The organism is Methylocystis sp., from assembly GCF_021731785.1.
Taxonomy (GTDB): Bacteria; Pseudomonadota; Alphaproteobacteria; order Rhizobiales; family Beijerinckiaceae; genus Methylocystis.
The window spans coordinates 1-57671 of record NZ_JAKFWS010000012.1 but is presented as its reverse complement, the minus strand read 5'-3'; the positions used below and the strand labels follow the sequence as shown (position 1 = coordinate 57671).

At 63.1% G+C, this 57671-nt stretch carries 50 protein-coding genes, 1 tRNA gene, 2 pseudogenes and 1 riboswitch (1 of these 54 running past the window's edge); of the genes and pseudogenes, 34 read left to right on the top strand and 19 right to left on the bottom strand.

The window, feature by feature from the left end:
- Positions 1-382, bottom strand: the 5' portion of a protein-coding gene (locus tag QZ964_RS02365; RefSeq protein ID WP_367119203.1) for a CbtA family protein. 263 nt of this gene lie to the left of the window's left edge; only the first 382 of its 645 coding nucleotides appear in the window; the start codon lies at positions 380-382; its stop codon lies off the left edge, out of view.
- A 30-nt stretch (positions 383-412) separates the two neighbouring features.
- Entirely contained in the window at positions 413-598 is a 186-nt protein-coding gene (locus QZ964_RS02360; RefSeq protein WP_292528448.1) for a CbtB domain-containing protein, read from the bottom strand.
- A gap of 52 nt (positions 599-650) precedes the next feature.
- Positions 651-848, bottom strand: a riboswitch (cobalamin riboswitch).
- A 272-nt stretch (positions 849-1120) separates the two neighbouring features.
- Here QZ964_RS02360 and cobO point away from each other — a divergent pair.
- From cobO to QZ964_RS02340, 4 genes are all read left to right on the top strand, one after another.
- On the top strand, positions 1121-1741 hold the full coding sequence (gene cobO, locus QZ964_RS02355) for a cob(I)yrinic acid a,c-diamide adenosyltransferase (protein ID WP_292528581.1): 621 nt from the start codon (positions 1121-1123) through the stop codon (positions 1739-1741).
- A 196-nt stretch (positions 1742-1937) separates the two neighbouring features.
- A complete protein-coding gene (locus QZ964_RS02350; protein WP_292528447.1) occupies positions 1938-2981 on the top strand; it encodes a sterol desaturase family protein in 1044 nt (347 codons plus the stop codon).
- An 86-nt stretch (positions 2982-3067) separates the two neighbouring features.
- Positions 3068-3937: a DMT family transporter gene (locus tag QZ964_RS02345; RefSeq protein ID WP_292528445.1), complete on the top strand. Its 870-nt coding sequence runs from the start codon at positions 3068-3070 to the stop codon at positions 3935-3937.
- 141 nt (positions 3938-4078) lie between these two features.
- Entirely contained in the window at positions 4079-4417 is a 339-nt protein-coding gene (locus tag QZ964_RS02340) for a NirD/YgiW/YdeI family stress tolerance protein (protein WP_292528444.1), read from the top strand.
- A gap of 8 nt (positions 4418-4425) precedes the next feature.
- Here QZ964_RS02340 and QZ964_RS02335 read toward each other — a convergent pair.
- Positions 4426-4832 (bottom strand): annotated as a pseudogene (locus tag QZ964_RS02335) (transposase); the annotation flags it as partial.
- A gap of 263 nt (positions 4833-5095) precedes the next feature.
- Positions 5096-5287 (bottom strand): hypothetical protein, encoded by a 192-nt coding sequence (locus QZ964_RS02330; protein ID WP_292528442.1) that lies wholly within the window; start codon positions 5285-5287, stop codon positions 5096-5098.
- Positions 5288-5639: 352 nt separating this feature from the next.
- On the opposite strand from QZ964_RS02330, the gene QZ964_RS02325 reads away from it, so the two are divergent.
- The 14 genes from QZ964_RS02325 (at position 5640) to lpxB (ending at position 21147) form a co-directional block, all read left to right on the top strand.
- Positions 5640-6707 carry a 30S ribosomal protein S2 gene (locus QZ964_RS02325; RefSeq protein WP_292528441.1) on the top strand — a complete coding sequence of 356 codons (1068 nt, stop codon included), beginning with the start codon at positions 5640-5642 and terminating at the stop codon, positions 6705-6707.
- A gap of 89 nt (positions 6708-6796) precedes the next feature.
- Positions 6797-7723, top strand: a complete 927-nt coding sequence (tsf, locus tag QZ964_RS02320) for a translation elongation factor Ts (protein ID WP_292528439.1) — start codon at positions 6797-6799, stop codon at positions 7721-7723.
- Between the two features lie 376 nt (positions 7724-8099).
- Positions 8100-9089, top strand: a complete 990-nt coding sequence (locus tag QZ964_RS02315) for an SDR family oxidoreductase (RefSeq protein WP_292528437.1) — start codon at positions 8100-8102, stop codon at positions 9087-9089.
- A 166-nt stretch (positions 9090-9255) separates the two neighbouring features.
- Positions 9256-9984 carry a UMP kinase gene (gene pyrH, locus QZ964_RS02310; RefSeq protein ID WP_292528435.1) on the top strand — a complete coding sequence of 243 codons (729 nt, stop codon included), beginning with the start codon at positions 9256-9258 and terminating at the stop codon, positions 9982-9984.
- Positions 9985-10146: 162 nt separating this feature from the next.
- On the top strand, positions 10147-10707 hold the full coding sequence (gene frr, locus QZ964_RS02305; RefSeq protein WP_292528433.1) for a ribosome recycling factor: 561 nt from the start codon (positions 10147-10149) through the stop codon (positions 10705-10707).
- Between the two features lie 45 nt (positions 10708-10752).
- A complete protein-coding gene (locus QZ964_RS02300; protein ID WP_292528431.1) occupies positions 10753-11532 on the top strand; it encodes an isoprenyl transferase in 780 nt (259 codons plus the stop codon).
- Positions 11529-12413 carry a phosphatidate cytidylyltransferase gene (locus QZ964_RS02295; RefSeq protein WP_292528430.1) on the top strand — a complete coding sequence of 295 codons (885 nt, stop codon included), beginning with the start codon at positions 11529-11531 and terminating at the stop codon, positions 12411-12413. The genes QZ964_RS02300 and QZ964_RS02295 overlap by 4 nt, the downstream gene beginning before the upstream one ends.
- 10 nt (positions 12414-12423) lie before the next feature.
- The gene (gene dxr / locus QZ964_RS02290; RefSeq protein WP_292528428.1) at positions 12424-13674 is read left to right on the top strand and encodes a 1-deoxy-D-xylulose-5-phosphate reductoisomerase; all 1251 of its coding nucleotides are present in this window, start codon (positions 12424-12426) and stop codon (positions 13672-13674) included.
- Between the two features lie 55 nt (positions 13675-13729).
- Positions 13730-14884, top strand: coding sequence for an RIP metalloprotease (locus QZ964_RS02285; protein WP_292528427.1), 1155 nt, complete (start codon positions 13730-13732; stop codon positions 14882-14884).
- 299 nt (positions 14885-15183) lie between these two features.
- The gene (gene bamA / locus QZ964_RS02280) at positions 15184-17514 is read left to right on the top strand and encodes an outer membrane protein assembly factor BamA (RefSeq protein ID WP_292528426.1); all 2331 of its coding nucleotides are present in this window, start codon (positions 15184-15186) and stop codon (positions 17512-17514) included.
- An 82-nt stretch (positions 17515-17596) separates the two neighbouring features.
- Positions 17597-18664, top strand: coding sequence for a UDP-3-O-(3-hydroxymyristoyl)glucosamine N-acyltransferase (lpxD, locus tag QZ964_RS02275; protein WP_292528424.1), 1068 nt, complete (start codon positions 17597-17599; stop codon positions 18662-18664).
- Between the two features lie 55 nt (positions 18665-18719).
- Positions 18720-19184: a 3-hydroxyacyl-ACP dehydratase FabZ gene (gene fabZ / locus QZ964_RS02270; RefSeq protein WP_292528422.1), complete on the top strand. Its 465-nt coding sequence runs from the start codon at positions 18720-18722 to the stop codon at positions 19182-19184.
- Positions 19185-19206: 22 nt separating this feature from the next.
- Positions 19207-19998 (top strand): acyl-ACP--UDP-N-acetylglucosamine O-acyltransferase, encoded by a 792-nt coding sequence (gene lpxA, locus QZ964_RS02265; RefSeq protein ID WP_292528420.1) that lies wholly within the window; start codon positions 19207-19209, stop codon positions 19996-19998.
- 6 nt (positions 19999-20004) lie between these two features.
- Entirely contained in the window at positions 20005-21147 is a 1143-nt protein-coding gene (gene lpxB / locus QZ964_RS02260) for a lipid-A-disaccharide synthase (RefSeq protein ID WP_292528580.1), read from the top strand.
- A 5-nt stretch (positions 21148-21152) separates the two neighbouring features.
- Here lpxB and ssb read toward each other — a convergent pair whose 3' ends face one another.
- Together ssb and dctA are read right to left on the bottom strand one after the other, a co-directional pair.
- Positions 21153-21662 carry a single-stranded DNA-binding protein gene (ssb, locus tag QZ964_RS02255; protein ID WP_292528418.1) on the bottom strand — a complete coding sequence of 170 codons (510 nt, stop codon included), beginning with the start codon at positions 21660-21662 and terminating at the stop codon, positions 21153-21155.
- Between the two features lie 150 nt (positions 21663-21812).
- Positions 21813-23108, bottom strand: a complete 1296-nt coding sequence (gene dctA, locus QZ964_RS02250; RefSeq protein WP_292528416.1) for a C4-dicarboxylate transporter DctA — start codon at positions 23106-23108, stop codon at positions 21813-21815.
- A 143-nt stretch (positions 23109-23251) separates the two neighbouring features.
- Here dctA and uvrA point away from each other — a divergent pair, with 143 nt between their 5' ends.
- Positions 23252-26281, top strand: coding sequence for an excinuclease ABC subunit UvrA (gene uvrA, locus QZ964_RS02245; protein ID WP_292528414.1), 3030 nt, complete (start codon positions 23252-23254; stop codon positions 26279-26281).
- A 28-nt stretch (positions 26282-26309) separates the two neighbouring features.
- Here the strand turns inward: uvrA and clpA are convergent, their stop codons facing one another.
- Together clpA and clpS are read right to left on the bottom strand one after the other, a co-directional pair.
- Positions 26310-28748, bottom strand: a complete 2439-nt coding sequence (gene clpA, locus QZ964_RS02240) for an ATP-dependent Clp protease ATP-binding subunit ClpA (RefSeq protein WP_292528413.1) — start codon at positions 28746-28748, stop codon at positions 26310-26312.
- Between the two features lie 9 nt (positions 28749-28757).
- Positions 28758-29120: an ATP-dependent Clp protease adapter ClpS gene (gene clpS, locus QZ964_RS02235; RefSeq protein ID WP_292528412.1), complete on the bottom strand. Its 363-nt coding sequence runs from the start codon at positions 29118-29120 to the stop codon at positions 28758-28760.
- A 967-nt stretch (positions 29121-30087) separates the two neighbouring features.
- On the opposite strand from clpS, the gene QZ964_RS02230 reads away from it, so the two are divergent.
- Positions 30088-31614 carry a DEAD/DEAH box helicase gene (locus QZ964_RS02230; RefSeq protein ID WP_292528410.1) on the top strand — a complete coding sequence of 509 codons (1527 nt, stop codon included), beginning with the start codon at positions 30088-30090 and terminating at the stop codon, positions 31612-31614.
- A 26-nt stretch (positions 31615-31640) separates the two neighbouring features.
- Here the strand turns inward: QZ964_RS02230 and QZ964_RS02225 are convergent, their stop codons facing one another.
- From QZ964_RS02225 to rpmG, 5 genes are all read right to left on the bottom strand, one after another.
- Positions 31641-32075 carry an HIT family protein gene (locus QZ964_RS02225; protein ID WP_292528408.1) on the bottom strand — a complete coding sequence of 145 codons (435 nt, stop codon included), beginning with the start codon at positions 32073-32075 and terminating at the stop codon, positions 31641-31643.
- Between the two features lie 169 nt (positions 32076-32244).
- Positions 32245-33108, bottom strand: a complete 864-nt coding sequence (locus QZ964_RS02220; protein ID WP_292528406.1) for a prephenate dehydratase — start codon at positions 33106-33108, stop codon at positions 32245-32247.
- A complete protein-coding gene (locus tag QZ964_RS02215) occupies positions 33105-33851 on the bottom strand; it encodes a 3-deoxy-manno-octulosonate cytidylyltransferase (RefSeq protein WP_292528404.1) in 747 nt (248 codons plus the stop codon). Before QZ964_RS02215 ends, QZ964_RS02220 begins: the two co-directional genes overlap by 4 nt.
- Before the next feature lie 7 nt (positions 33852-33858).
- Positions 33859-34272 (bottom strand): hypothetical protein, encoded by a 414-nt coding sequence (locus QZ964_RS02210; RefSeq protein ID WP_292528402.1) that lies wholly within the window; start codon positions 34270-34272, stop codon positions 33859-33861.
- 457 nt (positions 34273-34729) lie between these two features.
- Positions 34730-34897 carry a 50S ribosomal protein L33 gene (rpmG, locus tag QZ964_RS02205; protein ID WP_036286758.1) on the bottom strand — a complete coding sequence of 56 codons (168 nt, stop codon included), beginning with the start codon at positions 34895-34897 and terminating at the stop codon, positions 34730-34732.
- Positions 34898-35243: 346 nt separating this feature from the next.
- Between rpmG and QZ964_RS02200 the strand changes: the two genes are divergently transcribed.
- Positions 35244-36233: a hypothetical protein gene (locus QZ964_RS02200; protein WP_292528396.1), complete on the top strand. Its 990-nt coding sequence runs from the start codon at positions 35244-35246 to the stop codon at positions 36231-36233.
- Positions 36234-36242: 9 nt separating this feature from the next.
- On the opposite strand, the gene rnr is transcribed toward QZ964_RS02200, so the two are convergent.
- Positions 36243-38522 (bottom strand): ribonuclease R, encoded by a 2280-nt coding sequence (gene rnr / locus QZ964_RS02195; protein ID WP_292528394.1) that lies wholly within the window; start codon positions 38520-38522, stop codon positions 36243-36245.
- Positions 38523-38793: 271 nt separating this feature from the next.
- Positions 38794-41697 carry a type I DNA topoisomerase gene (topA, locus tag QZ964_RS02190; protein WP_292528393.1) on the bottom strand — a complete coding sequence of 968 codons (2904 nt, stop codon included), beginning with the start codon at positions 41695-41697 and terminating at the stop codon, positions 38794-38796.
- Between the two features lie 109 nt (positions 41698-41806).
- Here topA and QZ964_RS02185 point away from each other — a divergent pair, with 109 nt between their 5' ends.
- The 4 genes from QZ964_RS02185 (at position 41807) to QZ964_RS02170 (ending at position 43193) form a co-directional block, all read left to right on the top strand.
- Positions 41807-42292, top strand: coding sequence for a cupin domain-containing protein (locus QZ964_RS02185; protein ID WP_292528392.1), 486 nt, complete (start codon positions 41807-41809; stop codon positions 42290-42292).
- An 82-nt stretch (positions 42293-42374) separates the two neighbouring features.
- Positions 42375-42445, top strand: a tRNA-Cys gene (locus QZ964_RS02180).
- A gap of 152 nt (positions 42446-42597) precedes the next feature.
- Positions 42598-42801 (top strand): hypothetical protein, encoded by a 204-nt coding sequence (locus tag QZ964_RS02175; RefSeq protein ID WP_292528390.1) that lies wholly within the window; start codon positions 42598-42600, stop codon positions 42799-42801.
- Positions 42802-42899: 98 nt separating this feature from the next.
- Positions 42900-43193 carry a hypothetical protein gene (locus QZ964_RS02170; RefSeq protein WP_292528389.1) on the top strand — a complete coding sequence of 98 codons (294 nt, stop codon included), beginning with the start codon at positions 42900-42902 and terminating at the stop codon, positions 43191-43193.
- A 9-nt stretch (positions 43194-43202) separates the two neighbouring features.
- On the opposite strand, the gene QZ964_RS02165 is transcribed toward QZ964_RS02170, so the two are convergent.
- From QZ964_RS02165 to QZ964_RS02155, 3 genes are all read right to left on the bottom strand, one after another.
- Complete coding sequence (locus QZ964_RS02165) at positions 43203-45116, bottom strand: AsmA family protein (protein ID WP_292528387.1); 1914 nt, start codon at positions 45114-45116, stop codon at positions 43203-43205.
- Positions 45117-45194: 78 nt separating this feature from the next.
- Positions 45195-45560: a response regulator gene (locus QZ964_RS02160; RefSeq protein ID WP_292528385.1), complete on the bottom strand. Its 366-nt coding sequence runs from the start codon at positions 45558-45560 to the stop codon at positions 45195-45197.
- A 104-nt stretch (positions 45561-45664) separates the two neighbouring features.
- The gene (locus QZ964_RS02155; protein WP_292528384.1) at positions 45665-46066 is read right to left on the bottom strand and encodes a DUF423 domain-containing protein; all 402 of its coding nucleotides are present in this window, start codon (positions 46064-46066) and stop codon (positions 45665-45667) included.
- A 187-nt stretch (positions 46067-46253) separates the two neighbouring features.
- Here QZ964_RS02155 and QZ964_RS02150 point away from each other — a divergent pair, with 187 nt between their 5' ends.
- From QZ964_RS02150 to QZ964_RS02110, 9 genes are all read left to right on the top strand, one after another.
- Entirely contained in the window at positions 46254-47489 is a 1236-nt protein-coding gene (locus tag QZ964_RS02150; protein ID WP_292528382.1) for a M48 family metallopeptidase, read from the top strand.
- A 199-nt stretch (positions 47490-47688) separates the two neighbouring features.
- On the top strand, positions 47689-48579 hold the full coding sequence (gene bcsS, locus QZ964_RS02145; protein WP_292528380.1) for a cellulose biosynthesis protein BcsS: 891 nt from the start codon (positions 47689-47691) through the stop codon (positions 48577-48579).
- A gap of 372 nt (positions 48580-48951) precedes the next feature.
- Complete coding sequence (gene modA, locus QZ964_RS02140; protein ID WP_292528378.1) at positions 48952-49758, top strand: molybdate ABC transporter substrate-binding protein; 807 nt, start codon at positions 48952-48954, stop codon at positions 49756-49758.
- 198 nt (positions 49759-49956) lie between these two features.
- On the top strand, positions 49957-51000 hold the full coding sequence (locus QZ964_RS02135; protein WP_292528376.1) for a sulfate ABC transporter substrate-binding protein: 1044 nt from the start codon (positions 49957-49959) through the stop codon (positions 50998-51000).
- Entirely contained in the window at positions 50997-51860 is an 864-nt protein-coding gene (cysT, locus tag QZ964_RS02130; RefSeq protein ID WP_292528374.1) for a sulfate ABC transporter permease subunit CysT, read from the top strand. Before QZ964_RS02135 ends, cysT begins: the two co-directional genes overlap by 4 nt.
- Positions 51853-52740, top strand: coding sequence for a sulfate ABC transporter permease subunit CysW (gene cysW, locus QZ964_RS02125; RefSeq protein ID WP_292528373.1), 888 nt, complete (start codon positions 51853-51855; stop codon positions 52738-52740). The genes cysT and cysW overlap by 8 nt, the downstream gene beginning before the upstream one ends.
- The gene (locus QZ964_RS02120) at positions 52649-53833 is read left to right on the top strand and encodes a sulfate/molybdate ABC transporter ATP-binding protein (protein ID WP_292528578.1); all 1185 of its coding nucleotides are present in this window, start codon (positions 52649-52651) and stop codon (positions 53831-53833) included. The genes cysW and QZ964_RS02120 overlap by 92 nt, the downstream gene beginning before the upstream one ends.
- Complete coding sequence (gene tam / locus QZ964_RS02115; protein WP_292528372.1) at positions 53830-54642, top strand: trans-aconitate 2-methyltransferase; 813 nt, start codon at positions 53830-53832, stop codon at positions 54640-54642. The genes QZ964_RS02120 and tam overlap by 4 nt, the downstream gene beginning before the upstream one ends.
- A 249-nt stretch (positions 54643-54891) precedes the next feature.
- Positions 54892-57342, top strand: a complete 2451-nt coding sequence (locus QZ964_RS02110; protein ID WP_292528577.1) for an alginate export family protein — start codon at positions 54892-54894, stop codon at positions 57340-57342.
- 152 nt (positions 57343-57494) lie between these two features.
- Here the strand turns inward: QZ964_RS02110 and QZ964_RS02105 are convergent.
- A pseudogene (locus QZ964_RS02105) lies at positions 57495-57671 on the bottom strand (IS630 family transposase); the annotation flags it as partial.

The window sequence follows — 57671 nt, the reverse complement described above, 5'->3', positions numbered from 1 at the left end:
CGAGCCACCAGATTTGACGCGCGGCGAGATCGGTTTCCGCCATGCCGGGAAGCTGCGGCGCGAGGCCGAGACTCGTCGCAAGTCCGGTCGCGGCGAAGGCGCAGGCGCCCCAAAGCGCGGCGCGGCGCGGCGCGATGGCGTCGCCCGACAGAAGCATCGCGGCGAGCAGGATGAGCGCATAGCCGATCGAGAAGGCGACAGTCGCGACGCTCGTCGCCGCCGTGCGGCTCAAGCCGGACAAAGCGGCGCTCGCCTCGGCGCCGTCGTGCGCATGCTGCGCCGTTTCATAGACCTCGGCGGCGAGGATGAGCGGGGTCGTGGTGACGTGCTGCAAGGCCGCGACTGCAAGCCCGGCGACAAGTCCGGCGATGACGCCGGTCATCAATACGCGCGCGATCAAGCGCGTTGTGGCCTAGTGGCAGGGAAAAGAGAGCGCGTGGCGCGTATCATGCGACGCGTCGTGGACGCTTTCGGGATAAGCAAAGCCCGCAAGCCAGACGAGGCCAAAGCCGAGAACGAGCGCAATGGCGGCGGCGCGCAGCGCCTCGAGTCTCGAAGAGGCGAGGGCGGTGGAATTAACGGATGAGTTGGCGGTCATATCGGTCTCCCTGCCGCCCCACCGGCGGCGATGCGATTAACGCGACGATCGGCGACGATCGCCCTATGACGGCAGGTCTCCTGGCTCCCGGGTCGTCGGACCGCGCCGCCTTCCCAAGCGTCATGCTCAGTGGCCGATGGCGCGGACCTTGCCGGCTACAGTTGCGGGGGCAGCCGCGGATATCGGACCTAAGGCCCGCGCCGCGTTCCCTTTTCACTTCTTGCGAAGGACCGTCCCGACTAGTCATATGCGCGGCTCATGCTTCCGTCAAACCCAGGTGGAGGCGAGCAACGCGCCTCCCCTCATGCTGAGGAGCCTGCGTAGCAGGCGTCTCGAAGCGCGAGGGGAGGAATGGTTTCGGCGAGGATTTCCTCGTCCTTCGAACGCCGCCTTCGATCTCGGGCCTGTCCGAGATCGATGTCTTATGCGTAAGTCGGGTAAACCCGACTTACGGGGGGGCTCCTCAGGATGAGGAAATCCATTGCTTGATGGTGGAGAGCGCGTGGAGCGGCAATGACCGAGATGAACGAAGACGACGAGGCGCGCCGCCATCGTCTCAAAATGGAGAAGCGCAAGGCCGTCCAGGACGCCGAGGTCGCCGGCAAGACCATCTCGCGCAAAGGCCTGCTGATGGTCCACACCGGCGCTGGCAAAGGCAAGTCGACCGCGGCCTTCGGCCTCGCGCTGCGCGCTCTCGGCCATGGCTGGAAAATCGGCGTCGTTCAATTCGGCAAGGGCCAGTGGCGCAGCGGCGAGCGCAATATGCTCGAAAAGCTCCGCCAAGAGTTCGGTCGAGTTTCCTGGCATACGCTCGGCGAGGGTTTCACCTGGGAGACCCAGGACCGCGCCCGCGACGAAGCTGCGGCGCGCCGCGCCTGGGACAAGGCGCGCGAACTGATGGATGACCCTGAGATTCGTTTGCTCGTGCTCGACGAATTGAATATTTCGCTTCGCTACGAGCATTTGCCGCTCGAGGAGGTGCTTGGCGCGCTCGCCGCGCGGCGCGCGGACCTCAACGTTGTCGTGACCGGACGCAACGCCAAGCCGGAACTGATCGCCGCGGCCGATCTCGTCACCGAGATGACCCTGGTCAAGCACCATTTCGGCGCTGGCGTCAAAGCGCAGGAGGGGATCGAATTCTAACCTCGAACGCAAGCCATGAAGGCTGATGGCCTATCGCTCTTGGCGCCGGCTCGCGTAGCGAATACGCTTCGCGTCTCAGGCGGTAGGATGAGCAGCTGGAACCTGCGCCCGCGACGCAAGCGCTCGAAGGAAACGGGTCTTTCGGCGCGCGTCAGTCCCGGCCGGACTGTCAAAATCATCTGGACCAGAAGGCTCGATGGACGTTTACGACGCGCTCCGCTTTTCCGTTGCGAGAATATCCAACGAATTGTTTTCGGCGGGATCGATCTTTTCGGTCTATTCCCTGGCGACGACGTTTGTCATCGCCGTTTGCGCGTTGGCCTATCAGCGCAAGATCCGCCGAGGACGCGTCAATCTACGCGCCATCGCCCGCGCGATCTTCAGCAGGAAAATCCTGCTCACCGCGTCGTTTGCCGCTGACGTCAAACTCTTCGTGCTGAGCGTCGTTTTCATGCCGGTCGTGGTGGGCGCTCTTGTCATATCCTCGAACGCCGTCGCGACGGTGGTGAGCGCTGCGCTGCACAGTTCATTCGGCGCGACCGCGCCGGTCGCCTGCTGCGATCTGTCGATAAAAGTCTTTTCTACCGTCGTGCTGTTTCTGGCCTATGAGATCGGCTATTGGGTCGATCACTGGCTCAAGCATCGCATCCCGTTCTTGTGGGAGTTTCACAAGGTGCACCACACGGCGGAGGCGCTGACGCCGGTGACGAACTTTCGCAATCATCCGATCGACAACATATTTTTTGGCTACATGCTCGCGATATTCATCGGCTCGGCGGCGGGCGCATTGGCCTGGCTTTTTGGGCGAACCACGGAATCGTTCACGGTGGACGGGAAGAACATTCTCTTCCTTTTCTTCCTTTGGACGATCGGACATCTTCAGCATTCGCAGTTCTGGATTCCCTTTCGGGGACTGCTGGGACACATCGTCCTCAGTCCCGCGCATCACCAGATCCATCACTCGACGCATCCCGAGCATTTTAATCGAAACTTCGGCAGCGTCCTCGCCGTTTGGGATTGGATGTACGGCTCTCTCGAGATGCCTTCAAAAACCAATCCGCGCCTGAAATACGGCGTCGAGGAAGAGGGCGCGGACCCGCATTCGGCGTTCGGATTGTTGGCAACCCCGATTGTGAGAGCGGCCCTCGCGCTCTGGCGCGCGCTCGCCGATGCATGGCGAGCAGGGATCGAGCGAATGGAGCAGCGCCGTCAGAGGCCGAAGAGCACAGGCATATTTTGAGCCGCATTCGCGCTGATTTGCTGCTTGTGCTGGCCGCTCTGATTTGGGGGACGGCCTTCATCGCTTAAAAGAACGCCGGCGCGCTTATGGGGCCGGTCACATTCGTCGGCGTCCGATTTCTCTTGTCGTGCGTCGCGCTCGCGCCGTTGGCGCTCTATGAGCGCCGTCACAGCGGGTTTCGGCTGAACAGAAGCGAATTGCTGCTCGCCGGGCTGATCGGCTTGTGCGTTTTCGTCGCCGCCGCTTTGCAGCAAGTGGGGCTCGCCACGACGACCGCCACCAACGGCGGATTTCTCACCGCGCTCTATGTGATCCTCGTTCCGCTGTTCGTTTTTGTGCAAACTGGCGTCAGACCGCGGCGCGTCGTTCTCGCGGCCGGCTTTGTATCCGTCGCCGGCGCCTGGCTCCTGACGGACGGCGCCCAGTTTGGGAGCTGGACGTCGGGCGACGGCCTGGTGTTGATCGCGGATGTCGCCTGGGCGGCCGGGATCAGTCTTCTGCCAACCTTTCTCGGTCGCGCCGATCGGCCGTATTTTCTGGCCTTCGCGCAATTCGGCGTCGTCGGCGTTCTCGGAATGGTCGCTGGGCTTGGTCTCGAGCCTTTTTCGCAAGCGGGCCTGATCTCGGCGCTGCCGTCGATCCTCTATGCGGGGCTTTGCTCCGGGGGGATCGCGTTCACCCTTCAGCTCGTCGCGCTCAAATATACGCCTGCGGCTGAAGCCGCGCTGATCATGTCATTGGAGAGCGTTTTCGCAGCCCTATCGGCCGTCGTCCTTTTGTCCGAGCGTCTGACGGAGGCCGCGATCCTCGGCGGCGGGCTGATCCTGCTCGGCGTTGTCTTGGTCGAAGCCGGACCGGCGATGCAAAATATTCGGCTGCCGCAATTTTGGGTTTGGTTGACCCAAGCGCCGCAATATCGAAATTGGTTGACGCAAGTCTGGGGCAAGGCGCGCTAGGGTCCAGACTCATTCACAGCCAGAGGGCGATGGCGGCGAGGCGCGCCACCTTCTACATGCTTGCGGCAGCCTGCGTGTTGCTTCAATCGTCGTCGTGAAGCAAGCCGCAGCAGCATGGGAGATTTCAACATGAAACATGTGATGGTCGCGTTGATTCTGTCTTCGGTTCCCGTGACGGCGGCCATGGCCCAGTTTACCGGTCCCTCTGCCGCAACCAGCAGCCGGCCAAGCGCCGTCGCTGCGGTTTCGCGAGCCCGCCCCGGCAGCTATGTCACACTGAAGGGGAACATCGTCTCACATCAACGATCGGACTATTTCCTCTTCCGCGACGCAACGGGAGACATCCGCGTCGAGATCAGCTCGCCTGTCTTCGCCGGTCGAGCGGTCACGCCGGAAACGCGCGTCCGTCTGGTGGGCGAAGTCGATGTCGGCCTCGCGGGCCGCTATGTCTGGATCCAGTCGCTGGAAATCCTGCCCTAGGGCGCACCTCATAACCAATAGCTGACGGTTGCAGCGATGCAAACGGCGGCGAGGAAGTTCGTGGCGTTGCGGTCATAGCGCGTCGCCACGCGTCTGAAGCCCTTCAGGCGGCAGAACATGCGTTCGATCGCGTTGCAATTCCGGTAGAGGAAAGGCGAGAGACAGTTCTTCCATTTGCGATTGGTCTTGGGCGGGATGTTGGGCATGACGCCGCCCTAAGCTCTGCGCCTACTGTGCTGTGGGCGACTTGGCCGCCAGTAAGCATGCAGGCGAGCGGGCGACATTGGGTATCGGTCAGCGCATGGATTTTGGTCGTGCGCCCGCCGCGCGACCGGCCGACGGCCTGATTTTTCTTCTCCCCCCCTTTGCCGCCGCTGGCCGAGCGGTGCGCCTTCACCGGAGTCGATGAGAGCAATTTATGGCTCCGGATCCCAGAGCGCATTCATGAATCATCGATGCAGGAATGCGCCATATTTTTGAATCGACGCATTTTCCATGACGAACCGGCGTCTGGCTTCGGCGGAAAGCTCGAGCAGCGCAAAAAAAGCGGAAGCCGACGCTCGATCAGGTCGAGAACGTCGGCTCCAAAATGATCTGCGCGGTAACCGGCCGATCGCCCGCCAAAAGACAAGGGCCGGGAGCTCGCGCGCCCGGCAAGTCATTCGGCAGGGGTATTTGTTACTGGATCATGCGGGCGGTAGAGCCAACGCCCTCGCCTTGTATGCCGCCGCGGTTGCCCGTGCCGTTGGTTCCTTCGGGAGAAATCCAGTCCGGAACCCAGGTCAGAGCGACGATAACGAACGCGACGAAGGCGGCGATCCAAAGCAGCATCTTGCCGACATCGCCAGAGCTGTGAACGTTAACGGCCATGCGTTTTCCCCCTGTTCTTGATTTTACGTGAATGCTTGCCGCATCGAGGGGGAGCCTAGCGTGTTTCCAGGCGGATGGCAATGCGACTCAAGCGCCGACCGAAAAATCGACATGTTCATTATGATTCAGTGTATTAACATGCGACAACTGGTCGCGGACTTTGCAAAAAATTAAGCCCCCTCGCCTCTCTTCGCGCCGCTTCGGCTAGAGCCCTTGCCCGACGTAGGCGCATACCCTATAAGCGCGCCATTCCACAGGCGAGAGTTACGCGGCGTCTGCCTCAAGACGTCGCTCCGGTGGCCGGCTTCCGGCCTCATCCATCTTTCGCCGAGGCTCAACCGGAGAAACGATAATGGCTCTTCCCGATTTCACCATGCGCAGCCTGCTGGAGGCTGGCGCCCATTTCGGCCATCAGTCGCACCGCTGGAACCCGAAGATGGCGCCATTTATTTTCGGCGCCCGCAATAACATCCACATCATCGATCTCGCGCAGACGGTGCCGCTGCTGCATCAGGCGCTGAAGACGGTTTCTGACACCGTCGCCAAGGGCGGCCGGGTGCTGTTCGTCGGCACCAAGCGCCAGGCGCAGGAGCAGATCGCCGAGGCCGCCAAGCGTAGCGCGCAATATTACATCAACTCCCGCTGGCTGGGCGGCACACTGACCAATTGGAAGACGATTTCCGGTTCGATCAACCGCCTGCGCAAACTCGACGAGCAGCTTTCGGCTGGCGCTTCGGGCATCACCAAGAAGGAACGGCTGCTGCTGACCCGCGAGCGCGACAAGCTCGAAAAGGCGCTCGGCGGCATCAAGGATATGGGCGGCACCCCGGACCTGATCTTCGTGGTCGACACGAATAAGGAGCAGCTCGCGATCAAGGAGGCGAACCGCCTCAAGATTCCCGTGGTCGCGGTGCTCGACACCAATTGCGATCCGGACGGCGTCACCCATCCGATCCCGGGCAATGACGACGCCGGCCGCGCCATCGCGCTCTATTGCGATCTCGTCGCGCGCGCCGCGATCGACGGCATTTCGCGCAGCCACGGCGCGATGGGAGTCGACCTTGGCGCCGAGGAGGCTCCTGCGCTCGAGCCGGCTCTCGAGGCCGGCCCGGTAATCCGCGAAGACTTGCGTACGGCCGAGGAAATCGCCGCTGAGGCCGCCGGCGCCGATGCGGAGACGCCTGTCGAAGCCTTCGAACTGCTTTCCGCGCCGCGCGGCGCGCCGGACGATCTCGCCAAGCTGCACGGCGTCGGTCCGCAGCTTGTCAAGAAACTGAACGACGCCGGCGTCTATCACTATTGGCAGCTCGCCGCGATGACGCCGGCGAATGTGGAAAAGCTCGACGCCGAATTGAAGCTGAACGGCCGCATCGCGCGCGACGGCTGGGTCGATCAGGCGAAGGCGCTGCTCGCCGCATAATTTGGTTCGTCAAGTCCAATGCTTAAGAGGCGCGCGCCGGTCCAATGGGCCGGCGTCGTCGCATGACTCCTCGAGAAGGAATTTCGACCATGGCTACGATCACCGCCGCCCTTGTCAAGGAACTGCGCGAGAGCACCGGCGCGGGCATGATGGATTGCAAGTCGGCGCTCACCCAGACCGAGGGCGATTTCGAAGCGGCGGTCGACTGGCTGCGCAAGAAGGGCCTCTCCAAGGCCGCGAAGAAGGCCGATCGTGTCGCCGCCGAGGGGCTTGTCGCGGCGCTGACGGGAGATAAGCAGGGCGTTGTCGTCGAGGTGAATTCAGAGACGGACTTCGTCGCCCGCAACGCCGACTTCCAGACGCTGGTGAAGAACATCGCCGAAGTCGCGCTGAAAAGCGGCAAGACCGACGTCGAGGCGCTCGGCGCGCAAGCCTATCCCGGCGGCGGCACGGTGAGCGAAGCGGTCACCAACGCGATTGCGAGCATCGGCGAGAACCTGACGTTGCGCCGCGCTGCGGCGGTCAGCGTCGCTGAAGGCGTCGTCGGCCGCTATGTCCATGCGCAGGTGGTCGACGGCGAGGGCAAGATCGCGGTGATCGTCGCGCTCGAATCGACAGGCGACAAGGAGGTGCTGGCGACGCTCGCGCGCCAGCTCGCGATGCATGTCGCCTCGGCCAATCCGCTGGCGCTCGACGCCTCCGGCCTCGATCCGGCGACGGTCGAGCGCGAGAAGAGGCTGCTTGCCGAGAAGAACGCCGGCAAGCCGGAGAACGTGCTGCAGAAGATCATCGACTCGGGGTTGAAGACCTACGCCAAGGAGGTCTGCATGCTCGATCAGGTCTCGAACCATCCGGACCACAACAACAAAACCGTCGCGCAGGCGGTCAAGGAGATCGAAGGCAAGGCCGGCGCCCCGATCGCCATCAAGGGCTTCGAGCGCTACGCGCTCGGCGAAGGCATCGAGAAGCAGACGAGCGACTTCGCCGCCGAAGTGGCGGCGGCTGCGAAGGGGTGAGTCATTCCCTCCGCTTGTGGTGAAAAGGTTAGTGAGGGCCGGGGCGTTTACCCCGGCCTTTTTTTGTTTCCGCGAAACCTCTCCGCGTCATGCCCGGCCTTGTGCCGGGCATCCACGCCGGGTCTACGCAACGGCGCCGCGTGGATGGCCGGGACAAGCCCGGCCATGACGGCTGAAACTTCCGGCCGTTATTCCCTCTGCAACGCCGCGACCTTCGCCTCATCCTCCTTCGGGCCACGTGCGTGAAGAGGATGCAACAGCTGTTGGCGATGCTTTTGGTTGTCGCGCGCCCGCGAAACAATCGCGGGCGCGCGGCGTTTAGCTCCTGACATTGATCTTCGCCTGCATGGCGAAGATCGAGCAGAGGGAGCATCAGATGCGCGCCAAGAAAACCGCCGCAGACCAAACGATTCGCGGACCGCGCGCACAAAGCGCGATCGAAACCGCCACCTCCGTGTTCGGCTTTGACGATGCGCCGTCCGCGCGGGAACTGCGCGACCCTCGCGATCTCTATCCAAAACCTCCCTTTGAGAAACAGACGCAGCCGTGGCCGGGGCTGGCTGGGAGCATGACGCCGCGCCCGGATCATGGCGAGCAAAGCTATCGCGGCTCCGGCCGTTTGCTTGGCCGCAAGGCGCTGATCACCGGCGGCGACAGCGGCATCGGCCGCGCTGCGGCGATCGCCTTCGCGCGCGAGGGCGCCGACGTTGCGATCAATTATCTGCCAGAAGAGGAAGTGGACGCGCAGGAGGTCATGGACCTGATGGGCGAAGCCGACGTCAATGCGGTTGCGCTTCCCGGCGGTATTCGCGACGAAGGATTTTGCCGCAAGCTTGTCGACGACGCGGCGCAAGATCTCGGCGGTTTGGACATTCTCGTCAACAACGCCGCGCGTCAGCATGCGCGCAAATCGATCCTCGACATCACGACCGAAGATCTCGACTGGACGTTCCGCACCAATCTCTACGCGCTGTTCTGGATCACGAAAGCTGCGCTGCCGCATCTGCAGCCGGGCTCCGCGATCATCAACACAAGTTCGATCGTCGCTTTCGATCCCTCTCAGCATCTTTTGGACTATTCGGCGACCAAGGCAGCCATTCTCAATTTCAGCCGATGTCTGGCGAAGCAGCTTGCCGAGAAAGGCATAAGGGTCAACGCCGTCGCGCCCGGCCCGTTCTGGACGGCGTTGCAGCCAAGCGGCGGACAGTTTCCCGATCACCTCGCCGAATTTGGCGCCGACACGCCGCTCGGCCGCCCGGGACAGCCGGCGGAAATCGCGCCGCTTTACGTTCTGCTCGCCTCAAGCGAAGCCAGCTTCACGACGGGCCAGGTGTTCGGCGCGACGGGCGGAGAGGTGGGCCCGTGACAAACCAGCTCTTGATGGCTCAGTAGCAGGTCGACGCATTTCTGCATTGGCGGCTCGCGCCGGCTCGGCGGCGGCCGCCTTCAAAGCGGGGGTCGCCCCTCACTTGCCGGCGTCGCGCGGCCTCCGTATGAAGATGCGCCCCGCCTCAGCCAGCGAGATACGCCTCATGTCCGACCCAACGTCGACGCGAAGATGGAAGCGCGTGATCGTCAAGCTGTCGGGCGAGGCGCTGCAGGGCGGCGCCCCGCATGGGCTCGACGCCGTCACGCTCGCCCGCATCGCCGCCGATCTCGCGACCGCCGCGGCGGCGGGGCATGAGATCGCCGTCGTCGTCGGCGGCGGCAATTTCTTTCGCGGCATCAAGGGCGCCGACACCGGCATCGAGCGCGCCCGGGCCGATTCGATCGGCATGCTGGCCACCGTGATGAACGGGTTGGCGCTCGAGCAGGCGGTCGAAGGGCAGGGCCGTCAAGCCCGCTGCCTCTCCGCCGTGACGATGCCGTCGGTCTGCGAATCCTTCTCGCGCCGCGCCGCGCTGCATCATCTCGCCAAGGGCCGCGTCGTCATCGCGGCGGGCGGCACCGGCAATCCGTTCTTCACCACCGACACCGGGGCGGTGCTTCGCGCCGCCGAACTCTCCGCCGACGCCGTGCTCAAGGCCACTCAGGTCGACGGGGTCTACACCGCCGACCCCAAGCGCGATCCGAGCGCACAGCGGTATGACCGCTTGAGCCATGACGAGGCGATCGGCAAAAATCTGGCAGTGATGGATACGGCGGCCTTCGCGCTCGCGCGCGAGAACAGAATTCCGATTCTCGTCTTTTCGATCGCCGAGGCCGGAGCGATCGACGCAGCGCTGTCCGGCAGGGGTCGCGCCACGCTCGTCGCGCCGTGAGACACTTTCGCACGTGAGCGGAAATCGTGCCATAAATCGTCGCGCCGCAGAGCCCGACTGGCGAAGCCGGCGGCGTGCGCGGCTTTCGCCACGCCAAATTCGAAAGCATCAGAGCCGCGCCGCGGTGACGGCGGCGGCTATTATCAAGACAGGTTATGCAAAATGGCGGAAACTTTTGACCTCGCGGAATTGAAGCGCCGCATGCAGGGCGCGCTCGCGACGCTCAAGCACGAATTCGGCGGACTGCGCACCGGACGCGCGTCGGCGAGCCTGCTCGATCCGGTTCATGTCGACGCTTACGGGCAGGTTTCGCCGCTCAATCAGGTGGCCACCGTCAGCGTGCCCGAGCCGCGCCTCCTTTCAGTGCAGGTTTGGGATAAGGCCTTGGTCATCGCCGTCGACAAGGCGATTCGCGAGGCGAACCTGGGTCTTCAGCCCACGGTGGAAGGGCAGATTCTGCGCATACGCATGCCGGAGCTGAACGAGCAGCGTCGCAAGGAACTCGTCAAAGTGGCGCATAAATACGCCGAGGAGGCGCGGGTCGCCGTGCGCCACGTGCGCCGCGACGGCCTCGACATTCTCAAGAAGTTGCTCAAGGATCACGCGATTCCCGAGGACGATGAGAAGCGCCACGAACAAGACGTACAGAAGGCCACGGATGAGACGGTGAAGGAGATCGACGCCGCGCTCGCCGCCAAGGAAAAGGAAATCATGCAGGTCTAGGACGCTGCAGGCCGTCGCGCGCAGGCGGCCGTTTGGAACCCGAGTATGACTGAAAGCGACATTCTGGAGGCGGAAACGAACGCGCAGCGCGGGTGCGCGGCGCCGCGTCATGTCGCGCTGATCATGGACGGCAATGGCCGCTGGGCGGCGCAACGGGGGTTGCCGCGATTCGAAGGGCATCGACGCGGCGTCGAGGCTTTGCGCCGCGCGGTGCGGGCGGCGATCAAGCTCAAAATCGGTTATCTGACGGTCTATTCGTTTTCGGCGGAAAACTGGTCGCGCCCGCGCGAGGAAGTGGAAAGCCTGCTGACGCTGCTGCATCGCTTCATCCGCAACGATCTTGCCGAATTGCACGCCAGCAATGTCCGCGTGCGCGTCATCGGCGCGCGCGCCGATCTCGCGCCAGACATTTCCGATCTGCTGCGCGAGGCCGAGCAGGTGACACAGGCGAACACCGGGCTCACTCTGGTGGTCGCTTTCAATTACGGCTCGCGGCAGGAAATCGCGGCGGCCGCGCGCGCGCTGGCCGAAATGGTGGCGCAAGGACGGCTCGCGCCCGAGGAGATCGACGCCGAAGCAATCGCGCGGCGGCTCGACACCGCCGACATTCCCGATCCGGACTTGATCATCCGCACCTCGGGCGAACAGCGGCTATCAAACTTCCTGCTATGGCAGGCCGCCTACAGCGAATTCGTCTTCCTGCCGATTCTCTGGCCGGATTTCGACGAAGCGGCGCTCTCGGCGGCGATCGCCGAATACGCCCATCGGGATCGCCGGTTTGGCGGGCTTGAGGCGGCGGCGCGCAGCGCCAAGACCGCTTCATGACCGCGGATCGCAGGGAGCGCGCCGGCAGCCATGCCAAGGCGTCGCTGCTTCGCGCGCCGGCGGGCGGCTTTGCCGATCTCGGACCGCGCGTGGCGTCAGCCGTGGCGATGGTCGTCGCGGCGCTTGGAACGCTCTATGTCGGCGGCGACGCCTTCGCCCTGTTCTGGCTTGCCGCCTCTTTCGCCGTCAGCTGGGAATGGCAAAACCTCATCGGCGGCGAGGGCCGCGCCGCTCGAATGGCGGTCGGCGGCGTGGCGGTCGCGGCCGCCGCGGCCTTTGGGCGCGTCGCCATGCCGGGCGCCGCGGCTCTGGCGATCGCGCTCCTCGCCCTTGCGAGTGCAGCCCTCGCAGGCGCCGACAGGCGGCTTTGGGCGGCGACGGGCGTCGTCTACGCCAGCGCGCCCGCCTTCGCCGTTTGCCTGTTGCGCGAATCGCCCGAGGTCGGCGCGCTCGCCATCGCCTTCCTGTTCGCCACCGTCTGGGGCACCGATATTTTTGCCTATTTCGGCGGCAGGCTGATCGGTGGACCAAAGCTCTGGCCCCGCGTATCGGCGGGAAAGACCTGGTCCGGCACGATCACGGGCGTGGTTTCCGGCGCTTTGCTTGGCCTTGGCGCCGCCTATTTCGGCGGTGGTCCGCAATTTGCGAACTGGCAAGTCTTCTTGCTGGGCCTCGCCGCCTCCGCCTTTTCGCAAGTCGGCGATCTGTTCGAATCCTCGGTCAAGCGCCGCTTCGGCGTCAAGGACTCGAGCCGGCTCATCCCGGGCCATGGCGGGGTTATGGATCGGCTCGACGGCTTCATCTTCGCCAGCGCTTTCGCAGCGGCGGTGGGCTTGCTGCGGGGCGGGCCGTCGGTGGCCGCGGGTCTCTTCTTCTGGTAAGGCGGAGCGGATGGCTTCAGGAAATGGACAGATTCAGGCTCGCGACGCGGCCAAGCCGCGGATGCGCGCGCCGCGTCGCATCGTTCTGTTGGGCGCGACAGGTTCGATCGGCCGTTCGACGGTTGATCTGCTTGAGCGCGATCCGGAAGGGTTTTCGGTTTCGGCTGTGGCGGGCGGACGCGACGTCGAGGCGCTCGCGCGCGTCGCCCGCGCGGTCAAGGCCGAATTCGCCGCGATCCGCGACGAGAGCGCCTATGGCGCGCTCAAGGCGGCGCTCGCCGGGACCAACATCCAAGTCGCCGCCGGACGCGAGGCGGTCATCGAGGCGGCGCTGCGCGACGCCGATCTCGTCGTCTCCGCCATCGTCGGCGCGGCCGGCGTAGAGCCGACCTACGCCGCGCTCGCCGCGGGCCGCGACGTGGCGCTCGCCAACAAGGAATGCCTGGTCTGCGCCGGCGTGCCCTTCATGCGCGCCGTCGCCGCGGCGGGGGTTCGGCTGCTCCCCATGGACAGCGAGCACAACGCCATTTTCCAGGCGCTCGGCGGCGAGGATCGCTCCCGCATCGAGCGCATGATCGTCACCGCCTCCGGCGGCCCGTTCCGCACCTGGAGCAAGGAGCGCATCTCGCAGGCGAGCGTCGAAGAGGCTCTCAATCACCCGAATTGGGCGATGGGCCCGAAAATCACCGTCGATTCCGCCGGCATGATGAACAAGGGGCTCGAATTGATCGAAGCCCATCATCTGTTTGGCGTGCCGGCCGAAAAGCTCGACGTCGTCGTTCATCCGCAGTCGATCGTGCATGGCCTCGTCGCCTTTTCCGACGGCTCGGTGACGGCGGGGATGGCCGTGCCCGACATGCGCACGCCGATCGCCCATTGTCTCGGCTACCCCGACCGGCTGACGACCCCGACGCCGCGCCTGGATCTGGCGAAAATCGCCACTCTGACCTTTGAAGCGCCTGATTTCGATCGCTTTCCGGCGCTCGGACTGGCGCTCGACGCCTTGCGCGCCGGCGGCGGTCTGCCGACCGTGCTTAACGCCGCCAATGAAATCGCCGTGGAGGCTTTCCTTGACCGGCGCATTTCCTTCGATGGGATCGCTCGCCACGTGGCCGAAGCCTGCGAGGCGGCCCTGCGCGATGGAACCGCAAATGCCCCCGAAAGCGTTGAGGACGCCCTCGCCGTGGACCATATTGTCAGAGAGAGATCGCGATCGGCCTTGGCCGGACATGCCACATCGGGCATGCTGACGATTCAATGATCATGGCGTGCGCCGCCGGCGAGCTTGGCGCAAGCGAGAACGGTGAGACAGCGCTTTGCTAGACCTTCTGACGACCTTCGCCTTCTACCTTATTCCGTTTGTGCTCGTCCTCACGTTGGTCGTGTTCGTGCACGAGTTCGGGCACTTTATCGTCGGCCGCTGGTGCGGCGTGAGAGTCGACGCCTTCTCAATCGGTTTCGGGCCAGAGCTTTGGTCCCGGGTAGACCGTCTTGGCACGCGCTGGCGCATCGCGGGCATTCCGCTCGGCGGCTATGTCACCTTCCATGGCGACGCCAACGCCGCGAGCGCGCCGGACCCTGACGCCGTGCGCGCGATGCCGGAGGCCGAGCGCAAAGTCACCTTCGCCGCGCAGTCGGTCTGGAAGCGCGCCGCCATCGTCTTCGCGGGGCCGTTTGCGAATTTTGTTCTGGCGATCGCGATTTTCGCCATTCTCTTCGGCGTTTACGGACGCACGGTGTATGCGCCGCGCGTTGGTTCGCTGACCCAAGGAGGCGCCGGGGCCGCGGCGGGCTTCATGCCCGGCGATCTCGTGCTCAGCGTCGATGGCGCGCCGATCGATTCGTTTTCGAAGCTGCAGGAAATCGTTTCGGGTTCGGCCGACAAGCGGCTCGTCTTCGTCATCCAACGCGGCGATCAGGAGCTGACGCTTCCCGCCGTTCCCGCGCTGCGGGAAGTCGAAAGCGCGATCGGCAAGGTTCGCATCGGCATGCTCGGCATACAGGCTTCGAAGGCCGACGCCGACATCCGCCGGGAGCGTTACGGACCCGTCGAAGCGCTGGCCATGGGCGTGCAGGAAACCTGGACGGTGGTGCGCCGGACGGGAAGTTACATCGGCGGACTCGTCACCGGTCGGGAAAGCGCCGATCAGCTTTCCGGGCCGATTGGCATCGCGCAAGTCTCGGGGCAGATGGCGCAGGCGGCCTCCAAGGTCGGCATGGCGCCGCTGCTGAGCCTCGTCGCGATTCTTTCAGTCTCGATTGGCCTGCTCAATCTTATGCCTGTGCCGCTGCTTGACGGCGGACATTTGCTGTTCTTTGCGATCGAGGCGGCGCGCGGCCGCGCGCTCAACGAGCGCGCGCAGGAAATGGCGTTTCGTGTGGGTCTCGCGATGGTTGGCGCGCTGATGATCTTTTCGACATACAACGACATCGCGCGTCTGATTCACAAGCTCGCCGGTTCCGGCTCCTGACGGGCAAGCGCTTGCCGCTGATGCGTCGTCTCAACGCCGCGGAAGCGCGCGACTTGAGACTCAATTTCGACATGATCGCGTTTACGCCGCCAGCCTTAACCATGTGCTGACCATGAATCGTGGCTTTAACGTCACGCCTTCGACAAATTGCCGAAACAAGATTTATTCTGCATTTGCAGGGTTGGGTAAACCTTGTAGAAGGAATCGCTCAACGTCGGCGAAGCGCCCATCGTCGACGCTCATACATGAAGTTCGCGCCGCGGCCCGGGCGGCGACGTTGCGACGAGGACCTGCATTACATGCGCTCAATCAGCGGCATTTGGAAATCTTCGTTCCTGTTCGCGGTCGTCGCCGCCGCCATATTGGCCTTTAGCGTTCCGGCTTTCGCCGCGCCGGACATCAATCGCATCGCATTTGAGGGCAACAGCAAGGTCAAGACCGATACCTTGCAGGAGCAGGTGCGCTCGCGCGCCCGTACGCCGTTCAATCCGCAGCTCGCCGAGACCGACGTCGCGCGATTGATGGAAGTCTATCGCAGGTCAGGCCGCGCCGCGGCGAAGGTGAGCTATCGCACGGTCGATCTGCCGAACGGACGGGTTGACCTGGTTTTCACCGTTGTCGAAGGTGACAAGACCGGCGTTAAGGAAATCCGGTTCATCGGCAATGAAGTCTATTCGACACGTCGTCTCGTCGGGATGATGGAGACGACGGAGATGAACTTTCTGTCGTTCCTTAAGACGAGCGACGTTTACGATCCGGATCGAATCGCTGCGGACTTGGAACTCATTCGCCGGTTCTATCTCAAGAACGGTTACGCCGATTTCCGCGTGATCAGCTCCGACGTCCAGTTCGATCCGACGGGGGGCGGCTACATCATCACCATTACCGTTAACGAAGGGCCGCAGTATCGCGTGTCCTCGGTGAGCGTCGAGTCGCATCTGCCCGACGTGGACGGGGCGGCGTTGAACGATTTGTTGCGCCTTGCGCCGGGCGACATTTACAACGGCGACGCAGTCGAGAAGACCGTCGAAGCCTTGACGCGCGAAATCGCCAAGAAGGGCTACGCCTTCACCCAGGCGCGTCCGCGCGGAACGCGCAATCCGGCGGATCAAACGGTTGCGATTCAGTTCCTGCTCGAGGAAGGGCCGCGCGTTTACATCGAGCGCATCAACATCCGCGGCAACACGCGCACGCGCGATTATGTCATTCGACGCGAATTCGATATCGGTGAAGGCGACGCGTACAACCGCGTGCTGATCGATCGCGCCGAGCGCCGTCTGAACGGACTGGGCTATTTCAAGAAGGTGAGGGTCACCAATGAGCCGGGCTCCGCGCCCGATCGCGTGATCCTGAACGTTGACGTTGAAGATCAGCCGACCGGCAACTTTGGCGTCTCTGGCGGCTATTCGACGAACCAGGGCTTTGTCTCTGAAGTGTCGGTGTCGGAAAGCAACTTTATGGGGCGCGGCCAGGCGGTGCGCCTTTCGGTGCAGGCGGGCCAGATCGCCCGCGGCGTGACGTTCAGCTTCACCGAACCCTATTTCCTGGACCAGCGCATCGCCGCAGGGTTTGACGTCTTCGCGCGTCGGCAGGACGCCTATAACTACTCGATCTACAGCTCGACCTCGATCGGCGGCACGGTGCGCCTCGGCATACCGATCACCGACGAGCTCAGCTTCTCGCCGCACTATTCGGTCTATCAGACGACCATTTCGATCCCGAACGACAAGAATCGCCCCTACAACGACTGTTTGGTGCCGGTTCTGGGCTACACGCCTGGGTTCAGCCCGTTCTACCCGGAGCCGAGCCTCTTCCTAAACTGTCAGTCGAATGGCGAAGCCTCGCTCGGGATCAAAGGATCACAGGGGACGCTGGTCACATCGCTTGTCGGCTATGCGCTGAACTACAGCACGATCGACAACTTCAAGAATCCCCACAACGGCTGGCTGGCGACGCTCAATCAGGACGCGGCCGGTCTCGGCGGCGGCGCGCGATATATTCGCACGAGCGGCGACATCCGTTACTTCCGCGAGATGCCCTATCTCGACGACGTGGTCGGCATCGCCCGTCTGCAGGGCGGCGATCTGTCGACCTTCGGGAGCTACAAGGCGCGCATTCAGGACAATTTCAATCTCGGCCCGAGCCTGGTTCGCGGCTTCGCGCCCGGCGGCATCGGTCCGCGCGATTCGAATATCTTGACGAGCTTCAGCAACAACCGAGGCAATTCTCTCGGCGGCTCAAACTATATCGGCGGTTCGCTCGAAGTTCAGTTCCCGATCTGGGGCCTGCCAAAGGATTTGGGATTGAGGGGGGCGCTCTTCGCCGACGCGGGTTCGCTGTGGAATTTCCGTGGCCAGACGAATTACGCCAACAATTTGCCCACGATACCGATCTATATGCCGGGTCAGCTTGGCACATGTATCGCCGCCTACACTGCGATGGCCGCCTTCGGTCAAGGCAGCTGCCTGACGCCGATCTCGAACAAGTTCGGCCTGCGTTCTTCGGTCGGCGCCTCGGTGCTGTGGAATTCGCCGATGGGGCCAATCCGCTTCGACTATGCGGTCGTGACCTCGAAAGTCTATGGCGACATCACCCAGAACTTCCGCTTCAGCGGCGGCACCAACTTCTGATGATCGGCGAAGGTCGCCGGGCGAACCGCGCCCGGCGAACGGCTGAGTCCCTGGCGAGCGCTTCGGCTGGGGACATCGCACTGTGAGCGCGCCGGCCTTCTTTCCTCTAGCGCGTCCGGCGCCCTTGAGCGAAATCGCGAGAATCGCCCGCGCCGAAATCCGCGACGGTTCTGGTCGGGAGTCCGTTTCCGGCGACCTTGCGTCCGCCCTCATCATTGGCGTGGCGCCGCTCGACTGGAGCCGGCCGGGCGATCTGTGCTTCTACGACAATCCGCGCTATCGCAAGGCGCTCTCCGCGTGCCGCGCGACCGCGTGCTTCCTGCGCGAGCGCGACCTCGCCCGGCTTCCAGCGTCCGTCGCCGCGCTCGTCGTCGACGATCCTCAGCACGCCATGACGCTGGCGACGGCGCATCTTTTTCCCGAGGCGCTCCGGCCCGCATCGCTCTTCCAATCGAGCGGCGTTTCTCCCGGCGCCGTGGTCGATCCGCGGGCTCGGCTGGAGCCCGGCGTCATCGTCGATCCCGGCGCGGTGATCGGGCCTGGCGCCGAGATCGGCGCCGGAACGATCATCGGCCCGCAGGCGGTCATCGGCCCCAATGTGCGCGTCGGGCGCGACTGTTCAATCGGCGCGCATGCGAGCCTCACTCATGCGCTGATCGGCGACCGTGTCGTGATTCATCCGGGGGCGCGGCTGGGACAGGACGGTTTCGGCTTCGTCCCGACGCGGCAGGGCTATCTGAAGACTCCGCAAATCGGTCGCGTGATCGTGCAGGACGATGTCGAGATCGGCGCCAATGCGACGATTGATCGCGGCGCCTCGCGCGATACGATCATCGGCGAAGGGACAAAGATCGACAATCTCGTGCAGATTGGCCACAACGTGGTGATCGGCCGGTTTTGCGCCATCGTCGCCCAGTCAGGAATCGCCGGCTCCTGCGAGATTGGCGATTTCGTCGCGCTTGGCGGGCAGTCGGCCGTCGCTGGCCACCTTACGATCGGCGAAGGCGCTGCAGTCGCAGCCAAATCCGGGGTGATGCGCGACGTGCCGGCCGGACAAAGGGTCGGCGGCGCGCCGGCGCGCCCGTTGCGGCGGTTCCTGCGCGGCGCGGCGCTGCTCGACCGACTCGCGCGCAAGGACAAGCCGACGTAAGACACGCCGAGCAAAAACGAGCATGGCGCTAGCCCTGCTTCGAAAGGAGGAAACCATGGTCGAGGCCGCGGCCGGCGCGACTCTCGAAAGCGCCGACATTTTGCAGATCATGAGTCAGTTGCCGCATCGCTATCCGTTCCTGCTCGTCGATCGCATCTTCGACATCCGCGGCGATGAATCCTGCGTCGGCGTGAAGAACGTCACCGTCAATGAACCGCAGTTTCAGGGGCACTTTCCCGAGCGGCCGATCATGCCCGGCGTTCTACTCATCGAGGCGATGGCGCAGACCGCCGGCGTGATCGCCATCCGCGCGACGAAGGGCGTGGACCGGTCGCGTCTCGTCTATTTCGTCACGATCGACAATGCGAAGTTTCGCAAGCCCGTGACGCCCGGCGACCGCGTCGAATTCCACATGACGAAGACAGCGCAGAAGCGCAACATCTGGTGGTATGCGGGGAGGGCGATGGTCGACGGCGCGCTGGTCTGCGAGGCGCAGATCAGCGTCATGATGGGCGCGTAGGATCGCCGCGCCGGATGCGACAATGACCGCGTCGGTTCATCCGTCCAGCGTCGTTGAAGACGGCGCGCGTCTCGGCGCCGGCGTCGTCATCGGACCCTTCTGCCATATCGGCGCCTTCGTCGAGATCGGCGACGGCGCGAGGCTCCATTCCCATGTCGTCGTCAGCGGACGCACGCGTATCGGCGCGCGCGCCAAGATCTACCCCTTCGCCGCCATCGGACTGCCCTCGCAGGACATCAAGGCTGCGCTGGCGGAGGGCGGGCTGACGATCGGCGACGATTGCGTCATTCGAGAGGGCGTGACGATCAACGCCGGCGCGGGGGAGGGGACATGCATCGGCGCGCGCTGCATATGTCTCGCCGCTTCGCATGTCGCCCATGACTGCCGGCTCGGCGACGACGTGATATTGTCCAATCAGGTTCTGCTCGGCGGCCATGTCGAGATCGGGAATTGCGCGATGATCGGCGGCGCGGCGGCGGTGCATCAGAATGTGCGAATCGGCGCGCAGGCCTTTGTCGGCGGGCTTTCGGGAGTCGAAGGCGACGTGATTCCCTTCGCGCTCGCTTCGGGCGATAGCGCCCATCTTTTCGGGCTCAATCTTGTCGGCCTGAAGCGGCGCGGCTTCGCCGCGTCGCGCATTGAACGGCTGCGCCGCGCCTATCGCCTGCTGTTTGCGCGAACGGATGCGCGGGTGCTGAGCGAACGCATCGAAATTTTGTCGCAGGAATGCGACGGCGACGCAGACGTTGCGGCGATCGTCGAATTCCTGCGCGCCCCGTCGACGCGCCCGCTGTGCGCCCCCCCCGCGCGCTGAATGATCATGACGGCGCCGCGCATCTTTCTTGTCGCCGGCGAAGCCTCCGGCGATCAGCTCGGCGCCGCTTTGATGCGCGCCCTGCGCGCCGCGCGCCGCGACATCGCTTTCACCGGCGTCGGCGGCGAGGCGATGGCGCGCGAGGGACTCGCTTCGCTGTTTCCGCTTGAAGACATCGCTGTGATGGGCCTCGTTCCGGTGTTGGCGCGATTGGCGCGCCTTGTGCGGCGTATCGAACAGACGGCGCGCGCGGTCGCCGATCAGGCGCCCGATTGTCTCGTCATTATCGACGCGCCGGATTTCACCCATCGCGTCGCGCGTCGCGTCCGCGCCGCCCAGCCCAAATTGCCGATCGTCAATTATGTCAGCCCGACCGTTTGGGCGTGGCGGCCGGGTCGCGCGCGCGCGATGCGCCACTACGTCGATTGCGTGTTGGCGTTGCTGCCATTCGAGCCGCGCGCGCATGCGCGGCTTGGCGGACCGAGATGCGTCTATGTCGGCCATCCGCTCGTCGAACGACTCGATGAACTGGGGCCGCATCCTCACGATCGCGGCCGTGCGCGATCACTGCTCGTGCTTCCAGGGTCGCGCCTCGCCGAAGTGCGGCGCATGACGCCGATTTACGGCGAGACGCTTGAACTTCTCCTGCGCGAACGCGCTGATTTCGAAGTGGTTATTCCGGTCGCGCCCTCTATGGAGCAGGCTTTGCGCCGCGAACTGCAGGGCTGGCCGATGACGCCGCGTCTCATTGGCCAGGCGGAAAAATTCGCCGCCTTTCGTAAGGCGCGCGCCGCGCTCGTCACGTCCGGCGTCGCGACGCTGGAGCTCGCGCTCGCCGCGGTTCCGATGGCGGTCGCCTATCGGGTCTCGCGCGCTGAATCGCTGCTGCGCTTTCTCGTCAATGTAGACTCGATCGTGCTGCCCAATCTCATTAGCGGCGAGAATGTCACGCCGGAATTCCTGCAGGATCAGGCGACGCCGCGCGCCCTCGCCGAAGCGCTAAGGCCGCTGCTCGGAGAGAGCGCCGCCCGCGACGCTCAGCTCGCCGCTTTCAACCGCGTGCGCGCGCGCCTGCTCGAGGCAGGCCGGGTGCCGAGCGCCCGGGCGGCGGATATCGTCCTTGAATATGCGTCGCGCGGTCGAGCGTAGGGCGATCAGAACGGGATGTCGTCGTCGAGCTGATCGGAGAGCTTGCCGGCAGGGGCGGGACGCCGCTCGCCCGGCCCGCGCTCCATCGGCGAGGAGCGGCCGAACGAGCCGCCGTTCTGGCCATAGCCGCCGCCTTCATAATCGCCTTCGCCACGGCCGCCGCCCTTGCTGTCGAGCAACGTCAGCTCGCCGCGAAAACGCTGCAGCACGACGTCGGTCGCCTTGCGCTGATTGCCGTCCTTGTCGGTGTATTCGCGGGTCTGCAACTGGCCTTCGAGATAGATTTTCGAGCCCTTGCGGCAGTATTGCTCGGCGATCTTGCCCAGATTCTCGTTGAAGATCGATATATTATGCCACTCGGTGCGGTCCTTGCGTTCGCCGGTGTTCTTGTCGCGCCAGGACTCGGTCGTCGCCACCGAAAATGAGACGACGCGATCGCCCGACGGCAGGGTGCGCACCTCGGGATCGCGGCCGAGATTGCCGATCAGGATCACTTTGTTGACGCTGCCCGCCATGTCGCTCTCCACTCAATGAAACGCGTGGCACTCTAGTGCAAAGGCCGGCCGTCTGGCGCGCCGGCGCGCCTTGTCCACAGATGATGCGCCTTCGCGGCGCCAGTGTTCTTTTTTTGTTCTAGCACCCGCCCGCGTCCGCCGCAAGCGGCGTCAATCCGTCGCCACGGCCGTCTCCAGATCGCTCGGATCGAAGCGGCGGGCGAGGCCGGCGGAGAGGCGCGTGCGGTCGAGTTCGCCCTCCCAATGGGCGACGACGATCGCGGCGACGCCATTGCCGATGAAATTGGTCAGCGCCCGGCACTCGCTCATGAATTTATCGACGCCGAGCACCAGCGACATGCCCGGCGCCAGCTGCGGATCGACCGCCGTCAATGTCGCCGCCAAAGTGATGAAGCCGGCGCCGGAAACGCCGCTCGCGCCCTTGGAGGTGAGCATGGCTACGATGAGGATCGTCGCCTGATGCGTCGCGTCAAGCTCGACGCCCATGGCGCGGGCGATGAACAGCGTCGTCAACGTCATATAGATGTTGGTGCCGTCGAGATTGAAGGAATAGCCGGTCGGCACGACGAGTCCGACGACCGATTTCGAACAGCCGAGCCGCTGCAGCTTTTCCATAAGCGCGGGCAGGGCGCTTTCCGAGGACGACGTGCCGAGCACGATGAGCAGTTCGTCGCGCAGATAGGCGATGAGGCGGAAAATGTTGAAGCCGGCCGCGCGCGCGATGAAACCGAGCACAAGGACAATGAAAAGCGCGGCCGTGAGATAGAACAGGCCGACCAGTCCGGCGAGCGACAAAAGCGCGGTCGAGCCGTATTTCGCCACCGTATAGGCCATGGCGCCGAAGGCGCCGATCGGCGCCGCCTTCATCACGATGGCGATGACGCCGAACATGGCGTGGCCGAGATCGTCGATGATGACGCGCAGCGCGCGGCCGCGCTCGCCGAGCGCCAGCAGCGCGAAGCCAAACAGCAGCGAGAACAGCAGAACCTGCAGAATGTCGCCTTTGGCAAAGGCGCCGAGCGCGCTGTCAGGAATGATGTCGAGCAGAAAATCGACGCCGCCGCGCTTTTCGGCGAGCGCGGTATATTTGGCGATTGCCGAAGGGTCGGGCTTGCCGGCGAAACCAGCGCCGACCTGCGAAAGATTGCCAATCAGCAAGCCAAGCGCGAGGGCGAAGGTCGAGACGACCTCGAAATAGACGAGCGCCTTGAGGCCGACGCGGCCGACTTTGCGCGCGTCTTCGATATGGGCGACGCCGGAGACGACGGTGCAGAAAATGATCGGCGCGATCGCCATTTTGATCAGCTTGACGAAGCCGTCGCCGAGCGCCTTCACCCAGTCCTGCGCGGCTGCGTGCGGCGCAAGCCAGCCGAAGAGAGCCCCAAGCGCAATCGCCGCAAGCACCTGGACATAGAGGTGGCGGTAGAAGGGCTTTTTCGCCTGCATAGGGGGCCGCGTTGTCATGCCTCCGCTGATAGGCCGAGCCGGGCGATCCGGCAACCGGCCGCGCCCGGTGGATTTGCGGAGCGGTCCATGGCAGGAAGGGGCGGGCGACCGGCTCCGGCGCCGATCATGCAAGTTCTCACGACATGGCGAGCAGCAACAGAAAATCCGCCGCTGTGGTGGAGAAGGCGTTCTCATCCGACACCCCAACCATCTCCATCCGCGGCGCGCGCGAACATAATCTCAAGAACGTCGATCTGACGATCCCGCGCGACAAGCTTGTGGTGTTTACGGGCCTGTCGGGTTCGGGCAAATCGTCGCTCGCCTTCGACACCATCTACGCTGAAGGCCAGCGCCGCTATGTCGAGTCGCTCTCGGCTTATGCCCGCCAGTTTTTGGAGATGATGCAGAAGCCCGACGTCGATCAGATCGACGGGCTTTCGCCGGCGATCTCGATCGAACAGAAGACCACTTCGAAAAATCCGCGCTCGACCGTCGGTACGGTGACGGAAATTCACGACTATATGCGTCTGCTCTGGGCGCGCGTCGGCGTGCCCTACTCGCCGACGACCGGCCTGCCGATCGAGAGCCAGACCGTTTCGCAAATGGTCGATCGCGTGCTGACGCTTCCGGAAGGCTCGCGGCTTTATCTGCTGGCGCCGGTCGTGCGCGGCCGCAAAGGCGAATACAAAAAAGAGATCGCCGAATACACGAGGAAGGGCTTCCAGCGTCTCAAGATCGACGGCGCCTATTACGAGATCGTCGACGCGCCGGCGCTCGACAAGAAATTGAAGCACGACATTGACGTGGTCGTCGACCGCATCGTCGTGCGCAAGGACATTTCGGCGCGCCTCGCCGATAGTTTCGAGACCGCGCTGGAATTGTCGGGCGGCCTCGCGGTGGTCGAGTTCGCTGATCGACCGTCGGCAGTCGGCAGTGGGCAGTCGGGGAATGCCGGCCGACTGCCGATTGCCGATCAGCCGACTGCCGTCGCGAACGTCTCGACGCATTACGCGCCCGATCACATTTTATTTTCCTCCAAATTCGCCTGTCCGGTGTCGGGCTTCACCATCCCTGAGATCGAGCCGCGGCTCTTTTCCTTTAACAACCCGTTCGGCGCCTGTCCGGTCTGCGGCGGCATCGGCCATGAGCAGAAGGTCGACGCCGATCTCGTCGTTCCGAATCCGAAGCTGACCTTGCGCAAAGGCGCGATCGCGCCCTGGGCGAAATCGACGTCGCCCTATTATCAGCAAACGCTGGAGGCGCTGGCCAAGCACTATAAATTTCGTCTCGACACGCCTTTCGAAGCGCTTTCCGACAAGGCGCGCAACGTCATACTTTACGGGTCTGGCGACGAGGAGGTGCGCTTCTCCTATGACGACGGCTTTCGCGCCTATGACGTGAAGAAGCCCTTCGAAGGCGTCGTCATCAATCTCGAACGGCGCTATCTCGAAACCGACAGCGAATGGGCGCGCGAGGAGATCGGCCGTTATATGTCGGCGACGCCCTGTCTTGCGTGCGAAGGCTTTCGTCTAAAGCCAGAAGCGCTCGCGGTGAAGATCGCCGGCAAACATATCGGCGAAGTCTCGGAGCTTTCCGTGCGCGCCGCGCTCGACTGGTTTCGCGCGCTGCCGGGCGCGCTCGACAAGAAGCGCAACGAGATCGCCTTCCGCATCTTGAAGGAAATTCGCGACCGGCTGACCTTCCTCGTCGATGTCGGTCTCGATTATCTGACGCTGTCGCGCAACTCAGGTTCGCTTTCGGGGGGCGAAAGCCAGCGCATCCGTCTCGCCTCCCAGATCGGCTCGGGGCTGACCGGCGTGCTCTATGTGCTCGACGAACCCTCGATCGGCCTGCATCAGCGCGACAACGACCGGTTGCTAGACACGCTGCGCCGGCTGCGCAATCTCGGCAACAGCGTAATCGTCGTCGAACATGACGAGGACGCGATCCTCGCGGCTGATTATGTCGTCGACGTCGGCCCCGGCGCCGGCATTCACGGCGGCAGAATCGTCGCGCAGGGGACGCCGCAGGAGATCATGGAAAATCCCGCCTCGCTCACCGGCAAATATCTAACCGGCGAGATGCAGGTGATCCTGCGCCATAAATTGCGCAAGCCGACGCCCGGCCGCTGGCTCAAGCTCTTTGGCGCGACGGGCAACAATCTTAAGAACGTGACCGCGGAAGTGCCGCTCGGCCTTTTCACCTGCGTCACCGGCGTCTCTGGCGGCGGCAAGTCGACGCTCATCATCGAAACGCTCTACAAGGCCGTGGCCCGACGGCTCTCCGGGGCGCATGAGCACCCGGCGCCTTTCGATCGTCTCGAAGGGCTGGAGCAGATCGACAAGATCATCGACATCGACCAGTCGCCGATCGGACGCACGCCGCGCTCCAATCCTGCGACCTATACGGGCGCCTTCACGCCTATTCGCGAATGGTTCGCCGGATTGCCCGAGGCGAAAGCGCGCGGCTATGCGCCGGGGCGCTTCTCCTTCAACGTCAAGGGCGGCCGCTGCGAAGCCTGCCAGGGCGACGGCGTCATCAAGATCGAGATGCATTTTCTCCCCGACGTCTACGTCACTTGCGACGTCTGCAAGGGCAAGCGCTACGATCGCGAGACGCTGGAGGTGAAATATCGCGAAAAATCCATCGCCGACGTGCTGGACATGACGGTCGAAGAGGCGGCGAATCTGTTCAAGGCGGTACCGTCGATCCGCGACAAGATGGAGACTCTAAAACGCGTCGGCCTCGACTACATTCATGTCGGCCAGCAAGCGACGACGCTCTCGGGCGGCGAGGCGCAGCGTGTGAAGCTTTCCAAGGAGCTTTCGCGCCGCTCGACCGGCCGCACGCTTTATATTCTCGACGAACCCACCACAGGCCTGCATTTCCACGACGTCGCCAAGCTCCTCGAAGTTCTGCATGAGCTGGTCGAACAGGGCAACACTGTCGTGGTGATCGAGCACAATCTCGAAGTCATCAAGACCGCCGACTGGATCATCGATATGGGTCCGGAAGGCGGCGATGGCGGCGGCGAAATCGTCGCTGCGGGGCCGCCGTCGGAGATCGTCAAGGAGAAACGCAGCCACACCGGCCGCTATCTCGCCGAAGCGATGGCGAGAAGACCGCCAGCGGCCGAAGAGCCCGCAAAACGCAAGAAGGCGCGTTCGCTTTAGAAGCGTTTCACGGCCAACGCTAAAGACGTCAGCCCTTCAACGGCGCGGGGCGTTCGTCGCGTTCCGCATCGGAACCGCGAAGCGCAGCGTCGTCGCCGGCTCCGGCCTCCTCAGCGGCGCGTTTCTTGCCGGCTTCGAGAATGTCGCGCTCAGGCCGCGGCAGCACCGGTCCTTCCGGGAAGACGAAGCCGAGCGATTTCGTCCCGCTGTCGTCGCCAACGACGACGACGCGCACCGCGCCGCCGTTCTTAAGGCGTCCGAACAGCACCTCATCGGCGAGCGGCGTCTTGATGTGCTGGTGAATGACCCGCGACATCGGCCGCGCGCCCATGGCTTCGTCATAGCCGTGTTCGACCAGCCAGTCGCGCGTTTCGTCGGTGAGTTCGATCGTGACATTGCGGTCGGCGAGTTGCGCCTCAAGCTGCATGATGAATTTGTCGACGACGCGCTTGATGACATCGACCGGCAGATGGCCGAAGGGCACGATGGCGTCCAGGCGGTTGCGGAACTCCGGCGCGAAAAGGCGGTTGATCGCCTCGCTGTCGTCAAGATCGCGGCGCGTGCGCGTGAAGCCGATCGGCGTGCGCGCAAGGTCCTGCGCGCCGGCGTTCGTCGTCATGATGAGAATGACGTTGCGGAAGTCGATGGTCTTGCCGTTGTGGTCGGTCAGCTTCCCGTGATCCATCACCTGCAGCAGGATGTTGTAGAGATCGGGATGCGCCTTCTCGATTTCGTCGAGCAGCAGCACGCAATGCGGATGCTGGTCGATCGCGTCAGTCAGCAGGCCGCCCTGATCGAAGCCGACATAGCCAGGAGGCGCGCCGATCAGCCGGCTCACCGTATGGCGCTCCATATATTCCGACATGTCGAAGCGAACCAGTTCGATGCCGAGCGAGGTCGCGAGCTGGCGTGCGGCTTCCGTCTTGCCAACGCCGGTCGGCCCGGAGAAGAGGTAGCAGCCGATCGGCTTCTCCTGATCGCGCAGGCCGGCCCGCGCCAGCTTGATCGCCGATGTGAGCGCGGAGATGGCCTTGTCCTGACCATAGACGACGCGCCGCAGCGTCTCGTCGAGATGCGCGAGAACTTCGGCGTCGTCCTTGGAGACCGTCTTTGGCGGCACGCGCGCCATCGTCGCGATCGTCGTTTCGATCTCCTTCAGCCCGATCGTCTTTTTGCGCTTGTTCTCGGCGAGGAGCATCTGCGCCGCGCCGGTTTCGTCGATCACGTCGATCGCCTTGTCGGGGAGCTTGCGGTCATGAATGTAGCGGGCCGAGAGCTCCACCGCCGCCTTCAGCGCGTCGCTGGTGTAGCGGATCTTGTGAAACTCCTCGAAATAGGGCTTCAGCCCCTTGATGATTTCGATAGCGTCGGGGATCGAGGGCTCGTTCACGTCGATCTTCTGGAAGCGGCGGACGAGGGCGCGATCCTTTTCAAAATACTGCCGGTATTCCTTGTATGTGGTCGAGCCGATGCAGCGCAAAACGCCCTGCGCCAATGCCGGCTTCAGAAGATTCGAGGCGTCCATCGCCCCGCCGGAGGTGGCGCCGGCGCCAATCACGGTATGAATCTCGTCGATGAAGAGAATCGCGTTCTTGTGATTCTCGATTTCCTTCACGACCTGCTTTAAACGCTCTTCGAAATCGCCACGATAGCGCGTCCCGGCGAGCAGCGCGCCCATGTCGAGCGCGAACACCGTCGCCCCGGCGAGAACCTCCGGCACCTCGTTCGAGACGATCTTGCGGGCGAGGCCTTCGGCGATCGCGGTCTTGCCGACGCCGGGGTCGCCGACGAGCAGGGGATTGTTCTTCTGCCGGCGGCAGAGAACCTGAATCGTGCGCAGCACTTCCGACTCGCGGCCGATCAGCGGGTCGATGCGGCCGTCGCGCGCCTTTTTGTTGAGGTTGACGCAATAGGCTTCGAGCGCGCCTTCCTTCTTGCGGCTCTCGCTGTCACGGCCCTCGCGGCCGTCGCTGCGCTCGCCGTCGTCCTCGACCCCGCGGGGGGCGCGGCTCGCGTCCGAAAGGCCCGGGCGCTTGGCGATGCCGTGACTGATGAAATTCACGGCGTCGTAGCGCGTCATGTCCTGCTCCTGCAGGAAATAGACGGCGTGGCTTTCGCGCTCGGCGAACAGCGCAACGAGAACATTGGCGCCGCTCACGTCTTCGCGGCCGGACGATTGGACGCTGATGATCGCCCGTTGAACGACCCGCTGGAAGCCCGCGGTCGGCTTGCATTCGTCGGCGTCTTCGTTGACGAGATTGTCGAGCTCGCGATCGATATAGTCGCGCAGATTCTTGGTCAGCAGGTCGAGATCGACGGAGCATGCCCGCAGCACGGCCGACGCGTCGACATCCTCCACGAGGCTCAGCAGAAGGTGTTCGAGCGTCGCATATTCATGGTGACGCTCACGAGCTGAGGCGAGCGCGCGGTCCAGAGTCTGCTTCAGATTGCGCGAGAAGGTCGGCATGCGCTCGTCCTATTTCTTTTCCATGATGCATTGCAGAGGATGCTGATGCTTCCTTGCAAAATCCATGACCTGGGTGACTTTGGTCTCCGCGACCTCGTAAGTGTAGACGCCGCACTCGCCGACGCCGTGATTGTGAACGTGGAGCATGATGCGCGTGGCCTCCTCCAGCGATTTATTGAAATATTTGCGCAGCACCATCACCACGAACTCCTGCGTCGTGTAATCGTCGTTCAACAGCAGCACCCGATACATATTGGGCTTGCGCGTGTGGGGGCGCGTTCGGGTGACAAGCGCGGTGCCAGCGCCGGGACCAACGTCGCCCCCCTTGCGCGGCTCCCTCGCCGCACGAGGCGCGCGCCGAACCTTCGCCAAAAAATGAGCTAAATCCTCCGCCGCCACGTCCTTACCCTTTCGGTCCTTTCCATGTAGGTCGGCACAGTGGTTCTTTTAGGTGTCGCCTCGCAGAATCCGGGCCACTTCCATGGGGAGGGAAATCAAGCACATAATAGTTTTGAGCTTTCGCCGCGGCTTTGCAAGGGGCTGCGCGACGAGCCGCCGTCCCATTCCTGGCCCGAACAGGCCGTCAACCAAAAATTTACCCTCGCGGGAATAGCGTCGCTACCGCTAACCCTCAGGCTCATTCGTGCGTCCAATCGACGAGCACAGCCGTTCAAGCCGACACCGCGCCGGACTGCCGACGGGCACATGGAGTCTCGCGGCGCTGTCGGTCGCCGCTTGTTTGTGCAGCGTGCTTGGCGCAAAATTGCTCTCGAGCCTTTTCGAGCCACCCGGCGCCCCGGCTCCGGCCCGCTTTTCCCGAGGCGCTGAAGCAGATCTGCGCGGTTCCGCCGGATCGGCGCCGCAAAGCGAGGCGCCGGCGCCCAGCGAGCGGAGCGGCGCCGACGTGGACTATCTGACGACAGGATCGATACCAGACAGGACGAAAGGGCGCCCGACTCTGACGCCTTGCGGCGAAGCTGCCGACCGGTAGCTATTGCCGGACGAACATTAGAGCGCGGGCGCGAAGCACGACTCGCTTTTTCGCCTAAAGCGCGCTCTATGCTTTGAGATCACTACCGTGATCCCCTTTGCGCGATTCCGCAAATATGCAGCGCGATCTAGTGGGCGTCGGCGGATTCGCACATATATTCATTGACAATCCGGCGATTGCCCTTAAAGCATTCCCGTGGCTATCGCCCGCGCTTCTTGGCGGCGGACTGTCGGCGGGCCGGATAGCCGTCGCAGCGGCGGCGACCTTTCTCTCAATATTCGCGCGCGCTTTTTGCGGCTGGCGCGCAAGCGGACTATCCGCATACGTGAGCCGTACTCAGGAAAATTGATGACATTCGAGGAACTGGGCCTTTCCCAAAAGGTTCTCCAAGCCGTCCAAACATCCGGCTATACGACCCCAACGCCAATTCAGGCGCAGGCCATTCCACCCGCCTTGCAGGGGCGCGACATTCTCGGCATCGCCCAAACAGGAACCGGCAAGACCGCCGCATTTACCCTGCCGATGCTGAGCCGTCTGGAAAGCGGGCGCGCCCGCGCGAGGATGCCGCGAACGCTCATTCTGGAGCCGACGCGCGAACTGGCCGCGCAAGTTGAGGAAAGCTTCGCCAAATATGGCAAGAATCATCGGCTGAATGTTGCGCTGCTGATCGGCGGCGTCGCCTTTGGCGATCAGGAAGCCAAGATTATGCGCGGGGCCGACGTGCTGATCGCGACGCCGGGCCGCCTGCTCGATTTTTTCGATCGCGGCAAACTGCTGCTCACCGGAATTGAAATTCTCGTCATCGACGAGGCGGACCGTATGCTCGACATGGGTTTCATTCCCGACATCGAGCGCGTCTGCAAGCTGGTGCCGTTCACGCGCCAGACGCTTTTCTTTTCTGCGACGATGCCGCCGGAAATCACGCGGCTGACCGAAGCTTTCCTGCACAATCCGATCCGCTGCGAGGTGTCGCGCGCTGCGACGACGGCGATCACGATCAGGCAGATTCTCATCGCCTCGCGCGGCCATGCCGACAAGCGCGAGACGTTGCGTAATCTCATCCGCAGCGCTGAAAACTTCAAGAACGCGATCATTTTCTGCAACCGCAAACGTGACGTAGCGATCCTCCACCGGTCCCTCGTCAAGCACGGCTTTTCCGCCGGCGCGCTGCACGGCGACATGGATCAGCTGGCGCGCATGGCGTCGCTCGACGCGTTCAAGAACGGCGATGTGTCGCTCATCGTGTGTTCGGATGTGGCGGCCCGCGGTCTCGATATTCCTGACGTAAGTCATGTGTTCAACTTCGACGTCCCGACGCACAGCGAAGATTATGTGCATCGGATCGGCCGCACCGGCCGCGCCGGCCGGTCGGGCGTGGCCATGACGCTCGTCACTGAGGGCGATATGAAATATATCGACCAGATTCAGAGCCTGATCGGCAAGGCGATCGACTGGGAGGGGCCGGGCTTCGACGCTCTGCCGCCGCCGATGGAGACGATCCGACCGCAGGAACGCCGCGGCGGCGAGCGCCCCGATCGCGGGCAGCGTCGGGATCGCGGCCGCAGGCCGGCCGTCGAGCGCGAAGCGCCGATCCGCAGACCAGAGGCCTCAGAGCGTGAAGCGCCGATCCGCAGACCAGCGGCCGCCGAGCGCGAAGCGCCCGTCAGCATCGGCCGGCCGCGCGGAGGCCGCCCGAAGCCGGAAGCGGAACGCTTCCGATCTCCAGCCTGTGCGGCGCCGGCCGCCGAGCGCCGCGAGCGCCAGCCGCGTCGGTACGAGGACGAAGGGCCGCCCGTCGTCGGACTCGGCGATCACGTGCCTTCGTTTTTGCTGCGTCCGGTGGCGTTGAAGCCGGCGAAGGTCGGCGAGGAATAGGTCTTCGCCGTCGAGCCTGAGCAGGCTTACGCCGCGAAAGGCTCCATCGCCGCTCGGATCTTCTCCGCCTGTTCCGCGAGCTTCGCGTCGTCGGCCATCGTGCCAGGCGGCCGCAAGGCGACGCCGTCCCAGCGCGGCAGCAGGTGGAAATGAAGGTGATAGATCACCTGACCGCCGGCGCTTTCATTGAACTGATGCAGGGTTAGACCGTCGGCGTCGAAAGCCTTTTCGATGGCTTTCGCGACATGCTGGACCCGCTTCATCAGTTCGCCCAGCGTTTCCGGCGAGACGTCGAGCAATCCGCGGGCGCCCTCCTTGGGAATCACCAGCACATGGCCTTCGGCCCGCGGCATGATGTCCATAAAGGCGAGCGTGACATCGTCCTCATAAACTTTGTGCGCGGGGATTTCGCCGCGCAGAATCTTGCCGAAGATGTTGTTGGGATCATAGGCGACGGCCATGGGGTATTCCCTTCGAGCGCTTGCTCCTTGACGATCGTTTTGGCCGTTCCGATGGAGGCTTGCGTCTCAAGGACGCCGCTCATGGCGCGAACGGATCGTCGCCGGGGCGGCGACGCTGCCATTCCCGCTGAAGAAGGCCGGCAAGGAAAGCAATTGCCTTTACTGCCTGTCAATCCCCATAGGCGAAGGCGCGGATATTGGTGATGCGGAAATCGCTCGCAGGATAGACGCCGAGAATCTCCACTTCCTTGGAGAAGAACTGCAATTCTTCGAGCGCGCGCGCCATCGCCGGCTGTTCGGGATGTCCGTCGGAGTCGGCGAGAAAGCGCGTCGCGGCGAATTCCCCGTCGACCATGTAGCTTTCCAGCTTCGTCATGTTGACGCCGTTCGTGGCGAAGCCGCCGAGCGCCTTGTAGAGAGCCGCCGGCACGTTGCGCACGCGAAAGATGAAGGTGGTGATGGTCGGGCCGGCGTTCGGCGCCGCCCAATCCTTTGTCTTCGACAGCACGATGAAGCGCGTCGTATTGTGCGCCTCATCCTCGATATTCTCGGCTAGCACGTCAAGATCGTAAATCTCGGCGGCGAGCTGTGGCGCGATCGCCGCCTTGGTCGGATCTCCCCACTCAGCGACTTCGCGCGCGGCGCCGGCGGTGTCGCCGGCGGTATGCGCCTCGAGGCCGAACTGGCGGATGGCGCGCCGGCATTGGCCGAGCGCATGGACATGGCTGTAGACGCTTCTGAGGCCCTGCCGCGTCGCGCCTTTAGGCGCCATCAGATGGAAATGGATCGGAAGAAAGTGCTCGCCGACGATATGCAGCCCGGAATGCGGCAGGAAATGATGTATGTCGGCCACACGTCCGGCGATCGAATTTTCGATCGGGATCATGCCGAGCGCGGCGCGTCCCTCGGTCACCGACGCGAAGGCGTCCTCGAAGCTCGCGCAAGGGAGCGGCGTCAGATGCGGATAGGCCTTGCGGCAAACGAGGTCGGAATTCGCGCCGGGCTCTCCCTGATAGGCGATATATTGCGTCACTTTGCGTCCTGTTCGCGCGCAGCGGCGCGCAGCGCGGTCAAATCGCGTTCCGTATCCACCGATGGGGCGGCTTTGTCCAGCAGCGCGGCGTCGATGCGCATGCCGGCTTCGAGCGCGCGCAACTGCTCGAGGCGCTCGCGCAATTCCAGCGGGGAGGGCGGCAGCGAGACGAAGCGCTCCAGCGCCGTGCGGCGAAAGGCGTAAACGCCAACGTGCTTCAAGCGCGGCCCTTCGCCATACGGCGCGGCCGCTCTGGTGAAATAAAGCGCGCGCAGCCGATTGGGCGTGAGCGACGCTGCGACGAGCTTCACGGCGTTCGGATCGTCGGCTTCGTCCAGTCTCGCCGGGCAGGCCAGCGTGCCGATGTCGACGCAAGGGTCGTCGAGAAGCGCGAGCGCCGCCGCAAGCGCGCCGTCGGGAACGAAGGGCTGGTCGCCCTGAAGATTAACCACGGCGCGATGGCGGCCTTGTGGATCAAGAGTCCGCAGCGCCTCGCCGACGCGGTCGCTGCCGCAGGCATGCGAGCCGCGCGTGAGCGCCGCCTGTCCGCTGGCGGCCTCAACAACGCGCGCGATTTCCGGCGCGTCGGTCGCCACCACGACAGGCCCGACCGCTGCCGCGCAGGCGCGCTCCCAGACATGAATGACGATGGGCCGGCCGTCGATTTCGGCGAGCGCCTTGCCGGGTAGACGCGTCGACCCCAGACGCGCCGGAATGACGACGATCGGCGCGAGCGCCTGCAAGGCGGCGTCAGTAGGCGTTGCTATCCTCGGCCATCCAGCCCTTTTCGCTCTTCACGAAATGCAACGTGCCCTCGCTGGTGTGCACTTCGCTCTTGGCGAAGGTCCGGTCGTCGTCGAGGCCGAGAAACGCACATTTTCCCCGCGCCCGCTCATCGGCGCACTTCGCTTCGAAGCCCTCGGGAAACTGAATTTCAGCCTCGTACATCAATTCATATGCGTCGATATTTTCGCGCTTGACCTCGCGGCCCTGCACCTTCTTGAAGGAGACGAGTTTGGCATCAACGCCGTTCTTTTCGAGAAGATTGCGCAAGACCTTCGCGCCCGTGGCGTCGCCGGGCATATGCTCGCCGCAAGCGGAAAGCGTCAAGGCGACTGAGAGGCCAGCCACAAGGCCGAGAACAAAGCGTAATCCAGATGCCATCTACTCCTCCGGCGCGGCGCTCATTGCGGCGCGTTATTGTTCGTTACGCTAATGCGCAGACGCTTCACAACTCTCCGTCTGTGAAATTTCATATCAGATAGTTGCATTTTTGTGCAGCCGGAGTAACGTGACTGCGCCAAATGAGTTGCGCGTCTGGCGGCGTCGAAGGGCCTGAAAGAAGACCCATGGCGTGCGTAAGCGTTTGATGCGTATTCGGCACAACTTTGAATACCCTGCGGAGTGCTCAGGTCCGCCGCATCTCCTGGGTCCGTGGGGTTGGCCGACTGGCGGTGGTTGGAGTGGCCTCCTTGAAGCCATCGTCAGTCGGCCGCCTTGCCCAAAGCGGTTGCTCCTCCAGCCAAAAATTATCGGAAGCGCGCCTACGGCGACGCTCCTAACGGCTAGACCAGCATTGTGACGAAAGCCTCGGCGGCGCGCGCGCCTATTCTGCGCCGGTTTACTTGATCTTCGTTTCCTTGAATTCCACGTGCTTGCGCGCGACAGGATCGTATTTTTTGAAGACGAGTTTTTCCGTCTTGGTGCGCGCGTTTTTCTTGGTCACGTAGAAATAGCCCGTATCCGCCGTGGACAGGAGCTTGATCTTGATCATGGCGGACTTGGCCATCGCTAATTCCAGTCGTTTCGAGACAAAAAATCTTCCCGGCCGCTGAGCGCGCCGGGAGCGAATTGGCGGGCAACATACGTGCGGCGAAAGCGATGTCAAGGCGGCGCCCGGGGCGGCAGCCCGATCCGGGGCGATTCGAGCGTCGTCAAGCGGAATGGCAAAGATCAGCCATAATTCTGTTGGTTAATCTCGAAGAGGAGCGGCGTGGGGCCGCGGCAATACTCGGGCTGGGAGAAATATCTCGTAAGAAGCCGATGCTCGCGCGTCGATGAGCGCGGGGCCGGCATGTATCGACGTGAAGAAAGTCCTCTTTAATCTTCACGCGAACGCGCCTGGAGTCAGCAGTATGAGCGTAACACTCGAAAAGCGACGCAAAGTCGCCGAGTTGGAGAACTTCGAAAGACGGATACGCCAAGAAAAACGACGCCTGCTCAACGAGTTGGAAGGCCTGGAGCGGCCGTTCCGCAACGCGCAGGCGAGCGGATGGATAAGAGATTATTCAAGCGCTATCGCTGGCGGTTGGCGCGCCTTGGGGGCCGCGCCATTCAGAGCGCCGGTCTGGTTCTATATCGTCGTGGCGGTCGTCCTGATTGGGGGCGGCGGATTGGTCGCGATTCTCACCTTGAGAGGCGCGCCTGCGCACCGCGCCGATGGCGCGACGCTGCGTCAGGTTGAAACCCCAACGACGCCCGCACGGATCGAGCAAGCGACGCCTGCGCCCCTGAACGAGGCCGCGCAAACCGCCGACGCCGGGCCGTCCTCGGCGCCCTTGGTCGGCGCCTCGCCGGATTCAATTGCGCCTCCCACGCCGCCGACGTCCGATGCTAACAATCTGCGAGAGCGGCTCCGGGAGGCGGAATCCGCGGCGCAACCCTTGCCCGAGCCGCTGCCGCCGCCGACGAGAACGGAGCTTCCCGCCGCCGCGCCGGCGCATCGCGCAGTTTCGCCGCTCGATCAGACTCGGCCGAAAACCGCCTTTGACGACGCGCCGCCCGTTGATATGGCGGCGCTGGCGGAGCCGGACGACGAGGCGCCTGCGGCGCAGGCTGTGGCGCGCCAAAGCCAGCGCGAGGACGAGCCCGCGAACGACGCCCGCCGTGGAAAATGCTTCGTCAAGGTCGACGGACAGATTCTGTTCGAACGCGGCTGCATGCTCCGCCAATCCGGGCGCTCCAAATTCACGCTCAACGCCGGAGACGACGCCCTGGTTCTGACGCTCGAACGCGGACGGACGTGGACGGCGAGCCTTGGCGGCCGCAGCCTCGGCAAGGTCTATCGCACGGGCGAGTGCTGGGGCAGGCGCCGACAGGTCTACATCTGCGCGAAAGGAGCATGAGACGCCGCGCTATCGCTTCTTCTTCGCGTGTATCGGCGGGCGTCGATCCTTCGTTCTTGCGACCGCCCGCGGCGGCGGCGCGCGGCGTTCGCCGCCGCTCACGACTTCGAAACGCAAAGCGCCGGCGATCGGCGCCGCCTCGATGAGCCGCACCTCGATGACATCGGCGAGTCGGTAGCTGACGCCGGAGCGCGAGGTGAGCGCGTGCGCCGCTTCGTCATAGGCGTAATATTCGCGGCCCAAGGTCGCCGCCGGCACGAAGCCGTCGGCGCCTGTCTCGGCGAGACGCACGAACAGACCGGATCTGGTGACGCCGGAAATGCGCGCCTGAAAGCGCGCGCCGATCTGGTCGGCGAGATGATGCGCGATGAGCCGATCGACCGTTTCACGCTCGGCCGCCATCGCGCGCCGCTCGGCGGCCGAGATGCGGGCGGCTATCTCCGCAAGTTCGCCAACCGGCATCTCGGGCAAGGCGCCTTCGCCGAGCTTCAGCGCGCGAATGAGCGCGCGGTGCACGATGAGATCGGCGTAACGGCGAATGGGCGAGGTGAAATGCGCGTAGCGGCGAAGATTGAGGCCGAAGTGGCCGTAATTCTCATGGGTATATTCGGCCTGCGCCTGGGTGCGCAGAATGATTTCGTTGACGATGTTCTCGTGCTCCATTCCCTTCACGCGATCCAGGATCACATTGAAATGCGCGGGGCGCAGCGTTTGGCCCTTGGCGAGCTTGACGCCGATCGTCGCTAGAAATTCCGAAAGCGCCGAGACCTTTTCGCGCGAAGGTTCGTCATGAGCGCGATAGATCAGCTGCTGGCGATGCTGCTCCAAGGTTTCGGCCGCCGCGACATTGGCGAGGATCATGAATTCTTCGATCAGTCGATGCGCTTCGAGCCGCGGCGGAAGGATGACGCGATCGAACGAGCCGTCTGTCTTCAACAGGATTTTGCGCTCGGGTAGATCGAGATCGAGCGGCGCGCGCAAATTGCGCGCGTGCCGAAGCGCCTCATGCGCGGCGTAAAGCGGCTTGAGCACCGGGTTAAGCAGCGGCCTCGTGGTGTCATCCGTGCGGCCCTCGATCGCGTCCTGCGCCTGCGCATAGGCGAGCTTGGCGTGCGAGCGCATCATCACGCGATGAAAACTATGGTCGATCTTCCTGCCCTTGCTGGTGACGCGCATGCGGACAGCAAGCGCCGGCCGATCCTCGTTAGGCCGTAACGAGCAAAGGTCGTTGGAGATGCGCTCGGGTAGCATCGGCACGACGCGGTCGGGGAAATAGACCGAATTGCCGCGCTCCAAAGCGTCGCGGTCGAGCGCCGAGCGCGGCGTCACATAATGCGCAACGTCGGCGATGGCGACCGTAAGAACGAATCCGCCGTTATTGTCGGGCGCGTCGTCAGGCGCGGCGTGAACGGCGTCGTCGTGATCCTTGGCGTCGGGCGGATCGATGGTGATGAGCGGCAGGTCGCGCCAGTCTTCGCGCGCGTGCAGCGATGCGGGCTGCGCGCACTCGGCCTCCGCCGTCGCTTCCGCGCGAAATACGTCGGGGATGTCATGCGCACGTAACGCGATGAGGCTCACCGCCTTCTCGCCCGTCACCGACCCCAGCGTTTCGCATACGCGGGCGCGCGGCGCGCCAAAGCGCGTCTTGCCGACGAGATCGACCGAGACGAGGTCGCCGTGCTTGCCTTCGCCAATGTCCGCCGCCGCGACGGCGAGTTCGCGCCCCGCCTGCTTCTTGTCGACCGGCTGGATGCGGCCGGCGCCGTTCGCCTCGATATGCAGCACGCCAAGCACGCGATGGCGCTGGCGCGACAGAAGTTTGACGACGCGCCCGACATAGGGCGGCTCATTCGGTCCGGCGTCGCGATCAGGTTCGGCGCGCACCAGCGCGCGGTCGCCGAGGCCCGCCAACGGCTCGCCCGGCCGGGCGCGGCGCGGCGCGTGGACGCGAATGCGCGGCGCCGGCCCAAGTTCGTCTTCGTCCCATTCGACCGGCGCGGCGATCATCTCGCCGTCGCGGTCGCGCGCGACAATGTCGACAAGCGCCACCGGCGGCAGCGCGCCCTTGCGGGTCACGCGCCGGCCACGCTTTTCCAGAACGCCCTCTTCCGCGAGCTCAGCGAGCAGGCGCTTGATGGCGATACGGTCATCGCCGGCGACCCCGAAGGCGCGGGCGATTTCGCGAAGGCCGATCGCGCGCGGGCCGCTCGCCTCGGTTTCGCGGGAGATGAAGGCGAGGATGTCTTCGCGGGAAGGCGCGCCTTTAATTTTTTCGTTCTTCTTCGCCAAGGACTCGCTCAAAAAGGGGGTTGAAAAAATGCGGGGCTATGCCGCCCACATCATAGGGAGCCCTGTCGAGTGGTTTGCACAAACGTCATTCCAGGCAAACCAAAGGTGCGACCGGGAATCCAGAGCGAACATTCAAGGTTTTCGTCGTGACTCTGGATTCCCGATCGCGCGCGAAACGCGCGTCGGGAATGGCGTGCGGCAGTTCGACCGGACTCGTTGTCACACATATAGGTTGCCGGCGCCGAAATCGAAACGTCGCGCCAACCACTTCCTATTTCGCCGCGAGCTTCTTCGTCGAAGGCTTTTTTGCGGGCGGTTTTTTCGCCGCAGCCTTCTTTGCGGTCGCCTTCACGATCTGTCTCACTGGCCGAGAATCGTCGAAGGGGGCCTCGTCGCTGTCTTCGATTGTCTTCTTCGCTTTAACCGGCGTTTTCTTGGCCGGCGCCTTTTTGGCGGCTTTCTTTGGCGTGCCGCCCTTGGCTTCGATCAGGCGGAGAGCTTCTTCGAGAGTCACGTCTTCGGCAGAAGCGCCCTTGGCCAGCGTCGCGTTGATCTTGCCCCAATTGACGTATGGGCCGAAGCGGCCGGCTCGCACCGTGATCTTGCCGCCTTCGGGATGGTCGCCGAGCACGCGGCCGCCAGCCGCGCCGCCGCCCGCAGCCTTTGCCGCGAGCAGCTCCAGCGCTTGCTCCAGCGTCAACGACGCTGGATCGGTTCCCTTCGGTATCGTCGCGTTGACCTTGCCCCAGTTCACGTAAGGACCGAAACGGCCGGCCTTGACGCTCACCGCGCCGCCCTCGGGATGATCGCCCAGCGCGCGCGCTGGCTCCGCCGGACCGCGCGAGAAGCGCGAACCGCCGCCGCCCGACTCCTTCTGTACGATAAGGTCGATGGCGCGATTGGCGCCGATCGTCAGCACGTCGTCGTCGCGGCCGATATTGGCGTATGTCTTGCCGTGCTGCACATAGGGACCGAAGCGGCCGATGCCGGCGATGATCGGCTCGCCGCTCGTTGGATGCTTGGCGACTTCGCGCGGCAAGGCTAGCAGCGCCAGCGCTTGCTGCAGCGTGAGATCGTCCGGCTTGATCGACTTGGGCAGCGAGCCGCGCTTGGGCTTTTCGCCGCCTTCTTCCTGCTCGCCTTCCTGCACATAGGCGCCAAAGCGCCCGTCGCGCAGCGTGACCTCCGCGCCGGTCTCCGGGTTGACGCCAAGAACCTTAACGCCCGGCCGCGCGGCGTCGACGGCGTCGCCCGTCGGCGGCGACAGCGTTCGCGTATAACGGCATTCGGGATAGTTCGAGCAGCCGACGAAGGCGCCGAACTTGCCAATCTTCAGCGAGAGCTGGCCGCTGTTGCAGGCGGGGCAGAGCCGCGGGTCGCCGCCATCCTCCTTCGGCGGGAAGACGTGCGGCCCTAAAAGCTCATTGAGACTGTCGAGCACCTCGCTGACGCGCAAATCCTTGGTGCCGTCGACGGCGATGGAGAAGTCGCGCCAGAAGTCGCGCAGCACCTCTTTCCAGTCGATCTCATTATTCGAGACGAGGTCGAGCTTTTCTTCGAGGTCGGCGGTGAAGTCGAATTCGACGTAGCGCGAGAAGAAGCTTTCGAGAAAGGCGACGACAAGACGTCCCTTGTCCTCGGGGACGAGCCGCTTCTTGTCGAGCCGGACATAGTCGCGGTCGCGCAGCACGGCGAGCGTCGAGGCGTAGGTCGAGGGGCGACCGATGCCGAGTTCCTCCATGCGCTTGACCAGCGTCGCTTCGGTGAAGCGCGGCGGCGGCTCGGTAAAGTGCTGGGTCGCGTCGATTTTTTCGCGGGCGCATGGTTCGCCCTGCGCCATCGCCGGCAGGCGGCCGCCGTCCTCGTCCTCCGCATCGTCGCGGCCTTCCTGATAAAGCTCGAGGAATCCCGGAAAGCGGACGACCTGACCGGTCGCGCGCAGCTCCAGCGCCCGCGCGCCGGCCTTGGCGTCGATCTCGACCGTGGTGCGTTCGAGTTCGGCCGACTCCATCTGGCTCGCGATGGTGCGCGTCCAGATCAGTTCGTAGAGCCTTGCCTGCTCGGGCTCGAGATATTTCGCCACCTGCTTCGGCAAGCGGGAGGCGTCAGTAGGCCGGATCGCTTCATGCGCTTCCTGCGCATTCTTGGCCTTCGTCGTATATTTGCGCGGAACATCGGGAACGAAGCGGTCGCCGTATTCCCGCCCGATGACGCCGCGCACGCTTGCGATGGCCTCGGGCGCCATGTCGACGCCGTCGGTTCGCATATAAGTAATGAGGCCGGCGGTCTCGCCGCCGATATCGACTCCCTCATACAGCCGTTGGGCGATGCGCATGGTGATCGCCGGCGCCAGGCCGAGCTTGCGCGACGCCTCCTGCTGCAGCGTCGAGGTGGTGAAGGGGGCGTAGGGGTGGCGCTTGACCGGTTTCGCCTCGACCGAGCGGACCGTGAAGGCCGCAGCGTCGAGCGCCTTTTTGAAGTCTTCGGCCTCCGCGCCTGCGCCGATGTCGAGGCGCTGGATTTTCCTGCCGTCGGCGCCGACCAGTCGCGCCGTGAAAGGTTCGCCGGCCTTGGTCTTCAAATGGGCGACGAGCGACCAATATTCGCGCGGGACGAATTTCTCGATTTCGAGCTCGCGGTCGCAGACGAGGCGCAGCGCCACCGACTGCACGCGTCCGGCCGAACGCGCGCCCGGAAGCTTGCGCCACAGCACCGGCGACAGGGTGAAACCGACGAGATAGTCGAGCGCCCGGCGGGCCAGATAGGCGTCGACCAGCGCCTGGTCGATCTGGCGCGGATGCGCCATCGCCTCCCGGATCGCGTCCTTGGTGACCGCGTTGAAGACGACGCGCTCGATCTTCTTGTCCTTGAGGACCTTTTTCTTGTTCAAAATGTCGAGCAAATGCCAGGAGATGGCCTCGCCCTCGCGGTCCGGGTCGGTGGCGAGGATGACCTTGTCGGCCCCCTTCACTGCGTCGGCGATGGCCGCGACGCGCTTTGCGCCCTTGGCGTCCATCTCCCAGACCATGGAAAAATCTTGGTCAGGATCGACCGAGCCGTCCTTGGCGGGCAGGTCGCGAACATGGCCGTAACAGGCCAACACATTGAAATTACTGCCCAAATACTTGTTGATCGTCTGCGCTTTGGCCGCCGATTCGACGATAACGACATTCATTTCGAGATTATTCCAAGGGTGCGCCGGCTCGGCGCGAGCGGCGGAAGATGGTCAAAATGGGCGCCCCCTGTCAAATTGGCCAGCCCGGGAGCTTAAGGGAAGCTGCGTCATGGAAAAACCTCGCGAGCTTCAACCGGCGGCCGTCGAGGCGGCGGCCGTCGCCCCGCGCGCCAAGGCGTCGAGCTATCCTGAACCGTTCGCCTCGCGGATGGGCGGGCGCGAAAAGCGGCCTTTGGGCGACGTCTTCGGCTTGAACAATTTCGGCGTCAATCTGACGCGGCTTGCCCCCGGCGCGCGGTCGGCGCTGAAGCATCGCCATAGTCGGCAGGATGAATTCGTCTTTATCCTCGATGGAGAGCCGACGCTGCTGCGCGATGACGACGAGATCGTCCTGCGCGCCGGCATGTGCGCAGGCTTCCCGGCTCGGGGCGCCGCGCATTGTCTTATGAACCGGACCGATCGCGACGTGGTCTATCTTGAAATCGGCGACCGCTCGGCAGGCGACGAGGCGAGCTATCCTGATGACGACCTCGTCGCGGCGCTTGGCCCCGACGGCCGCTGGATTTTCTCTCACAAGGACGGCCGTCCGTATTGAGCGCACGTGTAGGCGTTCGCCTGGCTTGCTCGCCTTGGCGCCGTCCTGTATGAGCGAGCCGACGCGGCGCACGCCGCGAAACGGCCTCGTGGCGGAGTGGCTACGCAGAGGACTGCAAATCCTTGTACGGGGGTTCGATTCCCTCCGAGGCCTCGCGTTTTCCAAATCGGTTGGCGGCGTTGCGGCGCGCAGGCTTAATGATAGCGCAAGAGAAACGAGCTGCACGGCCCGAGCGGGGGTTCATTTGGGTCGGTTTTCTTCGCAGTTGCGTTATAGTTAGGGCGACATCGCCATCGGAGAGCGTAATGAAGCTGAATTTGTTGATCGCGGATGCGCAGACGCGGCTGGATCAGGCGCGCCGCGAGTTGAAATCCGCCGTTCTTGATTTCGACGTCTCTGACGACAAGCTCATGGAAATGCGGGCCGCCGCGCGCCGCGTCTATGACGAACTCGGCGCGCTCGACCGCAAGAAGCTGAAGAGAGGCTTTTTGGGCTTTCTAAAGTTCTAGTGACCGCTAAGCGGCGCGCCGGGCTCTTTCGCCCGCCGACGCGCGCTCCATAATTGATAGGAGCGCGCGTTCATCGCGCTGCAGAACGAGGTCGCCAAATGATTAGTCCTGAAACGCCTCCCGGCGCCGAGGTGATTTGCCTAGACGCGACTGCCGGCCCCTATGGTCGTTGCGAGGGCTTGGCCCGCGGCGCCATTTACACGGTTGCGCGCATCGCCCGCGGCATCGACGGCGGTCATGTCGTGATTCTTGCGGAAGTTTCGCCCTGGCGGACCTATGCGCCTCCCTGGGGCGTCGTCGAAGTGGGTTTTGAGCTTCGCCGCTTCCGATACCTCGACATTCCCGACGAGCTCACAAGGCTGCTGCGCGAAACGCAATTCGAGGACGTCTGACTTCCCGCATCATCTCGCCGCCGGCGCCTGGGGCGACGCCTCCGGACGCGGCAGCAGCGGAGCGGCGGCGTTCGATCGGCGAATAAAGGCCTGCGTATCCAGTTTCAACGCCAATTCGTCCCAGGGACCGGCCACCTCGAAGGCGATGCTGGGAGCCCAATCGCTGATTTTGCCGGCATTGTCGGCTTCGCTCGCAACGGCCTTGATCGCGAGCGCGCGTTCTGGCAGCGGCGCCGATCCGCTGAACGCCACTGAGAAGCCTCGTCCCCGCACGCTTCCCTCAGAAATATTGGCGACGCCGTTCTCGAATTTTATCGAGGCGCTGGCGGCGTCGACGATCGAACGTCCGGAGCGGATGTCGACGGCGCTCGACAATGGGCGTTTTTCCAAACCCTGCAGCGCCTTCTCCAGATCGACGCCGGAAATCTCGCCGTCGACGAGCGCCACGCTGGCGCGCCCGTTCAGACTTTGCATAAGCGCAGACATCCGGTCGCCGGTCCCATCCAGCGTGAAAGTCGCATTGAGGGAGCCGGCCAGCAATGGTTTGCCGTAAGCATCCCAAAGCAGCGGGCCCGCCTCGACCGCCGTCGTTTGCGCATTGGCGCGGAACACCAGCCCGTCGGGCCCTGGCGCGACGGACGCCCGGAGCTTAAAGGCGCCGCGATAGGCTTGAGCCTGGTCGATCGAGAACTCCGCCGCGCCGTCGCGCAGAGTCGCCGTGATCGACGCGTCGTTGATTTTCAGCCGGCCGAGCCGCGCGTGGCCGACGGCGAGATGCAGATCTACGTCGACGCCGGAGAAGTCGGGGAGACCGAAGGGTTGCCTGGTCCACTGTCCGTTCGCGTCGACAAGCGGAGGCGCCTCGGAAAGAAACGGCCGCAAGGAGAGGAATTCGCTTTGAAGCGCAGCTGCGAGCGTTGGCCGGCCATCCTCTTTCTGAAGGTCGAGATCGCCTCGAAATACATTTCCATCGACAAATAGACGTGCGCCTTTGAAGTGCGCCTCTCGCGGCGCGAGCGTCGCCTGCGCGGAAAATTGTGCATCGCTGAAGGGGCCGGGCAGGGGGATTGCAACGTCGAACAGCGCCAGCGCGCGCCGCGCCGAGGCCGCCGCGGCCGCGACACGGCCTGCGAAGCGGGCGTTGGCGCCGAGCTGACCGACGCCCTGCGCCTCGAACTGAAAGGTCTGGCCGTCGAGCCGCGACGTGACGACGGACTCCTCACCGCGCAGCAACGCGCCCGGACGCGCGACCCACAGCAAGGCCTCGAGTCGTTCGCCGTTAAAATCGAACGCCCCCGTCAGCGCCGCCGCCTCGCCAATGCGGCGCCATTCAAATTTCGCGTTGATTTTCTCCAGCGCGTAGAACCGGCCGCGATAGGAGACCCGCGCGTCGCCGTCGACGATCGACACAGTTCCAAATCGCACATTATCCGCCGCCGCCGCTTCGAGCGTCGCCGGCTTTGCGGCGGCCGCTCGGGCGGCCGCGCCGGGCGCGCCGTCCGGCGTTTTGTCGAAATCGACGCGCGCGTGGGGCCGGACAAGCTGTACCGCCGCGACCTTCAGCCGTCCCGCCAACAAGGGCAGAACGTCGACGTCGCCGCGAAGCTCGCTCGACTCGATGATGAGCGCGCCATTGCGGTCGGCGAAGGCGACGCCTTCGACGGCGATGCTTGGGCGTGGAAAAAGCGAGAAGCTCGTTTTGCCGCGCGCCGCGACGTAGAGGCCCGAAGAGCCTTGGAGTTGATCGCCGACGGCGTCCATAAGCGCTGCTGGCGAGAACAGCCAGGGCGCGATTGCGGCGGCGATCGCCGCGAAGGTTGCGACCGCCGCCACAGCCGTTGCGAGCAGGCGCCGCGCAGCGGCGGACGGGCGGCGCGCCTTGATGGCTGGCGCGAGCTTGTTGGTTAAGGCGGACGGCGGCAAGCCCCGTGCTCCCGAAGCTGGTCTCTGGGACTTTACTTGTCGCGGTCAACGGGGGCGATAAAGTGGCGAAAGCCGAGTCTAGCGCTGTTGAGCGCGCGCCATCTCGTTGCGCAGCGCAGACAGGATCTCCTCGACATAAAACGGCTTTTCGACCATGGCGTGCTCAAGGTGCGCCTCCGGCAGTCCCGCGCGCCCGCACCCTGTGGTGAAAATGAAAGGGCAGCCGCGGGCGGCGAGCGCGTCGGCGACGGGATCGATCTTTTCGTGGCCGATATTGACGTCGAGCAAGGCGAGTTCGACGCCGTCCTCGCGCGACAGCCGCACCGCCTCCTCGACGCTGCGCGCCATCCCCGCAATAATTAAGCCGAATTCGGAAAGCGTCTCTTCAAGCGCCAGCGCGATATAGGGATCGTCTTCGACAATGAGCAGCCGTCGCCCGAGCAAAGGATCGCCCGCGCGCTGGGAGTCATCGCTCGGAGCAGCCGAGGATGAAAGGTCGGAACTCGAAACCGACATACGTGAATGGTGGGGCGGTTTCCCGCAGTTGTCTAGCTTTCGCGCGGCGTTTGTGGCGAATTAGCGCGCAACATGGCGAACGCCGCCCAGACTGCCAGGGCGCACCAGCTCAGGATCGTCAGTCCGCCGCCGATCGGCGCGGCGAGAGAGAAAAGTTTCGTCGTCAAGAAGACGCGCGCCGCCAGGTCTCCGGCGAAAAGCGTCACCCCAGCCTGAAGCGCCAGGACGATTGCGGCGAGCCAGTTCGCTTCCTGTCGCGGCGTCGTCCGCGCAAGCGCGGCGAGGCCGACGCCGGCGGCGGCGTGGATCATGAGAAACTGGCTGGCCGTCGCGAGAAAAGGACTCGCGTCGAGATGCGCCGATGCCGCGGCGAGAGCAACGCCCGCCGCGCCTTGAGCGGCGGCGACAGCGCCTATCAAAAAAGCCAATCTCACTGGCGACTCCGTATTGCGGCGCCGGTCGGCGGGCGTTTTCCAGATTCAAGCGTCACAGGCGTCATCACCAAAATACAGACGCCCGACAGATGAACCAGTTCTCGATATCACGATCGCGTTCGACGCAGTTCTCGCAAACTATGACGCGACCTCCTATATTGCCACGGAGAATTGGCAGGAGCGCAGAATGAGCGCAATGGGCGTCGTGATATGTCTGGCGATCGCCGCCTCGGCCGGCCTTGGCGTTTATTTACGCCTGCGACAGATGGCGACGGTTGAGGCCAATCGCGATCGGGTGCCGCCGGATTTCGCGGGCGAGGTGACTCTCGACGATCATCGTCGCGCCGCCGAATATACGATCGCGAAAACCGAGTTTTCTATCGTCGAAACGATTTTCGACGCCGCGATTTCAGTTTTGTGGCTGACGCTGGGGCTCGCGCCGCTCTATGCGGCGGTCGTCGCCATGGTCGAACCGGGCCTCGTGCGCAGCGTTCTGTTCGTTCTCCTCTTCGGCGTGATCGCCGGGTTGATCGATATGCCCTTCGCCGCCGCGCGGGCCTTTTGGCTCGAGGCGCGGTTCGGCTTCAATCGCCTGACGCCGCAAAAGTTTCTCATTGATCAGGCGAAGACCGGCGCATTGGAAATCGCCGTTTCAGCGCCTTTGCTCTTCGGGATGTTCTGGCTGCTGCGCGCCGCGCCGGACACATGGTGGCTCTTGGCTTATGTCGCCTTCATCGCCATCGCGATCGCGATGGCCGTGATCTATCCGACGGTCATTGCGCCGCTCTTCAATACATTCACGCCGCTCGAAGAGGGCGCGATGAAGCGGCGCATGGAGGCGCTCCTCGCCAAATGCGGCTTCGAATCGAAGGGGCTCTATGTGATGGACGCCTCGACGCGCTCCACCCATGGCAACGCTTATTTCAGCGGTTTCGGCAAAGCCAAGCGCATTGTCTTCTTCGACACGCTGCTTGCAAGACATTCTCCCGACGAGATCGAGTCGATCCTCGCTCATGAACTCGGCCACTTCAAATTCGGCCATGTGCGGCAGATGCTGTTACAAGCGGCGGCGATCGCCTTCCTTGGTTTCGCTGTGCTGTGGCAGGCGTTCGGCTCCGACGTCTTCGCCGGCTGGTTCGGTTTGCCGAATGATCCGGGGATTGTCCTCGTGGCGCTGTTGCTGGCGCGCGAGCCGATCTCGCATATCCTGTCGCCCTTGCTCGCCTGGCGCTCGCGGCGGGCGGAATTCGAAGCCGACGCCTTCGCGCGCGATCTCGTCGGCAAGGAGCCGATGATCTCGGCGCTGACGCGGCTCACGCGCGACAACCTGGCGACGCTGACGCCCGACCCGCTTTACGCGACCTTCTATTTTTCGCATCCGCCCGTGCCGGTGCGGGTGGCGCAGCTGCGCGCGACGGCGTAGGGCGGGGCGTCTACGAACGCGCCGCGCCGTCGCCGCGCCTTCTCGCAGCGCCGGCTTTCGCAGACTCGTCCGGTGAGCGGCTGGCGCATACCTGTGGCCAAAAAAGCACTTGAACTGAAAATGTCGCTCTTTTCCTGAATTTGCCCGGAAAATCCACGGATCGAGGCTACGCTGAGCGTAAGCCCCCGGGAGCCTGAGGATGAATTGCGCGAGCGGCGTTGCAGCAATCTGTTCACTATTGACCTCGCCGAACGCGGTGAATGTTTCGAACCTGGCCGAGCAGGAAACTCCGACACATGCGATCGCCCAGCCACTGAAGCGACCACCGAGCATTGAGTTCGACTCTTGGTCGTGGGGCACGACCCGAAGATCATGGTACCAGTGGTTCACAGCAACGGCTGCAATCGAATCTTCGCTTGAAGCGTCCGGGTGGCGTCTTCGAGCAACCGGCGGATTCGGGGGCTATGCCGCTGATGTGAAGGGGAGCGACGCAGAGAATGTCATCGCTAGCGCGATGGAGGTGGACGACATAGCGCTTCCCCATCTCGGCACGGTAGGCAAATACTACGGGTCCGATGGTTTTGTCGGCGCACAGATCGGCTACGCTCTGATCGACAAGAATTGGGAGGTGAGCGGATTTCTCGGGGTGGGCATGACCACTGAAGGTTACCTCGGCGCCAATATGTCGAATGCGGCGCTACGCATTCCGCCAGAATCTATTAGCGATCTTGCGGGAACCGAGTTTGGCGTTTTGGGAAGTCTGGAGTTAAGGGCGGCGCCGAATGATCAACTGATGCTTTTCGCGTCGGCCGTCTATACGACCGCATTTGGATGGGGGTATTTTGAAGTAAAGCCGGGCGTTGTATTTCCGTTCAACGACTCCCTCCTGGTTTGGTTGAAAGGAAAATTATTCTTTGGACCGCATGCGGCGCTGAATACTTATAAGGGCGAACTTCAGCCAATGTTTGGCGCGCATGTCACGCTCATGGAGATCGGACCGTTCTATGCGAGCCTTGCAGGCGGCTATGTCCGTGATGAGTATGGCGGTAAGGGAGGCTATACGATTCTTGAGACAAGCGTACGATTTTGAGATGATTTGACGCCCATTCGATAGGCGCCAACGCGAACGCCGCGCAGGCGACTCCCGCCCGCAGCCGTCATAAGCCACCCGGTGTCTGGCGCTGGCAGCAGCTGACCGCATTAATATTGACAACGGAATGCGGCTGAACGGCATTCGGCTTGCACGAAGTCTGAAGGCGTCTTCTCCCGACCGCCGTCTTTAATTTTCGAACCCATTCGAAAACTAGCACAGTTCGTCGAAGCGACGGTCTTATGCCGCCAATGAGAGCTCGACGCATAAATTTTCCGCATGACTTCGATCGGTAGACGAAATATACGACGAAACACTCAATTTTAGCCTGGCGATCGCCGTTCTCGGCGTTGGGCTCGAAGGAACATTCTCATGATCGACCGCCGCAGTTGCATCATCGCCTTTTCGATTGTGATGTTCGCGACTGGGGTCGGCGCGGAAGCTCCAAAGACATCGACCCCTGCGGGCGAGGGGACCGCATCTTCATCGATTACGGTATTCGCCGCGGCCAGCCTCAAGAACGCGCTCGATGCCGCGGCCGCCGCCTATAAGAGCAAGACTGGGGTCGACGCGACGATCAGCTACGCCAGTTCGATGGCGCTCGCGAAGCAGATTGAGGCGGGAGCGCCAGCTGAGATATTTCTCTCCGCCGATGCCGCCTCGGTAGACTATCTCGCGGAAAAAAATCTCATCCAGTCGAAAACGCGCTTCAATCTTCTTGGCAACGCGCTCGTGCTGATCGCGCCCGGCACGTCAAAATTGGAAAAAGTGGCGCTTACAAAAGATGCGTTTGCGGCGGCGATCGGATCGGGCAAAATTGCAACGGGGAATATCGCCTCGGTTCCAGTCGGTAAATACGCTAAGGCCGCACTCGACAAGCTCGGTCTCTGGAGTGTCGCGGAGCCGCATTTCGCCTTCACCGACAATGTTCGCTCCGCGCTGATGTTTGTCGCGCGCGAAGAAGCGCCACTTGGAATTGTCTATCTCACCGACGCCAGATCCGAGCCCAAGGTGAAGATTGTGGCGAGTTTTCCGGAGTTCTCGCATCCGCCGATCGTCTATCCAGCGGCGCTGACCGCAAGCGCCAGGGGCGACGCGCCGGAAAAATTTCTTGCCTTTCTGCAAAGCGATGAGGCTAGGGCGATTTTCGCGGAGCAAGGATTCACGACGCTGCACTGAGGCGCCGCCGACGGCGCAATTTTGCTTGGCGCCGGGATGACATGGGGCGGCGCAGTCCTGCGCTGGTATGCGCAACCCACGTTGCGCTCGAATATTCCGACCCACCGCTAATTTGGACGAAGCGAGAAAAAGGCGTTTTTTCCGGCTTGCCAATTATTATAGTCATGCTATCGTTTTTATAGACTAATGGAGGCTGGCATGAGCGTGGGTGGGCGTTTGGAAAAAGGCGTTGGCTTGGGGATTTTTGTGGGCTTGCTCGCGCTCGCAGTATTGGCGAGCGCGAATTCTCAAGCGGGTCAGACGTTCCTGAACGTCTCTTATGACCCCACGCGCGAACTCTATAAGGCGATCAATCCCGCCTTTGCAGCCGATTGGAAAGCCAAGACCGGTCAAACGATCGAAATCCTGGCTTCGCATGGCGGGTCCGGCGCACAGGCGCGCGCGGTGATCGAGGGGCTCGACGCCGATGTCGTGACGCTGGCGCTCGCCGCCGACATTGACGCGATCGCCAGCAAGAGCGGCAAAATCCCCGTTGATTGGCGGAAGCGCCGACCCAATAATTCGTCGCCCTACACGTCGACGATCGTGTTTCTCGTCCGCAAGGGCAATCCAAAGGCCATCAAGGATTGGGACGATCTGGCGAAGCCCGGCGTCGCCGTGATCACGCCCAACCCGAAGACGTCCGGCGGCGCGCGTTGGAATTATCTCGCGGCCTGGGGTTATGGGCTGAAAAAATTCGGCGGCGACGAAGCGAAGACCAGAGATTTCGTCAAAGCGATCTACAGGAACGCGCCGGTGATGGATACGGGCGCGCGAGGCTCGACGATCACCTTCGCACAACGCGGCATCGGCGATGTGCTGCTCGCATGGGAGAATGAAGCGTTCCTTGCGCTCAAGGAATTTGGCGCTGACAAGTTCGAGATCGTCACGCCGCCGCAATCGATTCTGGCCGAGCCGCCGGTCGCCGTCGTCGACGCCAACGCCGACGCCAAGGGCAACAGGCAGCTCGCGGAAGCCTATCTCGACTTCCTTTATTCTCCGCCGGCGCAGGCGATCATCGCGCGCAATTTCTATCGTCCTGTTCATCCGGAATATGCGGCGAAAGAAGACGTAAAAAAATTCGCCAAGATCGATTTCATCACCGTGGATAAAAGTTTCGGCGGCTGGGCGGCGGCGCAAAAGAAGCATTTCGCTGACGGCGGCATTTTCGATGAGATTCAGAAACAAGAGCTGACAAGGTGACCTCCCCGAGCCTTGTTGGCAAAAACGCTCGGCGCTTCACGGCGCCGAGCGTCATTCCAGGCTTCGGTCTGACATTCGGCTACACGCTGATCTATCTCGGCCTGATCGTTCTCTTTCCGCTCGCCACGCTCATCTGGTGGTCATCGGGACTAGGATTTTCCGGCCTTTATGCGATCGCCTCGGAGCCGCGCGTCGCCGCAGCGTTGCGCACGACCTTTTTCATTTCGTTCGCGGCGGCGGTCGTCGATCTGTTCTTTGGCCTTATCGTCGCCTGGGTGCTCACCCGATACGATTTCATAGGCCGTCGACTGCTCGACGCATTCGTCGATCTGCCCTTCGCGCTGCCGACGGCCGTCGCCGGCATTTCACTCGCTGCGCTTTATTCGCCGAATGGCTGGTTCGGCGCGCCGCTTGCCGACTACGACATCAAGATCGCGTTCACCCGCTGGGGCATTCTGGTCGCGCTCATCTTTATCGGTCTGCCCTTCGTCGTGCGCACCGTGCAGCCGATTATTTCGGAACTCGAAGTGGAGTTGGAGGAAGCCTCCGCCACTTTGGGCGCAGCCCGGCTGCAAACGGTGATCCGCGTGATGCTGCCGCCCCTGGCGCCAGCGTTGTTGACAGGCTTCGCGCTCGCTTTCGCCAGATCCATTGGCGAATATGGCTCGGTGATCTTCATTGCCGGCAATATCGCTTATGTGTCCGAGATAGCGCCGCTGCTCATCGTCGTGAAGCTTGAACAATATGATGTCGCCGGCGCGACGGGCATCGCGACGATCATGCTGGCGATTTCCTTCGCGGCGCTGCTCCTCATCAATCTGGTCCAGGCGTGGAGCCGCAAGAGATTTGGCCATGTCTGAGATTGCAATGCCCCTCGCCGCTGATCACCGCGCCAAACATCGGCCCGTCACCCAAGACTCGCCGCTCGCGCGCTGTGCGCTCATTGCCACCGCGGTGCTGTTTCTCGCCATTTTCCTTTTGGCGCCGCTTGCAATCGTCTTCGTTGAAGCCTTCAGCAAAGGGATCGGACCCTTTCTTGCGGCGTTCGACGATCCCGATGCGCGCGCCGCGATCCGTTTGACCCTTCTTGTCGCGGCGCTCGCCGTGCCGGCCAATCTTGCGTTCGGCCTCGCGGCGTCCTGGTCGATCGCGAAGTTTTCCTTTCCCGGCAAAAGCGTTCTCATCACGCTCATTGATCTGCCTTTTTCCGTGTCGCCCGTCGTAGCCGGCCTCGTCTATGTGCTCGTGTTCGGCGGTCAGGGTTTCTTCGGCCCATGGCTCGCCGAACATGGCGTGCGAATTATCTTCGCCGTGCCCGGCATCGTTCTGGCGACGATCTTCGTCACCTTTCCTTTCGTTGCGCGCGAACTTATTCCGCTGATGCAAGAGCAGGGGACGGTGGAAGAGGAAGCGGCGCTCACGCTCGGCGCTTCCGGCTTCAAGACTTTTCTCACCGTAACTCTGCCCAACATCAAATGGGGACTGCTCTACGGGGTGTTGCTCTGCAACGCCCGCGCCATGGGCGAGTTCGGCGCCGTTTCCGTCGTATCCGGCCATATACGCGGTCTGACCAATACAATTCCGCTTCAGGTGGAGATACTCTACAATGAATACAATAATGTCGCCGCTTTCGCTCTCGCGGTTCTGCTTGCAGGCTTGGCGCTCGTCACACTCGGGCTCAAGACCTTCCTCGAATGGCGTCACGCTGACGAACTCTCCGGACGCGTACGACGCCACTAAAACGCGTAAGCGCGGCGCTTCTATTCGCATCGAGGGAGTCGAGCAGGATTTCGGCGCCTTTCCGGCGTTACGCGACGTCAGCCTCGACATTCAGTCGGGCGAACTCGTCGCGCTGCTTGGGCCTTCGGGATCGGGCAAGACGACGCTGCTGCGGGTGATTGCCGGCCTCAATTCTCCCGATCGCGGGCGCGTACTGTTTGACGGCGAGAATGCGACTAATCTCCCCGTGCAGGACCGCCATGTCGGCATGGTCTTTCAGAACTATGCGCTCTTCAAGCACATGACCGTCGCCGACAATATCGGCTACGGTCTAAGAGTTCGTCCCAGGCGCACGCGTCCGTCTCGAGCCGCCATCAAGGCGCGCGTCGCGGAACTTTTGCAATTCGTGCAGCTCGACGGTCTTGGCGGCCGTTATCCGGCGCAACTCTCCGGCGGCCAGCGCCAACGCGTGGCGCTTGCGCGCGCGCTGGCGATCGAGCCGCGCGTGTTGCTGCTCGATGAGCCATTCGGCGCGCTTGACGCGCGCGTCCGCAAGGATTTGCGCCGCTGGCTGCGCGACATTCATAAGCAGACCGGATTGACGACGGTTTTCGTCACGCATGATCAGGATGAGGCGATGGAGCTCGCGGATCGCGTCGTCGTGCTCAATGAAGGCCGCATCGAACAGATCGGCACGCCGGGCGAACTCTATGATCGGCCAGCCTCGCCTTTCGTCATCTCGTTTGTGGGCGAAGCGGTCGCGCAGCCGGTCACCATCGCCGACGGTCATGTCAAATTCGGCGGGCGGGAATTGCATATCGATACGCATGGGCTGCGCAGCGGTCCCGCGAAAGTCTTCTTCCGGCCCGCCGACATCGCCGTCGCATCGGAAGGAAACGGCGAACTCGAAGGCCGAGTCGAAAGCCTGAGGCGCACCCCTGCCGGCGTGCGCGCCACCATCGCGATCGATGGCTATGATCAAACGCTTGAAATCGACTCGCCGCTCGAACGCGGCGCGGCGCTTGGCGACCGTGTTCCGCTGAACCTGTCGAAGGCGCGCATATTTCCGGCGGACGAGAAGGACGCATATGTCGACGCCGGAGACGGCATTTGAGTCCCGCACTTGCTGACAGCATCGATGAACGAGGCGCGACGAACGACTGGAATTCGGCGCTCTATCTGAAATTCGAGGCGGAGCGTACGCGCGCCGCCCGCGACCTGCTCGCGCGCGTGCCTTATTGCGACACGCAACTCGTTTTCGATCTCGGGTGCGGTCCGGGAAACAGCACCCGGCTTCTCGCGATGAGCTTTACCGACGCCGATATCGTCGGGATCGACAAGTCCGACAATATGCTGTCGGTCGCTCGCGCTTGCACGCCGACGGCGACGTTTATCAAAGCGGATATTGCGCATTGGCGGCCTTCGGAGCCGGCTGATCTCATCTTCGCCAATGCGGCGCTGCATTTCCTGCCCGACCATCGCGGGTTGATGACGAGGCTCTTGAGCTACTTGCGGCCAGGCGGGCGTCTCGCCGTCCAAATGCCCAACAATACGCATGAGCTTTCACACGCGGCCATGCGCATGGTCGCGGCGGACGGTCCATGGGCGCCGCGTCTGCTGCCCATCGCGAAGTCGATCATGGTGCTCGGTCCGCTTGAGGAATATTACAATCTGTTCGCGCCGCTCTGCAGCACGATCGATATTTGGCAGACGGTCTATGTTCACCCCCTCGATGGTCCTGAAGGCGTCGTCGAATGGTTCGAAGGATCTGGCCTTCGCCCGTTTCTAGATCTGCTCGATGAAAATGAGCGCGCCGAATTTCTCGCGCGCTACAGAGAGAGGCTCGCGCAGGCCTATCCGCGTCAACCGGACGGCAAAGTGCTTTTGCGATACCCGCGTCTTTTCTTCGCCCTGCAGAAATAAGATCGAGACGGCGCTTGCGGGCATGCAAGTTGCGTCGCGCCAGTTAGGCGAAAAGTGTGACATTGCCGCAACGGTTCCGCTCGATTTAGGGGTTTGTATATAAAATCTATAGACAAAAATCCGAGTTTTCGATTGACTGACACTTGCGGCACAGGCGGAAACAATTCGCAGAGGGAACTCCTCCGCGACCACAGGTCGAGAGCTGGGATGTCAAAGCGGGATTTAAGACTGAGCACTGCAGTGGCGGCGATGGTTCTTGCCCTCGCGCCGCATGTGTCCTTTGCCGAAGAGGCGGCCCAGGCGTCGGCCGGAAAAGCTGACGCGCCGGAAAAAAACTCGGTGAAAACGAAGACCATTGGCAAGAAGGCGACAGGTTCGGCGGCGGCGCCTGCCGCCCCAGCAGAGAAGAAGAGCTATTACGTGCCGACGCGCGGCTATCGTTTGGAGCCGCAGCCGGATATTCCGCCCTATGTGCGCAATCTCGCCAAAACCTACAAGGAATTCGAAGGCGTCGACTGGTTGAACGTTGGCCTCGATTCGCGCGTGCGCTTCGAATACCGCAAGGACGATTACCGGCCGTGGACGAGCACGACGACCAATCCGCCAAGCTCTCAGCGCAAGTATTTTCCCAATTCGCTATGGCTGTCGCGCACGCGGGCTTATCTTGGCGTGCAGAACATCCTCGATCCGTTACGTTTCGTGATCGAATTTCAGGACTCACGCGCCTACAACAGCATCTATGGATATCAGGGCCAGGAAATCAATCAGACCGATCTCATTCAGGCGTTCGCAGAACTCTATTTCAAGGACGCGCTTGGCAAGGATGATCTCGGCAACGATCGGCCACTTAGCATTCGCGCTGGACGCTTTCATTTGGAGTTGCTCGACAGGCGTCTGATCGCGAACAACGAGTTCCGCAACACGACAAATAACTTTGAAGGCTTTCGCCTCAGGTTGGGCAAGAAGGACAACGACTGGGATATCGACAGCTTCTTGATGCGGCCGGTGGTGCGCTATCCTTACGAGTTCGATCGGCCCGAATGGGGAAACTGGATATATGGCACGGTGTTCAGCATACGCCGCTGGTCGGAGTTCGCGACGATCCAGCCCTATTTCCTGGGCCGCAAGCAATATGCTGATCTCCTCAACACGTCGAACGCGTTGAGGCTCCACAGAAACACCTACGCGCCGGGGTTGCGCGTCTATGGAGTGCTCGGAGACTTTGACTACGACGCCGACGTCAATAAGCAGATGGGCGAGACGGGCGAATTTCGCGCCTTAGGGACCGTTCAAAACGCCATTCAGACGACGGTCCAGCATGACGCCATCGCCTATTCGGTCGAGCTCGGCTACACCTTCTCGGACCATTCCTGGAAGCCGCGCATCAGCGCCGATTACATCTACGGGACCGGCAACAAGAGCCCCTTCGACAGCGTCAATCAGACGTTCGACATTTTCTACGGCTTCAATCAGCCGTTCTCCCGCAATGACTACATAGCGTGGCACAACATAAAGGCGGCGAAGGCGCGTCTCGAATTCTCGCCATTCAAGAATCTTCAGATCGACACCGCCTTCAGCGCCTATTGGCTGGCGAGCGCCGCCGCCGCCTGGGACCGCGCCAATCTGTTTGCGCCGCTCGGCAACAGAGGCACGTTCATAGGCACGGAATATGATCTCCGAATCCGTTATAAACTGAATGCGTTCATCAATCTCACCGCGAGCTATGCGCGTTTCTGGCCGGGGTCGTTTACATCGAGCTTCGCGCCGCCGGTCGCGTTGCAGCCTTTCTTCCCGCAATCCTTTCCCGGACAGACCACAACGACGAACGGCCTGAACGCTCGCCCGACCGACTTCTTCTATCTCGAAGTCTCGGCCAACGCCTTTGGCGACGGCAACCCCATCGCCAAACCGCCGGGCGCGGATTTTCTCGCTCTGTTCAAGCCTGAAGGACCGCCTCCGCCGCCGCCGAGCTGGTCGGATGTTTACATCGGCCTCAACGGCGGTTCTGCCTGGTCGAGTCCGCAGTCGATCGTGCAGCCTTGGCCTTTCGGCGCAGCCGTAGCGAGTCCGGACATCGCCCTCAGCGCGACGCCAATCGACCAAACCAACCATCTCGCCGGCTTCATCGGCGGCTTCCAGAGCGGCGCCAATTGGAAATTCGTCGACAGCATCCTGACTGGCGTCGAGGCTGATCTTCATGGCGTTTCGGGCAACACCGACACCAAATGGAAGGCTTCGCTCAGCTCAGCCGGGGGCAATAGTTTCGCCACCTATACGCAGCGTACCGCGACGCTCAACTATCTCGGAACGATCCGCGGCCGGTTGGGCTATCTCGTCACGCCGACGCTCGCCGTCTATGGCACTGGCGGCATGGCCTATGGCGGAGTCACTTCCAATGCCGCGATCCTTACCCGCCGCATTGGCGGAACCAACCAGACGCAGGTCAATCCGGTCTATCAGGACAGTCTTATCGGCTGGACGGCGGGCGGCGGCGCTGAATGGATGTTTACGCCCGACTGGAGCATCAAAGTCGATTATCTGCGTTACGATCTAGGCGCCGCTCAGGCCTCCACCTTCGCTGTCCAGCCGAACGGCTTTTATGCCACCGGCGCGACGACTTCGACGCGGTTTAACGGCAACCTCATCCACGCCGGCGTCAACCGCCACTTCGATCTGCTGAGTCTGGCGCATGCAAAATAGGCGATGCCAGGCAACGGCTCCTTTGGTCTTACGACCCGGCTGACCGCCCAATAACTGCCGTAGACGGCATTCGACGGCCAGCTGAATGCATCGCCGCCACTCGACTTGGCGCCTGTTCGACTGCAATTACATCTAATACCAACCTGTGCTGATCAGAACCGATGCGCCCAGTCGCGCAAACCGATGGACATGATGCGCCAGGGTTGTTCGATGAGTTTGTTCCAGGCGTCGCAGCAATGGTCGACGATGTCGTCGTATGATTTGAACACGCGATTGGAGAGCCAGTTGTCGCGCATGAACTGCCAGAGGTTCTCGACCGGGTTGAGTTC

Bases quoted from the DNA above. Each gene is read 5' to 3' on its own strand.
- QZ964_RS02315 (WP_292528437.1), top strand. From the start codon at position 8,100: ATGCGCGCCAAGAAAACCGCCGCAGACCAAACGATTCGCGGACCGCGC.
- QZ964_RS02360 (WP_292528448.1), bottom strand. From the start codon at position 598: ATGACCGCCAACTCATCCGTTAATTCCACCGCCCTCGCCTCTTCGAGA.
- dxr (WP_292528428.1), top strand. From the start codon at position 12,424: ATGGCTTCAGGAAATGGACAGATTCAGGCTCGCGACGCGGCCAAGCCG.
- dctA (WP_292528416.1), bottom strand. From the start codon at position 23,108: ATGCAGGCGAAAAAGCCCTTCTACCGCCACCTCTATGTCCAGGTGCTT.
- QZ964_RS02350 (WP_292528447.1), top strand. From the start codon at position 1,938: ATGGACGTTTACGACGCGCTCCGCTTTTCCGTTGCGAGAATATCCAAC.
- QZ964_RS02300 (WP_292528431.1), top strand. From the start codon at position 10,753: ATGACTGAAAGCGACATTCTGGAGGCGGAAACGAACGCGCAGCGCGGG.
- lpxA (WP_292528420.1), top strand. From the start codon at position 19,207: ATGACCGCGTCGGTTCATCCGTCCAGCGTCGTTGAAGACGGCGCGCGT.
- QZ964_RS02170 (WP_292528389.1), top strand. From the start codon at position 42,900: ATGATTAGTCCTGAAACGCCTCCCGGCGCCGAGGTGATTTGCCTAGAC.
- bamA (WP_292528426.1), top strand. From the start codon at position 15,184: ATGCGCTCAATCAGCGGCATTTGGAAATCTTCGTTCCTGTTCGCGGTC.
- pyrH (WP_292528435.1), top strand. From the start codon at position 9,256: ATGTCCGACCCAACGTCGACGCGAAGATGGAAGCGCGTGATCGTCAAG.
- cysW (WP_292528373.1), top strand. From the start codon at position 51,853: ATGTCTGAGATTGCAATGCCCCTCGCCGCTGATCACCGCGCCAAACAT.
- frr (WP_292528433.1), top strand. From the start codon at position 10,147: ATGGCGGAAACTTTTGACCTCGCGGAATTGAAGCGCCGCATGCAGGGC.
- uvrA (WP_292528414.1), top strand. From the start codon at position 23,252: ATGGCGAGCAGCAACAGAAAATCCGCCGCTGTGGTGGAGAAGGCGTTC.
- QZ964_RS02295 (WP_292528430.1), top strand. From the start codon at position 11,529: ATGACCGCGGATCGCAGGGAGCGCGCCGGCAGCCATGCCAAGGCGTCG.
- QZ964_RS02210 (WP_292528402.1), bottom strand. From the start codon at position 34,272: ATGGCATCTGGATTACGCTTTGTTCTCGGCCTTGTGGCTGGCCTCTCA.
- clpA (WP_292528413.1), bottom strand. From the start codon at position 28,748: ATGCCGACCTTCTCGCGCAATCTGAAGCAGACTCTGGACCGCGCGCTC.
- modA (WP_292528378.1), top strand. From the start codon at position 48,952: ATGATCGACCGCCGCAGTTGCATCATCGCCTTTTCGATTGTGATGTTC.
- tsf (WP_292528439.1), top strand. From the start codon at position 6,797: ATGGCTACGATCACCGCCGCCCTTGTCAAGGAACTGCGCGAGAGCACC.
- QZ964_RS02225 (WP_292528408.1), bottom strand. From the start codon at position 32,075: ATGGCCGTCGCCTATGATCCCAACAACATCTTCGGCAAGATTCTGCGC.
- ssb (WP_292528418.1), bottom strand. From the start codon at position 21,662: ATGGCGGGCAGCGTCAACAAAGTGATCCTGATCGGCAATCTCGGCCGC.
- QZ964_RS02135 (WP_292528376.1), top strand. From the start codon at position 49,957: ATGAGCGTGGGTGGGCGTTTGGAAAAAGGCGTTGGCTTGGGGATTTTT.
- QZ964_RS02330 (WP_292528442.1), bottom strand. From the start codon at position 5,287: ATGGCCGTTAACGTTCACAGCTCTGGCGATGTCGGCAAGATGCTGCTT.
- QZ964_RS02230 (WP_292528410.1), top strand. From the start codon at position 30,088: ATGACATTCGAGGAACTGGGCCTTTCCCAAAAGGTTCTCCAAGCCGTC.
- topA (WP_292528393.1), bottom strand. From the start codon at position 41,697: ATGAATGTCGTTATCGTCGAATCGGCGGCCAAAGCGCAGACGATCAAC.
- rpmG (WP_036286758.1), bottom strand. From the start codon at position 34,897: ATGGCCAAGTCCGCCATGATCAAGATCAAGCTCCTGTCCACGGCGGAT.
- QZ964_RS02150 (WP_292528382.1), top strand. From the start codon at position 46,254: ATGAGCGCAATGGGCGTCGTGATATGTCTGGCGATCGCCGCCTCGGCC.
- fabZ (WP_292528422.1), top strand. From the start codon at position 18,720: ATGGTCGAGGCCGCGGCCGGCGCGACTCTCGAAAGCGCCGACATTTTG.
- bcsS (WP_292528380.1), top strand. From the start codon at position 47,689: ATGAATTGCGCGAGCGGCGTTGCAGCAATCTGTTCACTATTGACCTCG.
- QZ964_RS02325 (WP_292528441.1), top strand. From the start codon at position 5,640: ATGGCTCTTCCCGATTTCACCATGCGCAGCCTGCTGGAGGCTGGCGCC.
- QZ964_RS02110 (WP_292528577.1), top strand. From the start codon at position 54,892: ATGGTTCTTGCCCTCGCGCCGCATGTGTCCTTTGCCGAAGAGGCGGCC.
- QZ964_RS02175 (WP_292528390.1), top strand. From the start codon at position 42,598: ATGAAGCTGAATTTGTTGATCGCGGATGCGCAGACGCGGCTGGATCAG.
- cobO (WP_292528581.1), top strand. From the start codon at position 1,121: ATGAACGAAGACGACGAGGCGCGCCGCCATCGTCTCAAAATGGAGAAG.
- QZ964_RS02200 (WP_292528396.1), top strand. From the start codon at position 35,244: ATGAGCGTAACACTCGAAAAGCGACGCAAAGTCGCCGAGTTGGAGAAC.
- lpxB (WP_292528580.1), top strand. From the start codon at position 20,005: ATGACGGCGCCGCGCATCTTTCTTGTCGCCGGCGAAGCCTCCGGCGAT.
- QZ964_RS02340 (WP_292528444.1), top strand. From the start codon at position 4,079: ATGGTCGCGTTGATTCTGTCTTCGGTTCCCGTGACGGCGGCCATGGCC.
- QZ964_RS02185 (WP_292528392.1), top strand. From the start codon at position 41,807: ATGGAAAAACCTCGCGAGCTTCAACCGGCGGCCGTCGAGGCGGCGGCC.
- QZ964_RS02345 (WP_292528445.1), top strand. From the start codon at position 3,068: ATGGGGCCGGTCACATTCGTCGGCGTCCGATTTCTCTTGTCGTGCGTC.